General features: G+C 72.4%; 54 protein-coding genes (2 of these 54 only partly in view). 31 read left to right on the plus strand and 23 right to left on the minus strand.

Annotated elements, in window-relative coordinates:
* Window positions 1-1,626, minus strand: the 5' portion of a protein-coding gene (locus tag ACZ6S0_RS06105; RefSeq protein ID WP_465913763.1) for a helicase-associated domain-containing protein. It extends 795 nt beyond the left edge of the window; the window shows 1,626 of its 2,421 coding nt (coding positions 1-1,626); the start codon lies at window positions 1,624-1,626; its stop codon lies beyond the left edge, outside the window.
* Window positions 1,627-1,705: 79 nt separating this feature from the next.
* Window positions 1,706-2,209 carry an ATP-binding protein gene (locus ACZ6S0_RS06110; protein ID WP_465913765.1) on the minus strand — a complete coding sequence of 168 codons (504 nt, stop codon included), beginning with the start codon at window positions 2,207-2,209 and terminating at the stop codon, window positions 1,706-1,708.
* Between the two features lie 219 nt (window positions 2,210-2,428).
* On the opposite strand from ACZ6S0_RS06110, the gene ACZ6S0_RS06115 reads away from it, so the two are divergent.
* The 6 genes from ACZ6S0_RS06115 (at window position 2,429) to ACZ6S0_RS06140 (ending at window position 5,799) form a co-directional block, all read left to right on the plus strand.
* Window positions 2,429-3,250 carry a helix-turn-helix domain-containing protein gene (locus ACZ6S0_RS06115; RefSeq protein WP_344886420.1) on the plus strand — a complete coding sequence of 274 codons (822 nt, stop codon included), beginning with the start codon at window positions 2,429-2,431 and terminating at the stop codon, window positions 3,248-3,250.
* The gene (locus ACZ6S0_RS06120) at window positions 3,251-3,487 is read left to right on the plus strand and encodes a DUF397 domain-containing protein (protein WP_344886369.1); all 237 of its coding nucleotides are present in this window, start codon (window positions 3,251-3,253) and stop codon (window positions 3,485-3,487) included. It abuts the gene before it with no gap.
* Between the two features lie 87 nt (window positions 3,488-3,574).
* Entirely contained in the window at window positions 3,575-3,832 is a 258-nt protein-coding gene (locus ACZ6S0_RS06125; protein WP_465913768.1) for a hypothetical protein, read from the plus strand.
* A gap of 43 nt (window positions 3,833-3,875) precedes the next feature.
* Window positions 3,876-4,634 carry a hypothetical protein gene (locus ACZ6S0_RS06130; RefSeq protein ID WP_465913770.1) on the plus strand — a complete coding sequence of 253 codons (759 nt, stop codon included), beginning with the start codon at window positions 3,876-3,878 and terminating at the stop codon, window positions 4,632-4,634.
* A gap of 20 nt (window positions 4,635-4,654) precedes the next feature.
* Window positions 4,655-5,536 (plus strand): maleylpyruvate isomerase family mycothiol-dependent enzyme, encoded by an 882-nt coding sequence (locus tag ACZ6S0_RS06135; RefSeq protein WP_465913772.1) that lies wholly within the window; start codon window positions 4,655-4,657, stop codon window positions 5,534-5,536.
* Window positions 5,536-5,799: a sigma factor gene (locus ACZ6S0_RS06140; RefSeq protein WP_465913774.1), complete on the plus strand. Its 264-nt coding sequence runs from the start codon at window positions 5,536-5,538 to the stop codon at window positions 5,797-5,799. The genes ACZ6S0_RS06135 and ACZ6S0_RS06140 overlap by 1 nt, the downstream gene beginning before the upstream one ends.
* 37 nt (window positions 5,800-5,836) lie before the next feature.
* Here ACZ6S0_RS06140 and ACZ6S0_RS06145 read toward each other — a convergent pair whose 3' ends face one another.
* Together ACZ6S0_RS06145 and ACZ6S0_RS06150 are read right to left on the minus strand one after the other, a co-directional pair.
* Window positions 5,837-6,418 (minus strand): histidine phosphatase family protein, encoded by a 582-nt coding sequence (locus ACZ6S0_RS06145; RefSeq protein WP_465913776.1) that lies wholly within the window; start codon window positions 6,416-6,418, stop codon window positions 5,837-5,839.
* Window positions 6,419-6,456: 38 nt separating this feature from the next.
* On the minus strand, window positions 6,457-7,365 hold the full coding sequence (locus tag ACZ6S0_RS06150; protein ID WP_465913778.1) for a TIGR03621 family F420-dependent LLM class oxidoreductase: 909 nt from the start codon (window positions 7,363-7,365) through the stop codon (window positions 6,457-6,459).
* 90 nt (window positions 7,366-7,455) lie between these two features.
* Between ACZ6S0_RS06150 and ACZ6S0_RS06155 the strand changes: the two genes are divergently transcribed.
* From ACZ6S0_RS06155 to ACZ6S0_RS06195, 9 genes are all read left to right on the plus strand, one after another.
* Window positions 7,456-8,217: a phytanoyl-CoA dioxygenase family protein gene (locus ACZ6S0_RS06155; protein ID WP_465913781.1), complete on the plus strand. Its 762-nt coding sequence runs from the start codon at window positions 7,456-7,458 to the stop codon at window positions 8,215-8,217.
* Window positions 8,202-9,158, plus strand: a complete 957-nt coding sequence (locus ACZ6S0_RS06160; protein ID WP_465913783.1) for a phosphotriesterase family protein — start codon at window positions 8,202-8,204, stop codon at window positions 9,156-9,158. Before ACZ6S0_RS06155 ends, ACZ6S0_RS06160 begins: the two co-directional genes overlap by 16 nt.
* Window positions 9,155-10,348, plus strand: coding sequence for a cytochrome P450 (locus ACZ6S0_RS06165; protein ID WP_465913785.1), 1,194 nt, complete (start codon window positions 9,155-9,157; stop codon window positions 10,346-10,348). The genes ACZ6S0_RS06160 and ACZ6S0_RS06165 overlap by 4 nt, the downstream gene beginning before the upstream one ends.
* A 144-nt stretch (window positions 10,349-10,492) precedes the next feature.
* Window positions 10,493-11,347 carry a Gfo/Idh/MocA family protein gene (locus tag ACZ6S0_RS06170; RefSeq protein WP_465913787.1) on the plus strand — a complete coding sequence of 285 codons (855 nt, stop codon included), beginning with the start codon at window positions 10,493-10,495 and terminating at the stop codon, window positions 11,345-11,347.
* 204 nt (window positions 11,348-11,551) lie between these two features.
* Window positions 11,552-12,514: an ABC transporter substrate-binding protein gene (locus tag ACZ6S0_RS06175; protein WP_465913789.1), complete on the plus strand. Its 963-nt coding sequence runs from the start codon at window positions 11,552-11,554 to the stop codon at window positions 12,512-12,514.
* A gap of 1 nt (window position 12,515) precedes the next feature.
* Window positions 12,516-13,550, plus strand: coding sequence for a FecCD family ABC transporter permease (locus ACZ6S0_RS06180; RefSeq protein WP_465913791.1), 1,035 nt, complete (start codon window positions 12,516-12,518; stop codon window positions 13,548-13,550).
* The gene (locus tag ACZ6S0_RS06185) at window positions 13,547-14,320 is read left to right on the plus strand and encodes an ABC transporter ATP-binding protein (protein WP_465913793.1); all 774 of its coding nucleotides are present in this window, start codon (window positions 13,547-13,549) and stop codon (window positions 14,318-14,320) included. The genes ACZ6S0_RS06180 and ACZ6S0_RS06185 overlap by 4 nt, the downstream gene beginning before the upstream one ends.
* Window positions 14,317-14,958, plus strand: coding sequence for an adenosylcobinamide amidohydrolase (locus ACZ6S0_RS06190; RefSeq protein ID WP_465913795.1), 642 nt, complete (start codon window positions 14,317-14,319; stop codon window positions 14,956-14,958). Before ACZ6S0_RS06185 ends, ACZ6S0_RS06190 begins: the two co-directional genes overlap by 4 nt.
* Before the next feature lie 63 nt (window positions 14,959-15,021).
* Window positions 15,022-15,627 carry a Uma2 family endonuclease gene (locus ACZ6S0_RS06195; protein WP_465913798.1) on the plus strand — a complete coding sequence of 202 codons (606 nt, stop codon included), beginning with the start codon at window positions 15,022-15,024 and terminating at the stop codon, window positions 15,625-15,627.
* Here ACZ6S0_RS06195 and ACZ6S0_RS06200 read toward each other — a convergent pair.
* Both ACZ6S0_RS06200 and ACZ6S0_RS06205 read right to left on the minus strand, forming a co-directional pair.
* The gene (locus ACZ6S0_RS06200; protein ID WP_465913800.1) at window positions 15,593-17,275 is read right to left on the minus strand and encodes a hydantoinase B/oxoprolinase family protein; all 1,683 of its coding nucleotides are present in this window, start codon (window positions 17,273-17,275) and stop codon (window positions 15,593-15,595) included. The genes ACZ6S0_RS06195 and ACZ6S0_RS06200 overlap by 35 nt on opposite strands.
* On the minus strand, window positions 17,272-19,305 hold the full coding sequence (locus ACZ6S0_RS06205; protein ID WP_465913802.1) for a hydantoinase/oxoprolinase family protein: 2,034 nt from the start codon (window positions 19,303-19,305) through the stop codon (window positions 17,272-17,274). The genes ACZ6S0_RS06200 and ACZ6S0_RS06205 overlap by 4 nt, the downstream gene beginning before the upstream one ends.
* A 104-nt stretch (window positions 19,306-19,409) precedes the next feature.
* Between ACZ6S0_RS06205 and ACZ6S0_RS06210 the strand changes: the two genes are divergently transcribed.
* The 5 genes from ACZ6S0_RS06210 to ACZ6S0_RS06230 all read left to right on the plus strand — a co-directional run bounded on the left by ACZ6S0_RS06210 (window position 19,410) and on the right by ACZ6S0_RS06230 (window position 26,364).
* Complete coding sequence (locus ACZ6S0_RS06210) at window positions 19,410-20,873, plus strand: hypothetical protein (protein WP_465913804.1); 1,464 nt, start codon at window positions 19,410-19,412, stop codon at window positions 20,871-20,873.
* Complete coding sequence (locus ACZ6S0_RS06215; protein ID WP_465913807.1) at window positions 20,873-22,477, plus strand: serine/threonine protein kinase; 1,605 nt, start codon at window positions 20,873-20,875, stop codon at window positions 22,475-22,477. Before ACZ6S0_RS06210 ends, ACZ6S0_RS06215 begins: the two co-directional genes overlap by 1 nt.
* A gap of 130 nt (window positions 22,478-22,607) precedes the next feature.
* Entirely contained in the window at window positions 22,608-24,683 is a 2,076-nt protein-coding gene (locus ACZ6S0_RS06220; protein ID WP_465913808.1) for a DUF6421 family protein, read from the plus strand.
* Complete coding sequence (locus tag ACZ6S0_RS06225; protein ID WP_465913810.1) at window positions 24,680-25,309, plus strand: SDR family NAD(P)-dependent oxidoreductase; 630 nt, start codon at window positions 24,680-24,682, stop codon at window positions 25,307-25,309. Before ACZ6S0_RS06220 ends, ACZ6S0_RS06225 begins: the two co-directional genes overlap by 4 nt.
* A complete protein-coding gene (locus ACZ6S0_RS06230) occupies window positions 25,306-26,364 on the plus strand; it encodes a threonine aldolase family protein (protein ID WP_465913814.1) in 1,059 nt (352 codons plus the stop codon). Before ACZ6S0_RS06225 ends, ACZ6S0_RS06230 begins: the two co-directional genes overlap by 4 nt.
* Before the next feature lie 80 nt (window positions 26,365-26,444).
* Here the strand turns inward: ACZ6S0_RS06230 and ACZ6S0_RS06235 are convergent, their stop codons facing one another.
* The 5 genes from ACZ6S0_RS06235 to ACZ6S0_RS06255 all read right to left on the minus strand — a co-directional run bounded on the left by ACZ6S0_RS06235 (window position 26,445) and on the right by ACZ6S0_RS06255 (window position 30,531).
* Entirely contained in the window at window positions 26,445-26,747 is a 303-nt protein-coding gene (locus ACZ6S0_RS06235) for a hypothetical protein (protein ID WP_465913815.1), read from the minus strand.
* A gap of 6 nt (window positions 26,748-26,753) precedes the next feature.
* On the minus strand, window positions 26,754-27,092 hold the full coding sequence (locus ACZ6S0_RS06240; RefSeq protein ID WP_465913817.1) for a YbaB/EbfC family nucleoid-associated protein: 339 nt from the start codon (window positions 27,090-27,092) through the stop codon (window positions 26,754-26,756).
* Window positions 27,093-27,252: 160 nt separating this feature from the next.
* Complete coding sequence (locus ACZ6S0_RS06245; protein WP_465913820.1) at window positions 27,253-28,359, minus strand: hypothetical protein; 1,107 nt, start codon at window positions 28,357-28,359, stop codon at window positions 27,253-27,255.
* A gap of 124 nt (window positions 28,360-28,483) precedes the next feature.
* Window positions 28,484-29,884 carry a phytoene desaturase family protein gene (locus ACZ6S0_RS06250; RefSeq protein WP_465913821.1) on the minus strand — a complete coding sequence of 467 codons (1,401 nt, stop codon included), beginning with the start codon at window positions 29,882-29,884 and terminating at the stop codon, window positions 28,484-28,486.
* Between the two features lie 5 nt (window positions 29,885-29,889).
* On the minus strand, window positions 29,890-30,531 hold the full coding sequence (locus ACZ6S0_RS06255) for a DUF305 domain-containing protein (protein ID WP_465913823.1): 642 nt from the start codon (window positions 30,529-30,531) through the stop codon (window positions 29,890-29,892).
* Between the two features lie 133 nt (window positions 30,532-30,664).
* On the opposite strand from ACZ6S0_RS06255, the gene ACZ6S0_RS06260 reads away from it, so the two are divergent.
* Window positions 30,665-31,375: a DUF3105 domain-containing protein gene (locus ACZ6S0_RS06260; RefSeq protein ID WP_465913825.1), complete on the plus strand. Its 711-nt coding sequence runs from the start codon at window positions 30,665-30,667 to the stop codon at window positions 31,373-31,375.
* A gap of 197 nt (window positions 31,376-31,572) precedes the next feature.
* Here the strand turns inward: ACZ6S0_RS06260 and ald are convergent, their stop codons facing one another.
* Complete coding sequence (gene ald / locus ACZ6S0_RS06265) at window positions 31,573-32,688, minus strand: alanine dehydrogenase (protein WP_465913827.1); 1,116 nt, start codon at window positions 32,686-32,688, stop codon at window positions 31,573-31,575.
* Window positions 32,689-32,839: 151 nt separating this feature from the next.
* Between ald and ACZ6S0_RS06270 the strand changes: the two genes are divergently transcribed.
* The gene (locus ACZ6S0_RS06270) at window positions 32,840-33,799 is read left to right on the plus strand and encodes an excalibur calcium-binding domain-containing protein (protein WP_465913828.1); all 960 of its coding nucleotides are present in this window, start codon (window positions 32,840-32,842) and stop codon (window positions 33,797-33,799) included.
* Window positions 33,800-33,899: 100 nt separating this feature from the next.
* Here ACZ6S0_RS06270 and ACZ6S0_RS06275 read toward each other — a convergent pair whose 3' ends face one another.
* Together ACZ6S0_RS06275 and ACZ6S0_RS06280 are read right to left on the minus strand one after the other, a co-directional pair.
* Entirely contained in the window at window positions 33,900-34,133 is a 234-nt protein-coding gene (locus ACZ6S0_RS06275; protein ID WP_465913830.1) for an EF-hand domain-containing protein, read from the minus strand.
* A 10-nt stretch (window positions 34,134-34,143) separates the two neighbouring features.
* Entirely contained in the window at window positions 34,144-36,333 is a 2,190-nt protein-coding gene (locus ACZ6S0_RS06280) for a molybdopterin cofactor-binding domain-containing protein (protein WP_465913832.1), read from the minus strand.
* 95 nt (window positions 36,334-36,428) lie between these two features.
* Here ACZ6S0_RS06280 and ACZ6S0_RS06285 point away from each other — a divergent pair, with 95 nt between their 5' ends.
* Window positions 36,429-37,922, plus strand: a complete 1,494-nt coding sequence (locus ACZ6S0_RS06285; RefSeq protein ID WP_465913834.1) for a PucR family transcriptional regulator — start codon at window positions 36,429-36,431, stop codon at window positions 37,920-37,922.
* Here ACZ6S0_RS06285 and ACZ6S0_RS06290 read toward each other — a convergent pair.
* Window positions 37,897-40,743, minus strand: coding sequence for an AfsR/SARP family transcriptional regulator (locus ACZ6S0_RS06290; protein WP_465913836.1), 2,847 nt, complete (start codon window positions 40,741-40,743; stop codon window positions 37,897-37,899). The two genes, ACZ6S0_RS06285 and ACZ6S0_RS06290, sit on opposite strands and share 26 nt — an antisense overlap.
* Window positions 40,744-41,198: 455 nt before the next feature.
* Here ACZ6S0_RS06290 and ACZ6S0_RS06295 point away from each other — a divergent pair, with 455 nt between their 5' ends.
* The 4 genes from ACZ6S0_RS06295 (at window position 41,199) to ACZ6S0_RS06310 (ending at window position 45,700) form a co-directional block, all read left to right on the plus strand.
* Window positions 41,199-42,482 (plus strand): helix-turn-helix domain-containing protein, encoded by a 1,284-nt coding sequence (locus ACZ6S0_RS06295; protein WP_465913837.1) that lies wholly within the window; start codon window positions 41,199-41,201, stop codon window positions 42,480-42,482.
* Between the two features lie 61 nt (window positions 42,483-42,543).
* Window positions 42,544-43,134, plus strand: a complete 591-nt coding sequence (locus ACZ6S0_RS06300; RefSeq protein ID WP_465913840.1) for a copper resistance CopC family protein — start codon at window positions 42,544-42,546, stop codon at window positions 43,132-43,134.
* Window positions 43,131-45,107, plus strand: a complete 1,977-nt coding sequence (locus ACZ6S0_RS06305; protein WP_465913842.1) for a bifunctional copper resistance protein CopD/cytochrome c oxidase assembly protein — start codon at window positions 43,131-43,133, stop codon at window positions 45,105-45,107. The genes ACZ6S0_RS06300 and ACZ6S0_RS06305 overlap by 4 nt, the downstream gene beginning before the upstream one ends.
* A 209-nt stretch (window positions 45,108-45,316) precedes the next feature.
* A complete protein-coding gene (locus tag ACZ6S0_RS06310; protein WP_465913844.1) occupies window positions 45,317-45,700 on the plus strand; it encodes a sensor histidine kinase in 384 nt (127 codons plus the stop codon).
* A 19-nt stretch (window positions 45,701-45,719) separates the two neighbouring features.
* Here the strand turns inward: ACZ6S0_RS06310 and map are convergent, their stop codons facing one another.
* The gene (gene map / locus ACZ6S0_RS06315; protein WP_465913846.1) at window positions 45,720-46,568 is read right to left on the minus strand and encodes a type I methionyl aminopeptidase; all 849 of its coding nucleotides are present in this window, start codon (window positions 46,566-46,568) and stop codon (window positions 45,720-45,722) included.
* Window positions 46,569-46,573: 5 nt separating this feature from the next.
* Here map and ACZ6S0_RS06320 point away from each other — a divergent pair, with 5 nt between their 5' ends.
* Window positions 46,574-46,777, plus strand: coding sequence for a hypothetical protein (locus ACZ6S0_RS06320; RefSeq protein ID WP_465913847.1), 204 nt, complete (start codon window positions 46,574-46,576; stop codon window positions 46,775-46,777).
* A gap of 58 nt (window positions 46,778-46,835) precedes the next feature.
* Here ACZ6S0_RS06320 and ACZ6S0_RS06325 read toward each other — a convergent pair whose 3' ends face one another.
* On the minus strand, window positions 46,836-47,114 hold the full coding sequence (locus ACZ6S0_RS06325; protein WP_465913849.1) for a CBU_0592 family membrane protein: 279 nt from the start codon (window positions 47,112-47,114) through the stop codon (window positions 46,836-46,838).
* 73 nt (window positions 47,115-47,187) lie between these two features.
* Here ACZ6S0_RS06325 and ACZ6S0_RS06330 point away from each other — a divergent pair, with 73 nt between their 5' ends.
* Entirely contained in the window at window positions 47,188-48,138 is a 951-nt protein-coding gene (locus ACZ6S0_RS06330) for a LysR family transcriptional regulator (RefSeq protein ID WP_465913851.1), read from the plus strand.
* 42 nt (window positions 48,139-48,180) lie between these two features.
* Here ACZ6S0_RS06330 and ACZ6S0_RS06335 read toward each other — a convergent pair whose 3' ends face one another.
* Window positions 48,181-48,759: a hypothetical protein gene (locus ACZ6S0_RS06335; RefSeq protein WP_465913853.1), complete on the minus strand. Its 579-nt coding sequence runs from the start codon at window positions 48,757-48,759 to the stop codon at window positions 48,181-48,183.
* A gap of 171 nt (window positions 48,760-48,930) precedes the next feature.
* On the opposite strand from ACZ6S0_RS06335, the gene ACZ6S0_RS06340 reads away from it, so the two are divergent.
* Together ACZ6S0_RS06340 and npdG are read left to right on the plus strand one after the other, a co-directional pair.
* Window positions 48,931-50,073: a lipase family protein gene (locus ACZ6S0_RS06340; RefSeq protein ID WP_465913854.1), complete on the plus strand. Its 1,143-nt coding sequence runs from the start codon at window positions 48,931-48,933 to the stop codon at window positions 50,071-50,073.
* 114 nt (window positions 50,074-50,187) lie between these two features.
* Entirely contained in the window at window positions 50,188-50,841 is a 654-nt protein-coding gene (npdG, locus tag ACZ6S0_RS06345; RefSeq protein WP_465913855.1) for an NADPH-dependent F420 reductase, read from the plus strand.
* A 16-nt stretch (window positions 50,842-50,857) separates the two neighbouring features.
* Here npdG and ACZ6S0_RS06350 read toward each other — a convergent pair whose 3' ends face one another.
* The 5 genes from ACZ6S0_RS06350 to ACZ6S0_RS06370 all read right to left on the minus strand — a co-directional run.
* Entirely contained in the window at window positions 50,858-51,463 is a 606-nt protein-coding gene (locus ACZ6S0_RS06350) for a response regulator transcription factor (RefSeq protein WP_465913856.1), read from the minus strand.
* Window positions 51,464-51,551: 88 nt separating this feature from the next.
* Complete coding sequence (locus ACZ6S0_RS06355) at window positions 51,552-52,661, minus strand: sensor histidine kinase (RefSeq protein WP_465913858.1); 1,110 nt, start codon at window positions 52,659-52,661, stop codon at window positions 51,552-51,554.
* A 64-nt stretch (window positions 52,662-52,725) separates the two neighbouring features.
* Window positions 52,726-53,445, minus strand: a complete 720-nt coding sequence (locus ACZ6S0_RS06360; RefSeq protein ID WP_465913859.1) for an ABC transporter permease — start codon at window positions 53,443-53,445, stop codon at window positions 52,726-52,728.
* On the minus strand, window positions 53,442-54,338 hold the full coding sequence (locus tag ACZ6S0_RS06365; RefSeq protein WP_465913861.1) for an ABC transporter ATP-binding protein: 897 nt from the start codon (window positions 54,336-54,338) through the stop codon (window positions 53,442-53,444). The genes ACZ6S0_RS06360 and ACZ6S0_RS06365 overlap by 4 nt, the downstream gene beginning before the upstream one ends.
* A gap of 45 nt (window positions 54,339-54,383) precedes the next feature.
* Window positions 54,384-54,871, minus strand: the 3' portion of a protein-coding gene (locus ACZ6S0_RS06370) for an alpha/beta hydrolase (protein WP_465913863.1). Its footprint extends 199 nt past the window's final position; only the last 488 of its 687 coding nucleotides appear in the window; the start codon falls outside the window, past its right edge — the gene reads right to left on this strand; it ends in the stop codon at window positions 54,384-54,386.

Raw genomic sequence — 54,871 nt, forward strand, 5'->3', positions numbered from 1 at the left:
CGAGGCCGCGCCCCGCGACTCGCGCTCGGCGACCCGGTCGAGCAGCGCCGCCAGCTCCGAGGAGGGCGGCCCGGTGACGACCGCGGTCAGGTCGGGACCGAACAACGCGCTCCTGCGTACGGCGGCCAGCGCCCTGGTGGCCGCCTCGGCCAGCATCGGGTCGTGCTCGACCATGGGGACGGCGTCGTCGTTCTCGTCGCCGGGCCGGGCGGTGAGCCCCGCCAGCGCCCGGCCGAGGTCGGTGAGCGCGTTGTTGGCCAGCAGCCCGAGCAGCCTGGCCTCGTCGAGCGCCGCGGGCGCGCACTCGCGCAGCAGCGGTACGTCGATCAGCGGCGCGTGCCAGTGGACGTTGCTCATGAGGCTGTCGCGGTCGGCGAAGGCCGTGCCGGCGGGCAGGTGGGCCAGCACCGTCAGGACCGCCCGGCGGATCTGGGCCAGCGACCCGCCGAGGGGGTCGTCGCCGAGGACGGTGCCGTACTTGCCGTCGATCTTGCGCAGTGACGATCGCTCCATCCGCCACCACGCCGCCAGCAGCACCCGCAGCCGGGCCGAGCCCTCGTCGAGCCGCCACCGGTCGAAGCGCTCGGTGGGGATCATGCCGCCCGACGGCTCGTCCCAGGCCAGCAGCCGGGCCACCGCGCAGACTTCGAGCAGCAACCGCGTCTCGTCCTCGTCGCAGCCGGTCTCCTTGGCCATCCGGCGGACCTCGCGCACGCCCACGCCGCCGGTCTTGAGCAGCGGCAGCGGGGTCTTGGAGGTGTTGTCGAGCAGGGCCGCGCACCGCTCCACCACGTGCGGCGCGGCCAGCGTCATCAGGTGGTCGACCTCTTCCGGGTCGACCGGGATCGTGGCCACCTCGGGCGCGACGGGCCGGTAGGCCGGATGGTAGCCGGGGCCGCGCAGCCGGATCGCCACCTCGCGGGGGATCTCGGCGACGTGCCAGCTCGGCCGGAAGAGCAGGCCGTGGTCGGCGCACCACTTCTCGGGCGTGCCGGGGGTGACGAACCGGCCGCCGTCGACGTCGAGCGTGGGGCCGTCCCAGGCGAAGCGGTCGAGCAGGGGCACGGTGCCGGCGGGGGCGTTGCGCATGAGCGCCTTGAGGCGCTCGGCGTCGCCCAGGGTCTCGATGACGCGGGCGATCATGCGGCGCTTGTTGCCGTGCACGGGCAGCCCGAGTGCGCGGGAGAGGGCGTGCAGCGCGTCGTTGCTGATGGACCAGGAGTTGAGGTAGTGCTCGAGCGGCTCGCCCAGGCTCAGCGGGGCGTTCCAGTGGCGCGTCACGCCCTCGGCGAGGTGGATGACGCCGTCGTCGCCGGGCCAGGCCAGCGCGTGCTCGTAGAGGTGGTCGAGACAGGGGGTCACGTCGCCGGGAGGCACGTCGAGGAAGCGCGCCAGCGACTCGGCGGTGGGGCGGGTCATGGCCAGAGCCGCCTCGGCGAGCTGCAGGCAGGGCCGCGGCAGGCCGCGCAGGGTCTCCATCACGGCGAAGCCGTTGCCGAGCCGCTGGGCCAGGGTGTCGAGCCGCCTGGGCCAGGGAGCGGCGATCGCGTCGGGTCGGTTGGCGAGGACACGGCCCAGCCGGTCCTCGTCCAGTGTTCGCAGCCAGCCGAGCAGGTGATCTTCCATCGGTCAGCACTCTCATGGGGTCGCGCGCGGGACTCACCGTAGAGCCATGACCATCCACGGTAATGCAGATCACGCCCGGTCAGGAGAGGACTGCCCAGACGATCTTTCCGTGGGGCGCGAGCGCGGACCAGCCCCAGCGTAGGCTGAGCGATTCGACGATGTGCAGCCCGAGACCGCCGGCGTCGAGCGGGCCGGGGTAGCGCAGCACCGGCACCGAGGACCCGGGATCGGTGAAGGCGCTGGTGACGAGTGGGCCCCGGCGGACGAGCGACATGTGGACCGCGTGCTGGCGGCGCGGGTCGTCGAGGCAGAGGCCGTGGCGCAGCGCGTTCGTGGCCAGCTCGGAGACCACCAGCTCCATGTTTTCGGCCAGTTCGGCGAGGCCCCAGCCGGTCAACGCCCCCGCCGTGAAGCTGCGGGCTGCGTGGACCGAGGTGGCGGCGGGCGGTAGCACGAACGTGGCACTCGCGGACGGGCCAGGGACCAGTAGGTCGCGGGCCGCCTCCGGCCACCATCCGACCGGGGGCCACCAGTCGAACGTGGTCCACTCGCCGTGCGCCGTGGTGGGTTGCACGTAGATCATTCTGCGCCAAACTCTCGTGCAGGTGCAAGAGCGAATGCACGTGCAGACAGCTCATGCACACGCTACGGTTGCTCAAATGGTCAATATGGGGGAAAGGGGATCTTGTCCGCGGCCCATGATCTTTCGGCCGTGAAGTGACACACTTGTGGCAAGGAAACGACCAAGGAGCAGCACGTGTCCATTGATCCGCCCGGTACCGGTTCGACCGTTCGGCGCATCATGCTGGGGGCGAGCCTGCGGCGCCTCCGCGAGGCCAGCGACCTCGACCGGGCACAGGCCGGATTCCACATCCGGGCGTCCGAGTCCAAGATCAGCCGCATGGAGCTCGGCCGCGTGGGCTTCAAGACACGTGACGTGGAAGACCTGCTCACCCTGTACGGCGTCGTCGACGATGCCGAACGCCGTGCCCTGCTGGAGATGGTGCGCGAGGCCAACACCCCCGGGTGGTGGCACAAATACTCGGCCGAGCTGCCGACATGGTTCTCCACGTACATCGGTCTGGAGGAGGCCACCAGCGTGATCCGCACCTACGAGGTGCAGTTCGTGCCCGGCCTGCTGCAGACGGCGTCGTACGCGCGGGCGGTCTTCAAGCTCGGCAACGCCGACGCGGGCCCCGACAGGATCGAACGGCGCGTGCACATGCGCATGCAGCGCCAGGAGCGCTTCACCCAGAAAGACGGACCCCGCCTGTGGGCCGTCATCGACGAGGCGGCGCTCAGGCGGACCATAGGCGGGCGAGAGGTCATGTCCGAGCAGCTCCAGCATCTGCTGGAGGTCGCCGCCCTTCCCAACATCACCATTCAGGTGATGCCCTTCAGATTCGGCAAGCACGCCGCTGAAGGTGGCGCGTTCAGCATCTTACGGTTTCCCGAGTCCGATCTGTCGGACGTTGTCTACGTCGAGCAGCTATGGGGTGCCCTGTACCTGGACAAGCGTGAGGACATCGACCCGTACCTCACGGCCATGGAGCAGTTGTGCGTGGAGAGCACCACGCCAGGGGGCACCGTCGAGCTCATCGGCGGTCTTCTCAGAAAGATGTAGATGAACCAGACCTACAACGGCATGCCGGCGGCGAACCTGACCCAGGTCGCCTGGCGCAAGAGCCGCTACAGCAACTCGCAGGGCAACTGCGTCGAGCTCGCGAAGCTCCCCGACGGGGGCATCGCGGTACGCAACTCGCGCTTCCCCGACGGCCCTGCCCTCATCTATACCCGCGACGAGATCCGGGCCCTGGTGCTCGGGGTGAAGGACGGAGAGTTCGACGGCCTGCTCGTGTAACAGCGTGTTTACCTCCGGCGCGCCCGCTTAACGAGGGCGCGCCGGAGGCGTAACCGGCCCGCCTCGTCGTCCGGTGAGTATCGGGACATGCTCGACCAGATGACCCTGTATCCGATCGCCGACGACGTGCTGTTCGCACCGGGCGGCAAGGTCGTGATCCGCACATATGGCGTGGCCCCTGCCGCCACGGGGGCCACGGTCTCCTACCGGACCTGGGTGACCGGCCTGCGCGACCAGCCGCGCTACTGGCACTGGGGCCACTTCGAAGACGCCGCCTCGGGACACCGCAGGGTCCTGGAGTGGCTCACCGGGCGAGGGCCCCAGCCTTCCCAGGCGTCCGCCTGATCGCTATCCTCTAGCCAAGCAACCGCTTGGTAGAGGAGGCGTGGTGCGGCGCGCGATCCACCTGATCGAGGAGGTCGACTTCCGGCCGATGAACTCCGGGCGCCCCCTGGAGTACCTCACCTGGCTGACCCGCTACAAGCGCGAGGACGAGTCCCGCACCGCCCCGGAGCTGACCTCCGGCATGTCCGTCCGCTCCCGCGAGATCGACCTCGTGGGCGCCTTCTACGCGGTCGGCATCACCGGCCATCCGCAGTTCAAGGCCGTCACCCTGTGGGACTGCCACGGCGGCTGGGACGGCGGCTGGCGGCAGATGATGGAGATCTACCAGGGCGTCGACCGGCGTCTGTTCCTGTCGGACATCGACGACCTGCGCTTCTCCGCCTTCTCCCGGCCGCTCGGCGCCGCACCCGGCTGCCCGCCCCTCGCCCGAGCGCCCGCCGCCGAGCTCTACCTCTTCGAGAACGCCCGCGTACGCCCCGGCGCCGCCCTCGACTACCTGCACGCCGTACGCACCGAGCGCGCCCCCCTGCTCGCCGAGCACGGCCACACCCTCGCCGGCCTGTACGAGGTGCTGTTCTGCGACACCGAGGCGGTCACCCTCTGGGCCGTCTCCCTCGACGACCACCTGGCCACCCAGCGCGCCCGTGACGCCGCGCTGGGCCTCGACGACGAGACGACGCCCGATCCCCGGCTGCTCGACTGGGGGAGACGGGCCCGCGACTATCTCGAAGGCCCCTGGCGTGAGACGCTGCTGGCACCGTTCCCCGGCTGCCGCCTGGCTCAGGGCGGCAGGCCGGGTTAGCGTCGGCTGCGGAGGTGGCCATGACGGACTCATCCCTCTACGACGGGCGGAGCCCAGACGATCACGTCGCCTCGTGCCCCGACTGCGGCGCGGCGATCGCGCTGCTCGACGAGCCAGGCGCCGCGATCGAGCCCCCGCCCGCGCTGCGCGAGGCCGTGCTCTCCCAGGCGCGACGCCGCCGCCCTCCGGCCGTGATCGCGGTGGCGCTCGTGGCGGTCCCGTACGCCGAGCAGGTCGCGCTCATGGACGATCTGCTCGCCGAGCTGAGCGGGCCGCAGTGGGCGGCGCCGATCGCCGGGCACGGCACGGTCACGGGCCTGGTCGAGCACCTGGCGGCCAACGACGCCACCGTGGCCGGGTTCCTCGGCGTGCCCGGTATGAGAGGGGCACTGGTCCGCCGGCGCTGGCGCGAGCAGGCGGGGGCGCTGCTGGAGCGGGTGTCGGGCAGCAGCGAGGTGCTGCTGGGCGTGGAGGTGGCGCTGGCCGGGGCGCGACCGGCCCGCGCGCCGCTGCGTCAGGCCATGATCCAGCGCACGTTCGAGACCTGGACGCACGCCGACGACATCAGGGCCGCCACCGACCGCGCCAAGGCCGCGCCCCGCCCCGAGTACACGCACCTGATCGCCGAGTTCGGGCTCGCGCTGCTGCCGCGCGCGATGAGGGGGCCGCGCCGCGACGTCTCCGCCACCATCGTGCTGACCGGCCCCGGCGGCGGCACCTGGACGATCCCGCTCTCCCCGGCCTCCGACCACGTCGGCGTGCTGATCTCGGCGGACGTGGTGGACTTCTGCCGGCTGCTGGCCGGCCGGTGGCCGCCCGGCTTCTTCCCGTACGCCGCCGAGGGCGACCCCGCACTCGCCCGCGACCTGATCCACGCCGCCGCGACGCTGGGATGCGACTGATGAGCGACATGGACCTGTGCGCCCGGCTGACGGCCGGCGACCTCGACGCCCTGGTCGACGCCTACGACCAGCACGGATCGTCCGTGTACGGGGTCGCGGTGCAGGTCACCGGCAACCACGTGCACGCGGCGGAGATCACCCAGAACGTGTTCGTCGCGCTCTGGGAGCGGCCCCAGTCGTACGATCCCGGCCTGGGGTCGCTGCGCGGCTGGCTGGTGAGCCGGGCCCTGCACGAGTCCGCCCTGCGCGCCGAGGTCGGCTGACGGGCCCGCCTCCCGAGGCCGTCCACGGGGGAGGCGCTCAGCCCGCGGGGGCGTTCCAGGTCAGGAGGACGGGCTCGGCGTGCTCGAAGCCGAGCCGCGAATACGTGCCCGTGTCCAGCCTGAGCATCCGCCCCTCCTCCGGCGCCAGCCCCAGCCAGCGGGCCGCCAGCACGCGCAGGAAGTGCCCGTGGGCCACCAGCACCACCCGTCCGTCCGCCCGCCGCGCCCGCTCGATCACCCGGTCGGCGCGCACCGCCACCTCGGAGGCGCTCTCGCCGGGATGCTCGGCGTCGCCGGGGATCACGCCGTCGCGCCACAGGTACCAGCCGGGCCGCCGCTCGCGGATCTGCGGCGTGGTGATGCCCTCGTAGCCACCGTAGTCCCACTCCCACAGGTCGGGGTCCACCTCGTAGCCGGTCAGTCCCGCCAGCTCGGCCGTACGCCGGGCGCGCCGGGCGGGCGACACCAGCGCCAGCTCGAACGGCTCCTTGACCAGCGGCGCCAGCGCCCTGGCCTGATCTTCGCCGTGCTCCGTCAAGGGCAGGTCGGTACGCCCGGTGTGCCTGCCCGCCTTGCTCCACTCGGTCTCGCCGTGCCGGAGCAGCAGCATCTCGTTCATGGGACCCATCATCGGGCACGCCCGTGGTCGGGTCGCGGTCAGGTCGCCAGGTCCTCGACGACGGGCTCGAAGGCGGCCAGGTCGCGTTCGTGATGCAGGACGAAATAGGAGACATCATGGGTGTCCCGCCAGTGGCGGAGCTTGTCGGCGATGTCGTGCCGCGTGCCGAGGAGCACCTGCGGCGTCTCCTCCAGCGCCGCGCTGTCGGCCGCGCTCCACGACTCCTCCGCCTTCCGCTCGCCCACCTGCAGCACGCTGGTGCCCAGCTCCAGCCGGGGATAGCGGTCACCGGCCGCCGCCCGTACGGTGTCCAGCTTGGCCAGCCAGGCGCTCAGCCCGCCGTCGCGTACGTCGGGGCCGCTCCCGTCCGGCCGCACCCGCAGCCCGAGGTTGACGACGTCGGCCTGCTCGGCTGCCAGTCGCAGCATGCGCGCCCCGCCCGCGCCCAGCACCAGCGGCGGGTGCGGGCGCTGCACGGGCTTGGGACGCTGGTCGAGGCCCGAGATCCGGTAGTGCTCGCCCGCGAAGCCGAACGCGCCCTCGCCCCAGAGCCCCTTGAGCACGGCCAGGGCCTCCCGCAACCGGCTCACCCGCGTGCCGGGGGGCTCCAGCGCCAGCCCGGCGCCGGCGTAGTCGCCCGCCAGCCATCCTGTCCCGATCCCGACCTCCAGACGCCCGCCCGAGAGCAGGTCGAGCGTGGCGCACTCCTTGGCCAGCACGGCCGGGTGCCGGAAGTCGTTGGCGAACACCAGCGTGCCGACGCGCAGCCGGTCGGTCGCGCAGGCGGCGGCCGTCAGCGCGGCGACGGGCGCGAACCTGGCCCCGACGAGGTGGTCGGGCACCACGAGCACGTCGAACCCGGCCGACTCCAGCCGCCTGGCCTTCTCGGCCCACGCCCGGCCTGACTCGGCCTCGCGTACCACCGCCCCGAACCTGAACCGCCGCACGGCACACCTCCAGACCCACGTGCTCGGTTGAGATCGTAGTCACTCGTCGAGGTCTTACCAAGCGCTTGCTCAGGTGCCAGACTGTGGCCCATGGAGATCCAGGCGCGCGAGGCCACCGGCGACGAGGCGGCGTTCTTCGCCGAGCACGGCTGGGTCCTGCTGGGCCGCCTCATCGACCCCGGCGCCGCCGCCGCGCTGCGCGAGCGGGCCCTGGGCCACCTGCGGGCCCGCTCCGGCGGCGGCAGCCCGATCGACCGGGCGTTCGGGCAGTCCAGGGACGTCGGGGCGGTCGACGAGGCGTTCGGCGCGCTGGCCACGAGCCCCGCCATGGGCCGCACCGCCGTCCGGCTGCTGGGCGTCCACGCCGTCCGCGTGCAGGTCACCAACCTGCTGGTCAAGGAGGCGGGAGAGCACGGCGCCACCGAGTTCCACCAGGACTTTCCCTGGATGCCGATGGACCGCTCGGCCATGCTCACCGTCTGGCTGGCCCTGGCCGACGTGCCCGCCGACATGGGGTCGCTGCGCTTCTACGACGGCTCGCACCGGCACGGGGTGCTCGGCCGCAGCTTCACCCGCCCCGGCGACGACCAGCTCAGCCAGCACCCCTGGATCGAGGAGCTGGAGCTGTCGCCGCCGCTCGACCTCCAGGCGGGGGACGCGACCGCGCACCACGCCCTGACCGTGCACGGCGCGCCCGCCAACCGGCGCGACCGCCCGCGCCTGTCGTTCGCCGTCACGTACTTCGACGCCGACGCCCTCTACACCGGCCTGCCCTACCGTCAGACCGACGGGCTCGGGCTGCGCGTCAACCAGCCGTTCGAGCACGAGAGGTTCCCGTGCCCGAGACCGTGAAGGGCCCGGTGGCCGACCTCGGGGCGACGCTCATGCACGAGCACGTCTTCGGGCTGAGCCCGGAGATCCTGTGGAACTGGCCGGACCTCCCCGAAGGGTGGGACGAGGAGCGGCGGGCGCGCGAGGCGGCCACCAAGCTCGACGCGCTCAAGGGCGCGGGCGTCGACACGATCGTGGACCTCACCGTGGTGGGCCTGGGCCGGTACGTCCCCGCCGTCCAGCGGGTGGCCGAGCTGACCTCCGTGAACATCGTGGCCGCCACCGGGCTCTACACCTACGACGCGCTGCCGCCGTACTTCGCCAACCGGGGGCCGGGGTCGCTGTTCGGCGGGCCGGACCGGCTGGCCGAGTTCTTCGTCCGCGACCTCACCGAGGGCATCGGGCGCACCGGGGTCAAGGCGGCCATGCTGAAGTGCGCCTCCGACCACCTGGGCCTGACCAAGGGCTGCGAACGGGTGTTCCGCGCGGTCGCCGAGGCACACCTGGCGACCGGGGCGCCCATCACCACCCACTCCCACAGCGCCTCCAGGGGCGGCCTCGACCAGCAGAAGCTGCTCGCCTCGCTCGGCGTGGACCTGAGCCGGGTGGTCATCGGGCACGCGGGCGACTCCACCGACGTGGCCTACCTGGAGGAACTGGTCGCGAACGGCTCGTACCTGGGCATGGACCGGTTCGGCATCGACTCGATCAGCCCGTTCGAGCGGCGGGTGGCGGTGGTGGCGGAGATGTGCGAGCGCGGCCACGCGGGGCGGATGGTGCTCGGTCACGACTCGTACTGCTTCAACGACCGCTTCGACGCCGACGTCGTACGGCGGCGCCACCCCGACTACCACCTCCTGCACATCTCCCGCGACGTGCTGCCCGCGCTGCGCGGGCGGGGCGTCACCGAGGACCAGCTCCACCAGATGCTCGTCGGCAATCCACGGAGGATCTTCGCATGACCGAGGACTTCGACGTCGGCTCGGACTGGCACGTGGCCGCCCCGTACGCGTTCCTGGCCGGGCTGCGCGCGCGGGCGCCGGTGTTCATGAGCGAGCACCTGGGCGCGTACGTGCTGAGCCGCCACGCCGACGTGCGGGCCGCGTACGGCGACGCCCGGCGCTTCTCCTCCAGGGGCTCGCTGACGATCTCGCGCAGCCTGACCGGCGAGACGCGGGAGAAGCTGGGGGAGCACGGCTCGTTCCTGTCGAGTTTCGTGGCCAACGTCGACCCGCCCGACCACACCCGCCTGCGCAGGTCGGTGTCGAGGGCGTTCACGCCGCGCGCGGTGGCCGCGCTGGAGCGGGAGTTCCGGCGGCTCAACGAGGACCTCCTCGACCGGGTCGCCCCGCGCGGGCACGCCGACTTCGTGGCCGACCTCGGCCACGAGCCCTCGGTCAAGCTCACCGCCCGCTTCATCGGCGTGCCGGAGGCGGACGAGGCGTTCGTCCAGTCGCACGTCAAGGACTGGTTCCAGCTCTTCCTGTCGCCGCAGCCGCCGCGCAGGCAACTGGAGCTGGCCGACAGCTTCCTCGCCTACCTCGACTACGTGGACCGCCTGGTCGCCGCCCGCGCCAAGGACCCCAGGGACGACTTCACCTCGCTGATGACCTCCCTCATCGGCGACGAGCTGACCCACAGGGAGGTCGTGGAGCTGATCTCCACCATCTTGCTCGGGGGCAACGACACCGTGCCCAACCAGCTCGGCAACACCGTCCTGCGGCTGCTCGGAGAGGACGCCTGGCCGGTGCCGTCCGGGCTGGTCGCGAACGCCTCCGAGGAGTGCATGCGCGTCGACGGCGCGTCGCTGGGCTCCTTCAGGTACGCGACCGCCGACGTCACCCTGCACGGCGTGACGATCCCGGCGGGGGCGCTCGTCCTGCTGTCGACCGACTCGGCCGGGCACGACGAGAGCGTCTTCCCCGACCCCGACCGGTTCGTCATCGACCGCCCGAACGCCGCCGAGCACCTGGTCTTCGGGTACGGCATCCACTTCTGCGTCGGGGCGGCGCTCGGGCGGCTGCAACTGCGTACCGCGCTGGAGGTGCTCGGGCGGCGGCTGCCACGGCTGCGGCTGGTGCCCGGCCGGGCCGTCGCGTACCGCAGGTCGATCGTGGGCCGGGGCCTGGCGGCGCTGGAGGTCGAGTGGTGAGCGTCCGCTGGTCGGCGTCGCCGCCCGCGCGAGGTCGACGGGAGGAGTAGCGACAAACCACACCTTAGGTGGATCTTCCGGCATTCTTCCGGCATAAGGTGGCCTCAGCGTCGTACCGAGGAGACGTACCGAGGAGGAGGACACATGGAGCCGGTGGCGGTCGGGCTGGTCGGGGCGGGCCCCTGGGCGCGGATGGCACACGGGCCGATGCTGGCCAAGGGCCCGCACACGCGGCTGGCCGGTGTCTGGGCCCGGCGGCCGGAGAGCGCGGAACTGCTCGGCGCCCCCGTCTACGCCAGGATCGAGGAGCTGTTCGACCACTGTGAGGCCGTGGCGTTCTGCGTTCCGCCCGCCGTCCAGGCCGAGTACGCCGTCCTGGCCGCCCGCGCGGGCAAGGCGCTGCTGCTGGAGAAGCCCCTCGCCGACTCCGTCGCGAACGCCGAGCGCGTGGCCGAGGCCGTGGCGGCGGCCGGCGTGCCGTCCCAGATGGTGCTGACCCTGCGCTACGCCGACCAGACCAGGGCGTTCCTCGCCCGCTGCGCCGAGATCCGGCCGTTCGGCGGCCACGCCGCGAACATCTCCGGCGTCCTCCTCGGCGACCACCCCTTCGCCACCCCCTGGCGGCTCGAACGCGGCGCGCTGCTCGACGTCGGCCCGCACGTGATCGACCTGCTCGACGCCGCGCTCGGCCCGGTGACCGGCGTACGCGCGCACGGCAACCCGCTCGGCTGGACCGGCCTGCTGCTGGAGCACGAGGGCGGTGCCGTCAGCGAGGCGTCGCTGTGCATGGCCGCCGCCGGCGACCTGCCCCCGGCCACGCTCGCGGTGTACGGCCGCGACGGCAACGCCGTCCTGCCCGCCTTCGAGGACGACCCTCTGGGCACGGTCGTGGCCGAGTTCGCCAGGACCGTACGCGAGGGCGGCCACCCCCTCGACGCGGCCCACGGGCTCAGGCTCCAGCGCATCATCGCCGAGGCGGAGGCCCAACTCGCCCCTTGACGAGGGCGGCCCATGACGCATTGATAGCCTTCGGTTTACTCACGCGCAGAGCGCAGCGAAGTCCGGTGCGAGTCCGGCGCTGTCCCGCAACTGTCATAGCCAGGTCGCCTGCCTCCGCGCTGACGTCATCAACCCTCGTGGAAAAGGGTGATCCGTCGCACCGATGCGGGTCTCTCGGTTCCGAACAGTGTGAAAGGACATCTCGTGAGGCCCGTACGCACGGCCTTCGCGGGCGCGCTGCTGGGAACGCTCGTCCTGGCCGGTTGCGGCCAGACCGGCACCACAGCCTCCCCGCCCGCCACCGCGCCCGCCGCCACCACCACTGGGGCGCCCGCCGCCACCGGCGGCTTCCCGGTCACCGTCGAGGCCGGGAACGGCCAGGTCACCATCGCCAAGAAGCCGGAGCGGATCGTCTCGCTGTCGGCCACCCACACCGAGACGTTGTTCGCGATCGGCGCCGGCCCTCAGGTCGTCGCCGTGGACGACCGGTCGAACTTCCCGCCGGAGGCCCCCAAGACCGACCTGTCCGGCTTCAAGCCCAACGTCGAGGCCATCGTCGCCCACGAGCCCGACCTGGTGATCGTCTCCGACGACCTCGACAAGGTGGTCGCCGAACTGGGCAAGGTCAACGTGCCCGTCCTGGTCCAGCCGGCCGCGACCAAGCTGGACGACGCGTACGAGGAGATCTCCGAGCTGGGCGCCGCCACCGGCAACCCGGCCAAGGCCGACGAGGTCGTCGCCGGCATGAAGACGGCCCTGGACAAGCTCGCCGCCGACGCCCCCAAGGACCGCGGGCTCACCTACTACCACGAGCTGGACCAGACGCCGTACGCCGCCACGTCCCAGACGTTCATCGGCCAGATCTACGGACTGTTCGGCCTGACCAACATCGCCGACAAGGCCCCCGACCCGGCGGGCGGCTACCCGAAGCTGTCGGCCGAGTTCGTGGCCCAGGCCGACCCCGACCTGATCTTCCTGGCCGACGTCAAGTGCTGCGCCCAGAACAAGGGAACCCTGGCCGAGCGGCCCGGGTGGGGCAACCTGTCCGCCATCAAGAACGACCGGGTGATCGAGCTGGACGACGACATCGCCTCCCGGTGGGGGCCGCGCGTCGTCCAGCTCGCCGAGACCATCGGCGCCGCGGTGGCCAAGGCGGGCGCGAGCTGACGTGGTGAGCCAGGCCGGCCCGTCCAGGGCCAGACCCGTGTGGGTGGTGTGCGCCCTGGGCGTGCTGGCCGTCTCCATGATCGCCGGGCTGCTCGACGGGGCCGCCGACATCTCGCCCTGGCAGGTCGTGCTCCAGGCGGCCGACTGGCTGCCGTTCACGCACGTCGACTCCGGCCTGACGCCCGTGGAGCAGGGGCTGCTGTTCGAGCTGCGGCTGCCCAGGGTGCTGGTCGCCGCCGTGGTGGGCGGGCTGCTGGCCGTCGCGGGGGCCGGGTACCAGGGCGTCTTCCGCAACCCGCTGGCCGACCCGTACCTGCTGGGCGCGGCGGCGGGGGCCGGGCTGGCGGCGACCGGGGCCATCGTGCTGCTGCCGTCGGTGGCGGGGAGCATCCCGGTGGCCGCGTTCCTGGGGGCCGTGGGCGGGGTGTTCCTGGCGTACACGCTGGGCAACACGGCCGGGCGCGCGGGCGGCACGGCCACGCTGGTGCTGGCCGGGGTGGCGGTCACGTCGTTCCTGACCGCGATCCAGACGTTCATCCAGCAGTTCAAGGTCGAGGAGCTGCAGCGCATCTACTCGTGGATCCTCGGCGACGTCGGCGGCGGGTGGGACCAGCTCCTGCTGGTCCTGCCGTACGCGGCCGTCTCCGCGGTGCTGCTCCTGCTGCACGGGCGCATGCTGGACGTGCTGTCCGTGGGCGACGAGGAGGCCGCCGGCCTGGGGGTGCGGGCGGCACGGGTGCGCTTCACCGTGCTGGTGGCCGCCTCCCTGGCCACCGCGGCGGCCGTGGCGGTGAGCGGGCTGATCGGGTTCGTGGGCATCGTCGTCCCGCACGTCGTGCGGCGGCTGGTGGGCGGCTCCTACCGGGCCGTGCTGCCGCTGTCGCTGTTCGGCGGGGCGGCGTTCCTGGTGCTGGCCGACCTGGTGGCCCGTACCGTGATCGCGCCGGCCGAACTGCCGATCGGGGTGGTGACCATGTTCGTGGGTGCGCCGTTCTTCGTGGCCGTCCTGCGCATGACCAGGCGGGTGGTCACGTGATCGGCGTGCGCGGCCTGTCGGTGCGGCTCGGGGAGCGCGAGGTGCTCACCGGCGTCGACCTGGGGGTGCGGCGCGGCGAGTGGACGGCCGTCATCGGGCCCAACGGGGCCGGCAAGTCCACGCTGCTCAAGGCCGTCATGGGGCTCGTCGCGCACCGGGGGGAGGTCGTGCTCGACTCCCGGCCGGCCGCCACGCTCAAGCCGCGCGAGCGGGCCAGGCTGGTCGCGTACGCGCCCCAGACGCCCGCCCTGCCGCCCGACCTGACGGTCTACGACTACGCGCTGCTCGGACGGACCCCGTACATCCCCTACCTGGGGCGCGAGAGCGGGCACGACCGGGCGGTGACGGAGTCAGTACTGGATCGGCTGGACCTGACGGCGCTGGCCATGCGGCGCGTCGGCGAGCTGTCCGGCGGGGAGCGCCAGCGGGTGGTGCTGGCCAGGGCGCTCGCCCAGGAGGCCCCCGTGCTGCTGCTGGACGAGCCCACCACCGCGCTCGACCTCGGCCACCAGCAGCAGGTGCTGGAGCTGGTGGACCGCCTGCGGCGGGCCGACGGGCTCACCGTCGTCACCACCCTGCACGACCTCACCGTGGCCGGGCTCTACGCCGACTCGCTCCTGCTGCTGGCCGGCGGGCGGGCCGCCGCGTCGGGCGAGCCCGCCCAGGTGCTGACCGAGGACCTGGTCGGGCGGCACTTCGACGCCCACGTGAAGATCGAGCCAGGCCCCGACGGCCGGCCGGTCGTGCACCTGGTCAGGGGAGGGTCGTGAAGCTCACGTACCGGGTGGAGGAGGGGACCCGGCTCGGGTCGCTGCTGTGGGAGTTCGGGCCGGGATGGCGGATGATCTCCTCGGCCCTGCTGGGCGGCGGGATCGGCGCGCGGGAGTGGGTGCTGAACGCCCAGGTGGTGGCCGGGTACGCGCGCATGGACCCGGTCGATCACCTGGTGTCGCTCGGGCCCGCGCGGGGTGACGGCGTCGGGATGATGACCGCCGCCTCCGTCGACCGCTACGTACGCGCCGCGGACGGGGGCGTCGAGGCCGTGGCCACCGTGGGGCTGCGGGTGCCGACCTGGGCGGCCGTACCGGAGGGGTACGAGGACCCGGAGCTGGCCCCCATCCGGGTCGGGACGATCAACATCGTGGTGGTCGTACCGGTCGCCATGACGGACGCGGCACTGGTGAACACCGTGATGACGGTCACCGAGGCGAAGTCCCAGGCCATGATCGAGGCCGGGTTCGCGGGCACGGGCACGGCGTCCGACGCGGTCTGCGTGGCCGCGCCCGCCGAGGGGGCGCGCGAGGTGTTCGGCGGACCCCGCTCGGAGTGGGGCGCCCGGATCGCGCGAGCCGTCCACACGGCCGTGCGCCGGGGAGCCGAGGCGTGGCGGCCTCGTCACTTAAAGTGAGGGAATTTGGGGAAGTAGCATGTGGGCGAAGGCGTGACTCCCGATGCTGAGTGGGTGACCGCAATGGCGACGATCGAACCGAAGACCGGCACGGCTGCTGAAGAGCCGACCACGAGGCGCACGGTTCTCCCCGGTGCGCCGCCGTTCACCGTCGACGACCTGCTCAGGTTCCCCGACGACGGGAACCGTTACGAGCTCTTCAACGGGAGCCTGCTAGTGAGCCCTGCCCCTTCCCTCCGGCACCAGGACGTGATCTACCTGCTGCACACGACTCTCCAGCGAGCTGCGCCGCCGCAGATGCGGGTGTTCACGACGGTCAACCTTCGCGCGTCCGACAAGGACCTCTTCATTCCAGACCTCATCGTGGTGCCCATAGAGCGGGCCAAGTCGGTGCGGCTCATGCTCGCGCCCGACGACGTGCTGCTCGCCGTGGAGGTCGTCAGCCCGAGCACCAGGACCCGCGACCGGGCGACCAAAGTGGCGGCCTACGCTGAAGCGGGCATTCCCTTGTACTGGCGGGTCGAACTCGACGAGGGACCGACGGTCTACGTCTACGAACTCGAGGGGGAGTCCTATCGAGGGCCGGTCCCACACAAGCCCGGCACCACGGCCGTCATCTCGAAGCCCTACCCGGTCAGCTTCGATCCGGCCGACCTGATCGGCTACTGAGTCCGTAGTCGCGGGCTGCGCCTCGCGCCGAGACGCGCCCGGCGTCGAGGTCCGCCAGCACCGCGTCCCGTGCCCGTTCCCCCGGAGGCCCGAGGCCGCCGCCGCCCGTCGTCTCCACGATGAACGCCTCCCCGGCCGCGAACCGCACGTTGTTCACCTTGGACGCCAGCCGCTCCACCGTCCCGTCCAGCCGCCGCCGGTAGAAGCCGCCCAGCCGCCCCGGCAGACCGCCCTCGCGCCCCGGAGGGGCCAGCCGCAGCCGGTCACCCCTGGTGGTGACGTGGCAGTCCGCCAGGAACCGGTACACCGTCCGCGACCCCAGCCCGCCACGGTGGCGGCCAGGCCCGCCCGAGTCGGGGATCGTCTCGATCGACTCCACGATCAGCGGGCAGCGGCTCTCCACCGGCTCGGCCTGCGGCACCGAGTTCCGGCCGATCCCGAAGTGCACGCCCGTCGCGTCCGGCCCGTCGAGGCCCCGGCGCGCGCCCACGCCGCCGAAGTCGTACGACAGGTGGATCCAGTACGGCGCGCCCACCGCCGCGATCGAGAACGGCTGCAAGATCCCGCTGGCGGCGATGGCCCGCTCGGGCACCGCGTCCGACAGGGCCTGGAAGACGGCCTCCATGGCGGCGTAGATGGGCACGTACCGGCCGCCGCACGGGTACGGGGAGCGGGCGTTGAGCAGGGAGCCCTCCGGCAGGCGTACGTCGATGGCGCGCAGGCAGCCCTCGTTCATGGGGATGGCGGGGGCGAGGAAGCAGCGGATCGCGAAGACGGCGGCGGCCAGCGACTGCGAGGCGGAGGCGTTGACGGCCGCCGGGACCTGCGGGTCCGTACCGGCGAAGTCGAGCACCGCGCGCTCGCCGAGCGTGACGGCCACGCGGACGCGATGCGACCGGCCCAGCTCGATCCCGTCGTCGTCGATCGGGTACTCCGCCTCGAACCGGCCCCTGGGCAGCTCCGCCAGCGCCGCCCGGGTCCTGGCCTCGGTGTGGTCGAGGTAGTCGGCGACGCCCTCGGCCAGGCCGCGCTCGCCGTACTCGGCGATCATGGACTCCAGCCGGGTGGCGGCCACCGCCGTGCCCGCCACGAGCGCCCGCACGTCGCCGATGACCTTGTCCGGGGTACGGCTGTTCGCCCTGAGGATGGCCTCGACGGCCGGTTCGAGCCCGTCGCGCGTGGCCAGCCGCACCGGGGGGAGCTGGAGGCCCTCCAGGAAGATGTCCGTGGCCAGCGGGGCCATGCCGCCCGCCGACAGCCCGCCCAGGTCGGAGACGTGGATCATGGTGGCGGTGAAGTACGCCGGGGCCCCGCCGGTGAAGACGGGCCGGTAGACGAGCAGGTCGTTGGTGTGGACGCCGCCCCGGTAGGCGTCGTTGAGCGCGTACACGTCGCCCGGGCGCATGGTGTCCGCCGGGTGGTCGCGCAGCAGCTCGGGGAGGGCGACCTTGAGCGCCATGCTGTTCATGAGCGTGGTGGCCATGGAGTGGGCGATCAGCCGGCCGCCGGCGTCGAGGAGCGCGGCGGAGGCGTCCGAGCCCTCGACGATGAACGTCGAGTACGCCGAGCGCACCACCACGATGCCGGCCTCCTCGGCGGCCACGACCAGCGCGTTCCTGAGCACCTCGGCGGTCAGCGGGTCGGTCATGCGGGCCCTCCCCTGGTGAGGTGCACGGCCAGATCGGGGGCGAGGGCGGCGGCCCAGCCCGGCGGCACGACGATCGTGGACTCCGCGTCCTCGACGATCGCGGGGCCGTCGAGGCCACCCGCCCGGCGCAGGGTGTCCCTGGTGTGCACGGGCACCTCCGTGTACCCGCCGCGCTCGGGGAAGTACGCCTGCCGCGCCCCGACGGGCCCCGGCGGGCCGCCGCCGGGAGGGCCCGCCTCGGCGGGGGCGGGCGGGTCGGCGCCGGCCGGGGTGGTCACCCGTACGCGGTAGCTCACCAGCTCCACCCGCCCCCGCTGCGCGATCCCGTAGACCTCCTCGTAGCGGCGGAAGAAGCGCGACTCCAGCCGCGCCCGGTCGGGGGTCCACTCCACGGTCAGGTCGTGCGACTGCCCGTGGAAGCGGACGTCCACCGCCCTCGACACCCGCACGCCCGGCCCCGAGAGCGCGATCCCCAGGTCGGCCGCCGCCTCCTCGGCAAGCGCGTCGAAGATCGCCGAAGGGTCCCGCGCGTCCAGGCGCGACAGCACCCGGTCGGTCGACAGCTCCCCCGACAGCAGCCCCAGCGCCGAGGCCACCCCGCAGTACGCGGGCACCGCCACCGTCCCGATCCCGAACCGCCCGGCCACCCGCGCCGCGTGCATCGGCCCCGCCCCGCCGAACGCCACCAGCGTGAAGCCGCGCGGGTCGATGCCGCGTTGCACGGTCACCACGTGCACGGCGGAGGCCATCGCGGCGCTCACGATCTCGTGCACCGCGTACGCGGCCCGCTCCCGCGACACCCCGAGCGGCTCAGCCAGCCGGTCCAGGGCCTTGCCCGCCGACGCGGGGGACAGCGGGACCGCCCCCGCCGACAGGGCCGGCGACAGGTAGCCGAGCACGAGGTTCGCGTCGGTGACGGTCGGCTCGGACCCGCCCAGCCCGTAACAGGCGGGCCCAGGCGCGGCCCCGGCAGAACGCGGGCCCACGCGCAGCGCGCCCGCCGGGTCCAGCCAGGCCACGCTGCCCCCGCCGGCGCCCACCTCCGCCAGGTCGATGGCCGGGGTCTTGATGGGCACGCCCGTGCCCGCCCGCCGCCCGCCGAAGCTGCCCTTGCCCCCGACGTGGAACTCGCGGGTGACCTCCGGCCGCCCGCCGCGCACCACGCACGCCTTGGCGGTGGTGCCGCCCATGTCGAACGAGATCGCGTCCGCGAACCCGGCCCCCGCCGCCGCCAGCACCCCGGCCGCCGGGCCCGACTCGATCGTGGCGACCGCGCGCCGGGCGGCCAGCTCCGCGGAGATGACGCCGCCGCCGGACTCCATGACGTGGACGGGCGCGCGGATCCCCAGCTCCGCCAGCCGCTCCCGCAGCCGCGACAGGTACGCGGCCATCAGCGGTCCGACGTAGGCGGAGACGATCGTGGTCGTGGCCCGCTCGTACTCGCGGATCTCCGGCCAGATCTCCGACGACGCCACCACGTTCGGCACCGTCTCCCGCAGGAGCCGCGCGACCCGCCGTTCGTGGGCCGGGTTGGCGTAGGAGTGCAGGAGGCAGACGGCCGCCGACTCGATGCCGCGGGCCGCGATCCCGGCGGCGACCCGGCGTACGGACTCCTCGTCCAGCGGGGTCAGCACCTCTCCGCGTGCCGACACCCGTTCCGTCACCTCGAAGCAGTCGCCGGGGGAGACCGGGGGAGGGGGCGGGGTGAAGCGCAGGTCGTAGCGGTCCTCCTCGACCCGGGCGTAGCGGCCGAGCGGGACGGTCGCGCGGAAGCCCCGCGTGGTGACGTACGCGACGCGGGCGCCCCTGCGTTCGAGCACCGCGTTGGTCGCCAGCGTCGTGGCGTGCACCACCCGCGTGACCTGCGCCGGGTCCCGGTCGCCGAGCGCGCGCGTAACGCCGTCCAGGATGCCCGCGATGGGCTCGTCGGGGGTGCTCGGGCATTTGGCCGCGCAGGTCTCGCCGGACGTGCCGCGGAGGACCACATCGGTGAAGGTGCCGCCGACATCGACGCCGATCACGTAGCCCATCCAGGCACGGTAGCCCCCCGAGCAAGCGCTTGTCTATGAGGTGGTCTATTGACTTACGGCATGCGCTTGGGACCCTGGTCGTAGTCCTTGCGTTTGGAGCGGAGATGGCGCGCCTGACAGCTCTGATCGGCGGCATCGCGGTGACGCTCGCGCTCACCGCCGTGCCGGTCGCGGCGCACGAGCACCCCAGCGGCATCACCGACCTGGTGAGCCCGGCCGTGGTACGGCTGGAGGCCGTGTCCCACGCGGAGATCACCCTGCTCGACCACGTCGGCGAGCTGAAGCACGTGGAGCGGTCCTACGACCTGAAGTTCGGCCAGGGGACGGGGACAGTCGTCAGCCCCGACGGCACGATCGTCACGCTCAGACGCCTGGCGATCAACCCCGACGACGTCGCCGTCTACGCCGCCAACAAGATCTTCGCCGAGCACCACGACGTGGACATCCCGGCCGACTACGCCAAGCACCGGCTCGACGACGCCGTGCTCGACCGCCACCTCCAGCAGTGCTACACGCCCGAGAGCGACACCGCCACCTGCATCGTCGAGGTCACCACCGAGATCACGGCCTTCCCCAACGTGTCACCGGCCAGCCCCGACGGCTTCAAGGTCAAGTGCGTCAAGGCCGGCCCCGGCCCCGACAGCCCCGCCGTGCTGGTGCCGGTGACCCCGGCGGCAGGCGGCGTCGGCATGCCGACCGCGCCGCTCGCCGACAAGGTGCCCGAGCAGGAGGGCGCGCCCACCAACGTGGCCGGCTTCCTCGGCCGGCCCGGCCCGGACGTCACGCACACGGTCGAGATCGCCCACCTGGGCAGGGGCGGCGCGGGAGGAGAGGGCGGCAGGCCGTTCGCCGACCCCGAGAAGAAGGTGGACGAGCCGGTCAAACTCGGCGGCCTCGCCGACCAGGGCCTGGCCGGCGCGCCCGTGATCGGCGACAAGGACGGCCACGTCATCGGCCTGCTGGTCGGCGGTGGCAAGGACGGCAGGATGATCGGGGTCCGCGAGGTCACCGGCCTCCTGGCCGCCGCCAAGGTGGTGCCGCGCAGGGGCGCGATCGACACGGCCTTCGAGGCGGCGCTCACCCGCTACCACACCAAGTACTACACCGAGGCCGCACCCGGCTTCCAACGCGTCCTCGAGCTCTACCCGGGCAACGTGGTGGCCGCCGCGCTGCTGAAGACCTCGCTGGCCAAGCGCGGCGGCCCCGAGGACCAGGGGACCAGACGGCTCGAGAGCGCGCCGGAGCGCTCGACGCCGCTGTGGCCGTTCGCCGTGGCGGCGGTGGTGCTCTTCGCCGTCGCCGCGGGCGGGACGTATCTGCTGTGGCGCCGCCGCACTCCTGAAAGAGCGACAGAACCGCCACAGCCGCCGGCGGCCGGTCCGCCGCTCGACGAGGGGGCCGACCAGACGGTCGTCGTACGGCGCTCCCAGTCGTTCCCCATGGTCCCGCAGCGGCAGCAGGTGATGACGGCACCGGACCCGGAGGTCAAGTACTGCACCTCGTGCGGCATGAGACTCGGACCGGCGCACCGCTTCTGCGGCTACTGCGGCCACTCCATCGAGACGTGATGCCATTGAACGAAAGATCGCTCATCGGCCAGGAGGTGGCCGGGTACTACATCGAGGACATCGTCGGCAAGGGCGGCATGGCCGTCGTCTACCTGGCGCTCGACCCGAGGCTGAGCCGCCGGGTGGCACTGAAGATCCTCAACCCGGTGCTCAGCGTCGACGACCGGTTCAGGCAGCGCTTCATCCTGGAGTCCAGGACGGTCGCCAGCATCGAGCACCCCAACATCATCCCCATCTACGAGGCCAACGCCGACGCCGACGGCGTGCTGTACATCTCCATGCGCTACGTCGACGGGCTCGACCTGCGCCGGCTCATCTACGACCGGGGCCCGCTGCCCCTTGATCAGGCCAACCAGATCTTCGCCCAGGTGGCCGCCGCGCTCGACGCCGCGCACGCGCACGACCTGATCCACCGCGACGTCAAGCCGGCCAACATCCTGCTGGCGGGCGACCACGTCTACCTGACCGACTTCGGCATCACCAAGCACCGCTCCTCGATCTCGGGGCTGACGCAGACCGACCAGTTCATCGGCACCCCCCGCTACATGTCGCCCGAGCAGATCAACAAGGAGCACATCGACGGCCGCTGCGACCAGTACGCGCTGGCCTGCGTGGTCTACGAGGCCCTGTCGGCGCGGCTGCCGTTCCAGCGCGAGAACGACATCGCGCTGCTCTGGGCCCACCTGGCCGAGCAGCCCACACCGCTGTCGCAGGTCAGGCCGGAACTGCCCGCGCGGGTGGACGCCGTCATGATGCGGGCCCTGGCCAAGTCGCCCGAGCAGCGGTACGCGACCTGCACCGAGTTCGTGACCGCGCTGCGTGAGGTGATCGGCGGGCCGCACTCGGGGCCGTACCCGGTGCGGAGCCCCGTGCCGCGCCAGGCCGCCGCCTTCTCCCCGGAGCAGCCCCAGGCGACCACGGGACCGGTCGGGGAGCCCGTGCACCCCACCCGGCCCGCGCAGTCGCCGTCGCGCTCACCCGGTGGCGCGCCGCGGCGGCGGCCGGGGCGGATCCCGATCGTGGCCGCCACGCTGGGGGCCGCCGCGGCGGCGCTCGCGCTGGTGGCGTACATCGTGATGGACCACCGCGGCGAGACCTGGGCGCGCTACCGGGCCAGTGCCGCCGCGCCGCTCACGTTCGAGTACCCGGGCGACTGGACGGTCCGCACCCACCAGGACCTCTTCGCCGTGGCCTCCCCGCACGCCCCCGAGTTCGAGCAGCTCTTCGTGGCCGGGCCGGGGGCCGACTGGACGCGGGTCGCCGAGATCGTCGCCGACGACCCCGGCAGCGCCTCCGGCGTGTACGTCCAGGTCTCCGACACCCTCGACGCCAACGGCACCTCCGAGCTGATGAAGGCCAAGATGGAGGCGCTGCTGCCCGGTGAGGTGGACCTCGGCAGGCCCGTCCCCGACCAGGCGGGCAACAGCCCGGCCACCCGCTTCGACGGCTCCCTGCACGACCCCGGCTCCGGTGCCAGGCTCGGCTTCGTGAGCTACGTCATCGAGCGCGAGCCCAAGACCATGCTCGTCATGTACTTCTGCGCCAAGACCACCTGCGACGACGCCGCCCAGACCCGCATCAGGCAGAGCGTTCACGTGTCGTGACGCGCCGCCCCCGCGCCCCCGGGGTCGGCGCCGCTTCCCCTGCTTCTCAAGGATCGGGAGGGTTTGGTGGTCCACACCCCAACCGTGTGTATATTTTTCATCAGAAGGCGGTAGAAACAGGAGATATTTCATGCGATCGTTCCCACGGGTGCTGTTCGACGAGGCGCACAGCGAGTCCTGGACTGTCAGGCGCGAGCTGGCGGAGGCCATCAACCCGGCCCATCCCGACGACAACAGCTACGCCCGCGCGGCCGGGCTGCTGCGGCACCTCGGGCACACGGTCGCCGTCCACACGTCCGGCCCGCTCGACCCCGAGACGCTCGCCGGCCAGGACGTCCTGGTGATCGCGCACCCGTCGGGGCAGCGCTGGGAGCGGACCACCGGGCAGGGCAGCCCCGTCTTCGACGCCGCCGAGCTGGACGCGATCACCTCGTTCGTCGCCGACGGCGGCGGTCTCGTGGTCCTGGCCGAGGAGGAGCAGGACAAGTACGGCAACAACCTCAACGAGCTGCTCGCCCGCTTCGGGGTGTTTGTCGAGCACACCACCGTACGCGACCCGGGGCACGCCCACCGGGGCGTCGCCACCTGGGTGCTGGGGGAACGTTCCACCGGCTCCGGCCTGCTCGCCGGGGTGCGCGCGGCCTGCTTCTACCGCTCCGGCACCCTGGTCGCGGACGGGGCGACCGTGTTGTTCCGCACCTCGGCGGCGGCCGACCCGGCGGGCGCCCCGCTGGCCGTCGCCCTCCGGCACGGCCGGGGCCGCGTGGTCGTCTTCGCCGACTCCGACCTGTTCGGCGACGACTCGATCGACGACCACGACCACCGCGCCCTCTGGGGCAACGTGATCACCTGGGCCGCCAGGATCCCCGACGCCCGCACCGGCCGCGAGTCGCCGAACGGGGCGCGTCACGAGGCGACGGCGCGGGCGTTCGCCCGGCTCAAGGCGGTCGTGGAGGAGCTGCGGCCGCTCCAGGTCAAGGACGGCTCGGTGCCGGAGGAGTCCAAGGAGCGGGCCGGGACGCTGGTCGCGGAGATCGCCGACCGCGTGAGCGACATCTCCGGACACTTCCCGCATGACGCGGCCTACCTCCAGGCCGTCCAGTACGACCTCGCCAAATGGGCCACCCAGGGCCTCGGCGTGCCCGACTTCCTCGACTCGCTCGACCTGTTCCACCCCGACACCCAGCGCCAGGACGGCCTGGAGCACGTCGTGGTCTTCCCGATGTACACCCAGAACGGCAACCCGGCCCGCAACCTCGAGGCCGTCTGGATCCGGACCATCTGGCCCGGCTGGCTCGCCGAGCTGGAGGCGGGCGGCTACGACAACCCGATGTTCGTGCCGATCGCGTTCGAGGACTTCACCTCCGGCTACGACACGCACTCGGCCGTGCTGTTCCCCGAGACGGTCGCCGTGCGCCAGACGCCCGCTCGGTTCACCTGGGGCGGTATCTTCGCCGACCGCGAGGCCGCCCGGTTCCGCCGGGTCTCCAGGGCCGCCACCGAGACGCTCAAGCTCGACCTGCCGCCGGACGCCGAGCGGCTGCTGGAGTCGCAGCGGCTCGCGCAGGACACGTTCGTGCTGTGGGACCTGGTGCACGACCGTACGCACAGCCATGGTGACCTGCCGTTCGACCCGTTCATGATCAAGCAGCGGATGCCGTACTGGCTGTACTCGCTGGAGGAGCTGCGCTGCGACCTGACGGCGTTCTGCGAGGCCGTCGAGCTGGAGGCGCGAGGGGTGCCGCACGCCCGGTACGTGCAGCTCGCGATCCTGTTCGACCGGCTGTTCAGGTTCCCCGTCAGCGGGGAGCGGGTGCGGAACTACGACGGGCTCGGCGGCCAGCTCCTGTTCGCCTACCTGCACCGCAACGACGTCGTGCGGTGGACCGACAACCGGCTCACGATCGAGTGGGAGCGGGTCGCCGGCGGCGTGGCCGACCTGCGTGGCGAGGTCGAGAAGCTCTACCGCGACAGCATCGACCGGTCCAAGCTGGCCCACTGGCTGGCGGCGTACGAGCTGGTCAGCGCGTACGTGGCCGCGCACCCCGCCTCCACCTGGGCCAAGGGGATCCAGGCGCTGCCGGAGGAGCAGAAGGCCAAGGTGGACGCGGTGCTGCCGGACGAGTTCCCCCTGAGCATGTTCTACGAGGCGCTGCGCCGTAAGCTGGCCGATGTCGTCGAATCGACCAAGGGACTCCGCGCATGATCATTCTGGTTACCGGGGCCGGTGGGCCGACAGGTCAGGCCGTCTCTGGATATTTCCGGAAACTTGGGCACACCGTGATCGGCGTCGACAAGCAGGACGTCGACCTGCTCGACCGCGCCGCCGTCGAGGACCTGGCCGCCCGCATCGATCGCGAGCACGGCCGGGTCGACGGCGTGGTGCACCTGGTGGGCGGCTGGCGCGGGTCGGGTTCGTTCGCCGAGACCAGCCTCGACGACTGGGACCTCCTGCACGACCTGCTGATCCGCACCCTCCAGCACGTCTCGCTGGCCTTCGAGCCGCTGCTGCGCCGCAGCGAGAACGGCCGCTTCGTGATCGTCTCGGCCAAGGCGGCCCAGTCGCCGTCCGCGGGAGGCGCCGCCTACGCGGCGGCCAAGGCCGCGGCGGAGGCGTGGACGCTCTCCCTGGCCGACGCGCTCGGCGGCACCGGTGGCGCGGCGACCATCCTCGTGGTCAAGGCCCTGGTCAACGACGCCATGCGGGCCGACAGGCCCGAGGCCAGGTTCCCCGGCTTCACCGACGTCAACGACCTGGCCGCGGCCATCGGCGGCCTCTACGACCGACCGGCGGCACAGATCAACGGCACACGATTGGACCTCACTTCTTGATTCCCCGGCACGACCCCCTGCTCAGGGCCTTCGCCAGCGACAACTACGCCGGCGTGCACCCCGAGATCCTCCAGGCCATCGCCGCCGCGAACGGGGGCCACCAGATCCCCTACGGCGACGACGTCTACACCGAGGCCCTGCAGGAGGTCTTCCAGCGGCACTTCGGCGCGCGGGCGCGGGCGTGGCCGGTGTTCAACGGCACCGCCGCCAACGTGGTCTCCCTGCGTTCCATGACCGCCCAGTGGGAGGCGGTCATCTGCGCCGAGAGCGCCCACATCAACACCGACGAGGGCGGCGCGCCCGAGGTGGTCGGCGGCATCAAGCTGCTGACCGTCCCCACGCCCGACGGCAAGCTCACGCCCGAGCTGATCGACCGGCAGGCGTGGGGCTTCGGCGACGTGCACCGGGCCCAGCCCAAGGTGGTCTCGATCTCCAACAGCACCGAGCTGGGCACCCTCTACACCCCCGGCGAGGTCGCCGCGATCTGCGCGCACGCCCACGAACTGGGCCTGCTCGTCCACGTCGACGGCTCCCGCCTGACCAACGCCGCCGCCGCGCTCGACGTCCCGATGCGGGCGCTGACCACCGACGCGGGCGTCGACGTGCTCTCCTTCGGCGGCACGAAGATCGGCCTGCTGTACGGCGAGGCCGTCGTCGTGCTCAACCCGGACGCGGCCACCGGGGTCGAGTACCTGCGCAAGACGTTCATGCAGTTGTCGTCGAAGATGCGCTTCGTGTCGGTGCAGTTCGAGGCGCTGCTGTCGGGCGACCTGTGGCTGCGCAACGCCCGCCGGGCCAACGCGATGGCGCGGCGGCTGGACGACGCGCTGCGCGACATCCCAGGCGTGCGGCCGGTCCGGCCGGTCGAGGCCAACGCCGTCTTCGTCGTCCTGCCGGTCGAGGTCGCCGAGCGGCTGCGCAAGCGCTATCGCTTCTACACCTGGAACGAGGCCACGGGAGAGGTGCGCTGGATGTGCGCGTTCGACACGGCCGAGGAGGAGGTCGACGCCTTCGCCGCCGCCGTGGCCGAGGAGCTGGCCGAGCCGTCCCCCTGATCAGCCGTCCCCCTGATCAGCCGTCCCCCTGATCAGCCGTCCCCCTGATCAGCCGTCCCCCTGATCAGCCGTCCCCCTGATCAGCCGTCGCCGCCGACGACCGTCTCGTTCGCCGCCTCGGCCTGCTCCTTCGTGGCCACCATCACGGCCTGGCCGTCTCCGGTCCGGCTGAGCTGGGCGTTCGTCTCCGCGGAGCCGCCCACCAGCTCGGTGAGGAACCGCTGATAGGGGCCGGTGAACTCCGGATAGGGCAACGGGGCCTGGCCGCCCAACTGCGCCAGCAGCTCCTGGTGGGACTGTCCGTGCTCGTCGGCCAGCGTACGGAATCTCTGGCCGGACGCCCGCTGGCCGGCCACGTCCCAGGTGATCTCATCGTCGGTCAAGGCGGCTCACTTCTCCTCCAGGCGGCGCAGCGTCTCATCGAGGCGGGAGGTCAACTGGGCGAAGTCGCGGGCCGCCTGCGCCTCCAGGTCGTCCAGCCGGTGCACGAACTCCTTCAGATCGGGCGGCTCGGGTGGCTCGGCCGGCTCGTCGATCCTGCTCTGCCGGTCCTGCTGCGCCGCCCGTACGGCGGAGACGACGTGGTCCGCCAGGTCGTGGGAGCCGAACCGCATCGCCCGCGGGTCCAGTCGCAGCCCGGCCAGCAGCCCGTCCGCACCTACGTCGGCCCGCACCAGACCGTCGGCGGCCTCTCCGTCGCCGGTGGGCCCGGGGTCGTCGGCGGCCATACATCACTCCAGTCCCAAAAGTCACTTGTGACGCATCGGAGCTATTAAACCGCTGGTTTGCGCGGTCTGACCACCGATGACGACGATTGCCTCGTGCGAGGCGAAGGCCGCGGATCGTCGGGACGCCGAGCGAGCCCGTCACCCGCCGCCGAGACCGGAGTCAGAGCGGGTACATGGGCAGGATCTCGTAGTTGCCGCGGAGGTCCTGGCGGGCGAGCCAGGCCCTGTCCAGCATCTCGCGGCGGCGCAGGGCCTGCTCGTTCACGACGCCTTGGAGATCGTCCAGCTCTCTGGTGCTCACCCCTCTCGTCCCGGCGAGATTCAGCCCGTCGTTCACCTTGTGGCTGGCTTCGCGGAGTTGTCCGGCGACATGTCCGCTGAGGCGCGACTCGATCTGCTCCACCCGCTGGGCCTGTTGGGAGAGATGCCATCTGCTCATGTCGTCCAGCAAGGGGTGGTTGACCAGGCCCTGGTCGGTGGACAAGAGCCGGGCGCGGGTGCCCGCGTCGATCCGCCCGCGGGCGTAGGCGTCGTCGGCCGCGGCGGTGATCTTGCGCTTGGCCTCCGCCACGTACGTCTCGACCTGCTTCAGCGTGCTCTCGTGCCGGTTGAGGGTCGAGGTGGCGCGGGTCGCCGCGATCCTGGCGTACCCAGCCTTCGTGTGCACGGCCATGCCGTCGTACGCCTGCTGCCTGATCTGCCGTTGTTCGGTCTTCAGCCTGTGTCCGGCGGCGATCCGCCGTTGTTCCGCGGCCAGCGCGTCGCCGGCGCGTTGCCTGGCCGAAGTCGCGCGCAAGCGCTCGGTCAGTTGGGTGAAGAGGCGGCCGATGGACTGCATGGCGGTGCGGATCCACTGTTGCGCCCGCTGGCCGAACTGCCTCAGCCGCGGTATCAGGAGGGCCCGGGTATGGGGGAAGGCGAGCGCCAGGCCCGCGAGGCCGGCCAGCCCGACGATCAGCCCACCGGCCCACTTGATCGTGGTCTGCGTGACCTGCAGCACGCTCGCCGCCACCGAGGTGATGAGCGCACCGGTGGCGGCGCCGACGAGCACACCGGACTTCCCCGCGACGTGCTCGTCCAGCGCGTCCTGCGCCCGGCCGGCATTGTGCTCGGCGAGCCGGTGGGCCTGCGTGCCCGAGTCGCTCACCGCCCGCTGCGCACGCACCGCCCATTCCAGGACACCGGACTGACGTTCGAGCTCCGCCGTCTCCGGGGGGCGCGGGACTCCCAAGACGCCGAAGCCGAGAGCCTCCAGCTCAGCAGTCATGCTCGTACACCGCTCCAGTCTCGGAAGTCAGGGGTGACACATCGGGGACATTAAACCGTCGGCCGGCGCCTTCTGGCCACCGCCGCACGGCCTGTCCCCGGACGCGGGGCTCGGCGCCCGGCCGTCAGCGGGAGCGGAGCGCGAGGCGGGCCGCCTGCCAGCCGCCCACGCCGTGCGCCCCCGGCCCCGGCGGCGTCGAGGACGAGCAGAGGAACACCCCCGGCAGCGGCGTGCGCCACGGGGCGGGCGACCAGACCGGGCGGCGGACGAACTGCCCCAGGCTCGTCAGCCCGCCCCCGATGTCGCCGCCCACCAGGTTGGGGTTGGCCGCCTCCAGCTCGGCCGGCCCCATCGCGTGCCTGGCCAGCACCCGGTCGCGGAACCCGGGGGCGTACCGCTCGATCTGGGTCTCGACGGCGTCGGTCATGTCGACCGGCGAGCCGTTGGGGACGTGGCAGTAGGCCCACAGGGTGTGCCCGCCCCGCTCGGGGTCGGCCGCGTACGGCTGCACGAGCAGCACGTACGGGCGGGGCGAGTGCCGCCCTGCGGCCGTCTCGGCCTCGCTGAGCGCGATCTCCTCCAGCGTCCCGCCCAGGTGCACCGTGCCCGCCCCGGCGACCGCCGGGTCACGCCACGGCACCGGCCCGTCGAGCGCCCAGTCGAGCTTGAACACGCCCGGCCCGTAGCGGTAACGCTCGAGCCGCCGCCGGTAGCCAGACGGCCAGTCGGCCATCGCGAGCAACTGCCGGGGCGTCACGTCGAGCACCACGATCGGCGCGTCCAGCTCCGCCAGCCCGCGCACCCGGTGCCCGCTCACCGCCTGCCCGCCCAGCGACCTCAGCTCGGCCACGAGCGCGTCGGTCAGCACCTGCGAACCGCCGCGTACGAGCGGCCAGCCCACCAGATGGGCCAGCGCCCCCAGCATCAGCCCGTAGCCGGTCGTGAGGGGGGAGCGCAGGTCGAGCATCGAGTGGGCGGCCAGGCCCGCGATCAGCGCGCGCCCCTCCACGGTGCGCAGCGCCCGCCTGGCGAACGTCGTGGCGGGCAGCGCCGCCGCCGCCCCGAACCTGGCGGCCTGCGCGAACGCCCGCGGTGACGCCCGCCACGGCCCCAGCGGCTTGAGCAGCAGGTCCACCAGCGGGAACCCGGCACGGGCCGCGGCCCCGGCGGTGGCCAGCCAGACGCCGCCGTCACGCCCGAGCGCCTCCGCGGTACGCCGCGCGTCGCGGTGCACCAGCACCGCGGGGCGGTCGTCGAGCGGATGCGCCGCGGCCACCGGAGGATGGGCGAACTCGACCCCCTTGAGCCCGAGCCCGCGGAACGCCGGGGAGGCCAGCGCCATCGCCATCACGGTCGCGCCCAGGTCGTGGACGCGGCCGGGCAGCGTCACCTGCCCCGACCTCAGCGCGCCCCCGAAGCCGTCGGCCGCCTCCAGCAGCAGCACCTCGCACCCGGCGCGGGCCAGCATGACGGCGGCGACCAGGCCGTTGGGCCCCGACCCCACCACGACCGCGTCGGCGCCCATGGCCCCTACTGGCTCTTCATGATCGACGGGTAGGGCTGCGCGCCCCGCAGCCTGAGCAACTCGGTCATCAGCTTGATCTCACCGCTCTGCCCACTGACGATCTTCTGCGCCATGCTGACGACCTCGGGGCGGGTGGACAGCTTGAGCAGCCCCTCGGCCATCTGCACGCCGCCCTCGTGGTGGCGGATCATGAGCTGCAGGAAGAGCACCTCGGCCTGCTCGCCCCGCGCCTCCTTGAGCCGGGTCAGCTCCTGCGGCGTGGCCATGCCGGGCATGGCGCCCGACGTGGCGGCCGCCGCGGCGACCCCGGAAGAGGCGGCGCCGTGGCCGTGGCCGCTCATCCAGGCCATCGTCGGCTGGTCGGTCGCCTGGCCCAGCTCCCACTGCTGCAGCCAGCCCAGGAACATGCCGCGCTGGTTGGCCTGGGTGTTGATGATGTCGAAGGCCAGGTTTCTGATCTCAGCGGCGGGGCCTTTGTCCCTGATCGTGAATGCCATGTCGACGGCCTGCGCGTGGTGCGTGGCCATGTCGCGGGCGAAACCGGCCTCCGGCGAGGCGTCGCCGGGCGTGCCGCCGCGGCCGAACAACAGGAACGCGGCCACGGCGAGCACCAGCACGCCGCAGCCGATCAGAATCGGTTTCCTCACGGGTTTTTCCATGGCCCGTCCAGCGTACCCACCTGGGGCGTGATCCGTGATCCGACGCTTATGCCGCTCTTATTCTCCGCATACGCCCGGAGGGCATAGGGTGACCCGGAGTTGGTACGCCGATGGAGGAACGATGACGAAGGAGAAGTCGCAGGCGCGGCGCGAGCATCTGCAGAAGATGCGGGCCGAGCAGCGGCGTAAACAGCGCCGCGCCGCGCTGCTCATGTGGGGGACGGGCGGGCTCATCATCGTGGTGCTCGTCGGCGTGGTCGGCTTCTACCTGATCAGGGAGGCCAGGGAGACCTCGCTCGACGCGGTGACCAGCGTCAAGTACGACGCGGGCCAGCACGTGTGGAACACGGTCGCCTACAAGGAGACGCCGCCGGTGGGCGGTGAGCACAACAACTACTGGCAGCAGTGCGCGATCTACGACCAGCCGATCCACAGCGAGCACGCCGTGCACTCGCTGGAGCACGGCGCGGTCTGGATCACCTACCGGCCCGACCTGCCCAAGGCCCAGATCGACCAGCTCAAGGAGGTCGCGGGCTCGACGGGGCAGCAGGACTACATGCTGATGAGCCCCTTCCCCAGCCTGTCCTCGCCGATCGTGGTCTCCTCCTGGGGCCACCAGCTCAAGCTGACCGATCCGCAGGACCCGAAGCTCGGGGCGTTCATCAAGCGTTACCAGAACGGCGCCGACACGCCCGAGCCGGGCGCGACGTGCGGCGGCGAGCAGGCGATCTCGACCACGGCCGACCAGGCCCCGCTGCCGCCGGAGCCCACCGGCCAGCAGCAGGCGCCGACGGAGACGGTCTCCCCCTCGCCCAGCCAGCAGCAGCAGTGACGAGTGCCTCAGGGCCCCGCCCCCGCAGGGCCCTGAGGCATTTACCGGAAGGTCTTTCAGGCGTCGGCGTCCGGGTCGTCGAAGTCGCGTCCCGCGTTCTCGTGGAAGTTCGGCTGCGACATCACCCCTCCGCTCGTTACGGTAAGTAGTTGGCTGCCACTTACCGTAACTTGGCGGACGGGAAACAGACAACGGGCTCAGCCGAGCACTTCCCGTGGCCGAGTCCACTCCAGGCCGTGCGCCTGGGCCACCGGGCCGCTCGTCAACCGGCCCTCATGGGTGCTCAGACCGTGCGCCAGGGCCGGGTCCTCGCGCATCGCGCGCTGCCAGCCCAGGTCGGCGATGGCCAGCGCGTACGGGAGCGTCACGTTCGTCAGGGCGAACGTCGAGGTGTGCGGCACGGCGCCGGGCATGTTGGCCACGCAGTAGAAGACCGAGTCGTGCACCCGGTACGTCGGCTCCTCGTGCGTGGTCGGCCGGGAGTCCTCGAAGCAGCCGCCCTGGTCGATCGAGATGTCCACCAGCACCGAGCCCGGCTTCATGCGGCTGACCAGGTCGTTGCTCACCAGCTCTGGAGCCCGCGCGCCGGGCACCAGCACCGCGCCGATGACCAGGTCGGCCGCCAGCACCGCCCGCTCGATCTCCAGCGTGTTGGACGCGACCGTCCGGCAGTGCCCCTGGTAGATCAGGTCCGCCTGGCGGAGCTTGTCGATGTTCTTGTCGAGCAGCACCACCTCGGCCTGCATGCCGAGGGCGATGGCGGCGGCGTTCATGCCGGAGACGCCGGCCCCGATCACGACGACGTGCGCGGCGTACACGCCCGGCACGCCGCCCATCAGCACGCCCCTGCCGCCCGTCGAGCGCATCAGGTGGTAGGCGCCCACCTGCGGCGCGAGCCGTCCCGCCACCTCCGACATGGGGGCGAGCAGGGGCAGCGCGCCGCCGGGGGTCTGCACGGTCTCGTACGCGATGGAGGTGCAGCCGGAGTCGAGCAGCGCCCGCGTGCAGGCGCGGGAGGCGGCCAGATGCAGGTACGTGAACAGCACCAGCCCCTTGCGCAGCCGGTGGTACTCCTCCGCCATCGGCTCCTTGACCTTCATCACCAGGTCGGCCACGCCCCACAGCTCGTCGGCCTCGGGGACCATGACGGCCCCCGCGGCGGTGAAGTAGGCGTCGGGGATCGAGGAGCCCTCGCCCGCGTCGCGCTCGACGAAGACCCGATGGCCGTGGCGTACCAGCTCGTGGACCCCGGCCGGGGTCAGCGCCACCCGGTATTCGCTGTTCTTGACCTCGCGGGGCACACCGATGTCCATGCTGCCAACTCTTCCCGGCGGACGGACGATCCTTACCTCATTCTTCCTCTCATCTCACGGTTGAGTGAGGATTGTCCGGCTGATTACCCCGCCGTGGCCTGTCCTCGATAGGCTCACCGGCAGTCCGAACGTCAGGATGGGATCATCATCGATGGACAAGCCGGAAGAGCCGCTGTCGCAGGCGGACCCGGAGGAGCCGAGGGCCAGCAGACTCACCACCATCGTGCTGATCGTCTCGCTCGTTCTCGTGGTGCTCGTGGCAGGTGTGCTGGGCACGGTCGCCGTCTTGATGACCAGGAGCCCCGACGCGCCGCTGCTGGGCGGCCCGCCCCCGCGCCACCTCGACGTGCCGATCCACTTCGCGCCGGTCAAGGAGACCAAGCCCGCGCCCTGCCCGGGTGACCCGGCCGTGCTCGACGCCGATCAGTCGACCTGCTACCTGCTCGAAGACGGCGTCACGGTCGGCGCCGTGCAGCAGGTCGAGCCGCTGCGCGAGCGCGACGGGCAATACTCCGTGCGGATCGCGGTCGCGCCCGCGTTCAAGCAGCGGCTGGTCGACCTGATCGACGAGATGGCGCCCGACGGGCGCGCGGTGGCGGTCGTGCTGGCGCCCGAGCAGGCCGACCAGCCCAAGACCGTGCTGGCCGCGCCCATCGTCACCCAGCCGATGGACGGCGACAGCGTGAGCATCGCCGGCTTCACCAAGGAGGAGGCCGACGCGCTGGTGGCACGCCTGGTCGGCAGCCCGCCCGGCGCCACCCCCGGCGGGCCGGGGACACCCGCCCTGCCCACCACGGGGCCCACCACAGGACCGACCACAGGGCCCACCACTGGGCCCACCACGGGACCGACCGCTGGGACGGGCGGTCAGCAGACCACCGGGCCAGACCTGACCACGACCGGTGGCCCGGCGGGCACGGCCCCTGTGACCGGCGGCACGGCCCCCGCGGCGGGCGGCGGGCAGCGACCCCTCGACCAGCGGTACGCGAGCTGCAAGGAGGCGGTTGACGCGGGCGACGGGCCCTACTACAAGGGCACGCACGAGGAGTACACCTGGTATCCCGACGTCGACCGCAACAACGTGGCCTGCAACCCCGGCGACATCCGCTGATCGGGATCGGGATCGGGGCGAGGCCGGGCTCCGGCGAGCCCGGCGTTCCCCTCTCGTGACCAGGGGGAACGCCGGATGGCCTACCCGGCAGGGGTGCGGCTCACGCCTTCTGGTGGCGGCCCCGGCCCACCAGGGCGACGAACTCCTCGAGCTCGATCGTCCCGTCGCCGTCGCTGTCGGCCGCCGCGATGAACGCCTCGACCTCGCTCTCGGACGCCCCCTGCCCACCCAGCGCCTCGTTGGCCTTCCTGATCTCGTCGGCGGTCAGCAGCCCGTCGCCGTCGGTGTCGAAGCGCCTGAACTCCGTCTCGGCCGCCTCGTGCGCGCTTGCCATCGGATGCCCCCTAAGTCGAACTCTCGTCGAACGTTCCGGTCTCGGACAAGGCGATATCTTCCGGCCTCATCGGAACGCGAGTCAACCGAAGCCCGGTGGCCGCCCTGACCGCGGCGGCGATGGCGGGGGTGGAGGAGAGCGTGGGGGGCTCACCGGCTCCGCGCAGCCCGTACGGGGCCGCAGGGTCCGGATTCTCGAGGATCTCCAGCTTCATGGGCGGCATGTCGAGGATGGTGGGGATGAGGTAGTCGGTGAACGACGGGTTCAGCACCAGGCCGTCGCGCACCTGGATCTCCTCCATCAGCGCCAGCCCGAGCCCTTGGGCGGAGCCGCCGTGGATCTGGCCCTCCAGCGCCTGCGGGTTCATGATCCGCCCGACGTCCTGCACCGCCGCCAGCTCGACCACCTTCACCAGGCCCAGCTCGACGTCCACGTCCACGACGGCGCGGTGCACGCACAGCGCGAGCTGGGTGTGCGAGTCGCCCTGCCCGGTGCGCGGATCGAGCGGGTACGTGGGCCGGTGCCGGTATTCGCGCGTCTCCTCGATCGGCCCGAAGCGCTCCAGCGCCTCCCTGACCGGCAACCCCTCGAACCGTTCGCGCACGGCCTCACAGGCGGCCCTGACCGCGCCCCCGGTCATGTACGACTGCCGGGAGGCCGAGGAGGAGCCCGAGGAGCCGACCGAGGTGTCGGCGGTGGCCACGGTGACGTCGGCGACGCCCAGCTCCGTACGCGCGATCTGGGCCTGGAGCGTCACCAGGCCCTGGCCCACCTCGGCCGCCGCCGTGTGCACGGTCACGTGCGGCTCGCCGCCGACCAGTTCGGCCCGCACCCGCGCCGTGGAGTAGTCGTCGAACCCCTCGGAGTAGCAGATGTTCTTGATCCCGACGCCGTAGCCGACGCCCCGGCGGACGGACTCGCCGTGCGTGGTCTGGGACACCCCGCCGGGCAGCCCCCGCAGGTCGCGGCCTGGGCCCTCGGAGGGCAGCGGCACGGCCTCCAGCCGGTGCAACATCTCGGCCAGCGGGGCGGGGGAGTCGATCACCTGCCCGGTGATCAGGCGGGAGCCCTGGGAGACGGCGTTGCGTACCCGGATCTCGACCGGCGACAGGCCGCACGCCTCGGCCAGGCGGTCCATCTGCGACTCGTAGGCGTAACACGCCTGCACCGCGCCGAAGCCGCGCATCGCGCCGCAGGGCGGGTTGTTGGTGTAGACGCCGATGGCGTCCACGCGCACGTTGGGCACCTCGTACGGGCCCGCCCCCAGCGAGGCCGCGTTGCCCACGACGGCGGGGGAGGAGGAGCAGTACGCGCCGCCGTCCAGCAGGATGTCCGCCTTGACGTAGACGAGCCGGCCGTCGCGGGTGGCGCCGTGCTCGTACTGCATCACGGCCGGGTGGCGGTGCACGTGGCCGAAGAACGACTCCTCCCGGCCATAGACGATCTTGACGGGCCGGTTCAGGCGCAGGGCCAGCATGCAGGCGTGGACCTGCATCGACAGGTCCTCCCTGGCGCCGAACGCGCCGCCGACGCCCGACAGCGTCAGGCGTACCTTGTCCTGGGGCAGGCCCAGGCAGGGCGCGAGCTGGTCGCGGTCGACGTGCAGCCACTGGGTGGCGATGTACAGGTCGACGCCGCCGTCCTCGGCGGGCACCGCCAGGCCCGACTCCGGGCCCAGGAACGCCTGGTCCTGCATGCCGACCTCGTACTCGCCGCGGACCACGACCTCGGCCTCGAACGTGTCGCCGCGGCGTACCGGCTGGTGGCGGACGAAGTGCTGCGACAGGCGGGGGTCGGTGACGGCCTGGCGGGGCTCGTACTCGACCACGATGGCCGCGGCGGCCCGGCGGGCCGTCTCCGGATGGTCGGCGGCCACCAGCGCCACCGGCTCGCCCTGGTAGCGGACCTCGTCGATGGCCAGCACCGGCTGGTCGAGGTGATCCAGGCCGTAGAACTTCGTGCCCGGCACGTCCTCGTGGGTCAGCACCGCCAGCACGCCCGGCAGCTTCAGCGCCGGGCCCACGTCGATCGAGCGGATCCACGCCGACGGATGCGGGCTGCGCAGCGTCGCCCCCCACACCATGCCGTCCAGCCACAGGTCGGAGGCGTAGGCGAACTCGCCGGTCACCTTGAGCGTGGCGTCGGGCCGCCGCGCGCTCTGCCCGACCCCGTGCAGGATCGTGTCGGCCGTCTGCGTCATCTTCCGAGTAGAGCACCGGCCGGACCGCCCGTCCTATGCGCCCGATGTGAAATCCCGGTCAGCGGTTGTCCTGCCGGGCTTGTATATTCCTCCAAGTGCGCGTTTCCGACCTGCTGGCCATCGACGAGCTGCGCCTGACCCTGCTCACCGGCGACCCGGCCCGCGAGTTCGGCAGGGTCACCGTCACCGACCTGCCCGACCCAGGCCGCTACCTGAGCGGGGGCGAGCTGGTGCTGACCGGGCTGATGTGGTGGCAGGCGCCCGGCGACTCGGCCCGGTTCGTGTCCGCGCTGGCCGAGGCGGGGGTCGCCGCGCTCGGCGCCGGGCACGCGCGGCTCGGCCACGTGCCCGCCGACCTGGTGGCCGCCTGCCGGGCCGCGGGCCTGCCGCTGGTGGAGGTGCCGGTCGAGGTCTCCTTCAGCACGCTGGCCGAGCGGGTCGTGCGGCGGCTGTCCGGCGACGTACGCGACGCGCTCGGCCGCCACCGCCGGCTGGTCTCGGCCATCGCCGAGGGCGCCGACCTGCGCGAGCTGTTCGAGCTGACCGCCGCCGAGCTGGGCGTCACCGGCGCCGTCGTGTCCGCCTCCGGCGAGGTGATCGTGGGCGTGGCCGACGACCCGGTACGCCTGGCCACGGCCTATCTGACGGCGTCCCGGCTGCCGGTCAGGGTCGGCGGGCACACCGTCTTCGCGGTCGGGCGCGGCCACCGCGCCGCGGGCTGGGCACTGGCCTGCGACGGCGACCTCATCGACCGGGCCGACCTCGGCCACGAGCTGGCCGCCTGCGTGGGCCTCGAACGCACCCACATCGAGGAGGGCCGCCGGGTCGAGCGCCGCCTGGCCGAGCAGCTCGTCGTGGCCGCGCTGGCCGAGGCCGACGCCGCCGAGCTGAACGCCCGGCTGCTCACGTGCGGCATCGACGCGGTGGAGCCGTACGCGGTGGTGAGCGCCACCGCGCCCAGGCCGGGCGCCACCCGCGGCCCCGACCCCGCCACGCTCGGCGGCCAGGTCGTGGAAGAACTGCTCGGCCGCGAGATCGTGGCGGCGGCCGGCGCCGACGGCGCGGTGGCCGTGGTGCCGCTGCGCGAGCGCACCGCCGCCGAGCTGGCCGACCGGCTGCGGACCGGCGCCGGGGTGCTCGCCGCCCTGCCCGACGTCCGCCTGTGCGTGGGCCTCAGCGGCGCGCTGACCGGCGCCGCGGCCCTCAAGGGCGGTGTGGAGGAGGCCGGGCACGCCCGCCGCCTGGCCGAGGCCCGCGCCGGCGGGGTGGTGACCAGCGACGAGATCTACACCCACGCGCTGCTGCTGGCCACGGTGCCGGGCGACGTGCGCCGATCGTTCACCGCCCGGCTGCTCTCGCCGCTGCTCGACTACGACCGCAGGCACCAGTCGGAGCTGGTGCGCACGCTCGGGATCTTCCTCGACTGCGCCGGCTCCTGGAACGCCTGCGCCGAGCAGCTCCACGTGCACGTCAACACCGTGCGCTACCGGGTGCGCCGGATCGAGGAGCTGACCGGCAGAAACCTGTCCACGATGGCCGACCGGGTCGACTTCTTCCTGGCACTCAGGGATACCGGGACACCTCGTTGACCGCCTGTCGATCCCGCGCCTCCATCACGGCCGCCCGCTCCTCCGCCAGTCGCCGTTCCCAGCGGGCGTTGCCGAACCCGCCGACGGAGGCGCCCACCGTGATCCAGTGGAGGGCCCGGTCCTGGTCGCCCAGTTCCCGGAACGTTCGCGACAGCGCGATGAGGCAGCGCAACCGCGGGATCCCGTAGCCGGCCGCCGTGAGCAGCTCGTAGGCGTTCAGCAGGTGGGCCAGGGCCTGTTCGTGGTCGCCCTCGGCGAGGTGGCACTCGCCGACGGTCACCTGAATCTGCCCTTCGATGCCGCTGTCGCCGACCTCGTGGGCGTCGGCCAGCCCTTCGTGCAGGGGCTCGAGCGCCTCCCCTGGACGGCCTGAGCCCAGAAGAGCGCTGCCGATGCACATCTGTGCGTAGCGCACACCGACCCGCAGGTCGGCGTGCCTGGCAAAGGCGAGCTGGCGCTCGGCCCAAGGCAGCGCCTCCTCGAAGCGCTCGGCCGAGTTGTAGACGCTGGACAGGTTGCCGAGCGCGCGCATTTTCCCGAAAGTGTCACCGAGCCGCTCGGATATCTCCAGCGAGGCCCGGAGATGCTCGACGGCCTCGTCCGTACGCCGGTACATACGCAGGATATTGCCGACGTGACTGTGTGCGATCAATGCGCTCTTCTCATCCCCAAGCCGGCGGCTCGCCTGGAGCGCCTGAAGGTTGAGCTCGAGCTCCGTCGCCATCCGGTGGGCCCGGTCGTAGTGCCAGTGAAGGCCGAAGGCGATGTTGACGCCGAGTTCGGCGACGGCGTCATCGGGAGAGTTCATGGCTTGAACGGCGGCAGCCGCCAGGACCGCCTCCTCCTCGAACAACCAGGCGATCGCCTCTTCCCTGCCGGAGATCGCGTGCGGCACCGCATCGACCGGCGCCGCCTCCTGCGCGCGGTGCGGTTCGCTGACATGGCTCGCCAGCCGGGCGGAGGCGGCGAAATAGGACAGGGCGCGGACGAGTGCCTCGCGGCCGTCCTCCGCCCGGAGTTCCGCGGCGAAGAGGCGCACCAGGTCGTGTAGCTGGTAGCGTCCCGGCGCGCCACGCTCGAGCAGGTGGGCGTCCGCCAGCCGTTCCAGGGCCGCCTCGGCCTTCGCGGTCGGCTCCGCGAGCAGCGCGCCCGTCGCCTCCCCGGTCACCTCGGGCACGTGCAGGCGGCCGAGCAGCGCCAGGGTGCGCGCGGCCAGCCGATCCACCGGACGGGAGCCGCGTTCGAGCGCGGTGTGGCTGGCGGCCAGGCTGGAGTGCACGGCCAGGTCGCCCGCCGCCAGCTCGTGCAGGCGACGCCGCTCGTCGCTCAGACGCGCCGTCAGCGCCGACAGGCGCCAGCCGGGGCGGGCGGCCAGGCGGGCCCCAGCGATGCGCAGGGCCAGTGGGAGGCCGTCACACAGGCGCACCAGCCTGGCCGTCTCGTCCGCGTCGGCTGACACCCGTTCCGCGCCCGCGAGCTTGGCCAGCATCGTGGCCCCTTCTGAGAAGGACATCCTGCGCAGCTCCACCTCGAAGGCGTCCTCGCCCCAGATCATGCTCTCGCGGCTGGTCACCAGCAGGGCGCTGCCCAGCGGCACCGACAGCAGCGGCCGGATCTGCGCCAGGTCGGCGGCGTCGTCCAGGAGCGCCAGCACTCGCCGCTCGTGCAGCCGGGTGCGCCACATGGCCGCCGCCTCGTCCAGGTCGGTCGGGACCGCCTGGGGCGGCACGCCCAGGCCGCGCAGGAAACGCCCGAGCACGTCGAGCGCGGTGAGCGCGGACAACTCGGGGGTGGCGCCCCGGCAGTTGACGTAGAGCTGCCCGTCGGGGAAGCGGTCGCGTGCCTGGTGGGCGACATAGGCCGCCAGCGCCGACTTGCCCACCCCCGCCGCCCCGGAGACGACCACCAACGGGCCGGGAGAAGAGTCGTCCCACGGTGCCAGCCGTTCCTTGACCCTCATGCTTTCCTGCACCCTGCCCACGAACTCCACCAGGGGACGGGGCAACTGGTGCGGCACGTTCGCGACCGGTGCCGGCCCCACAGCGGCCGGTGACGTCCCGGCCTGTTCCGCGTCGGCGCGCAACACCATCTCGTGGCACCGGCGCAGACCTTCACCCGGGGAGACACCGAGCTCGTCGGCGAGCAGGACCCGGCACTGCTCGTAGACCTCCAGCGCCTCGGCCCGCAGTCCGGAGTGGAACAGCGACGCCATGAGCAGTTCGCGGATCCGTTCCCGCAGCGGATGACGCCGGACGAGGTCGCGTAGTTCGGCGGTGACCTCCTCGTGGCGCCCCAGCCGCAGCAGCCGGTCGGCGCGGCGCTCGGACGCGGCCAGCCACAGATCGTCCAGGCGGGCGCGTTCCGCCTCGGCGAAGGGCCCTGACAGGCCACTCAGCGCGGTGCCCTGCCACAGGGCCAGGGCCGCGTCGAGCCGGCGGGCCGCCTGCTGGTCATCCGCGTCGTGCTGGGACCGGTCGACCAGGTCGGCGAACAGCAACCCGTCGACGTGGGACGGCTCCACGCGTAAGACGTAGCCGGCCTTGGACCCGGTGAGATAGCGTGACGGCCGCCGGGGCCCGCGATCGGGCTCGAAGGCCCGGCGCAGGCCGGCGATGTAGGTGTAGACGCCCTGCTCGGCGTTGCGGGGGGCCGCCTCCCCCCAGATTCCGGCGACCAACCGGCTGATCGGCACGGGAACGGTGGCGGAGGTCGCGAGCATGGCCAGGACGATCTGCTGCTGGGGCGGGCCGGCCTCGATCGGCGAAGAGCCGCGGGCGGCCGTCACCGCGCCGAGAACGCGAACGGAGAGTTCTTCGCTCATACAGCCTCCGCGGAATCCCTCTGCCTGTGTGACCCAGGCAGATTAACGCTCTCCCGTGCGCGTCGAGGTCGTGGCGTTATGTAGAAGCGATGTAGAAGCCCTGCGCTAGGTTGTGGCCAGCGCAGGGCTTCGGGTTCTGGGGAGCCGGGCCGCGACACGGTCTGGGTGCGGAGCGCGTGTGCGGAAGGCCGGGGCCGTCGTCCTCTGTGCGGTGAGGATCATCCGGCTGATGGACCCTGCTCCCCTCCTGTCGGGATTTTGGCTAGCAGCAGAGAGTGTCGTCCAGACTCGTACTGGGGGAAGACGTAGTGGCACTCGCAGCCGTAGCATTACCTCCAGCGGTCACCGCGATTGCGATCACGGCGACCAGAGCAGACAGGGCAAGACGCATGCGCATGGGGTTCTCCCTCGCCTATGTGGGGTAGCTCGACGTATTTTCTCAGGGAGCGACGACTGTGACCACATCTGACCTGGTCGGACTCCGCATTAAGACGGTTCGGCGACAACGCGGCCTGTCGCAGGCACAGCTCGCCCATCCCGAATTGTCGGACAGTTACGTCTCGTTGATCGAGAGTGGCAAGCGTACCCCGACCCCTGCAGTTCTGGAGTTGCTGGCCCAGAAACTGGACTGTTCGCTGTCTTATCTGATCAACGGGGTGACCGCTGAGCAGATGGAGGACATCGAACTAGCCCTTGGTTACGCGCGGCTGGCCCTCGAGAACGGTGAGGTCCAAGAGGCCCGTACCCGCTACGCCGAGCTGCTGCAGAACAATAACCTGACAGGGCTCACCAGACTTCGTCAAGATGCCGAATTCGGACTCGCCCTCGCCACCGAGGCTTGCGGCGATCTCGACGAGGCGATCTCCATCCTGTCGCGGCTGCGCAACGAGGAACTGGCGCCCGAGCGAGGCATCGAGATCGCCATGGTGCTGTGCCGCGCCTATCGGGAGAGCGAGCGCCTGACCGAGGCCGTCGAGGTGGGCGAGGCGATGCTGATGGGCAGCGCCCGGCAGCCCTGGACCGATCAGCTCGTCGAGCTGGCCGCTACGTTGCTGGGCGCGTACATCCTGCGCGGCGACCTGCTGCGGGCTCGTCAGTTCGCGGCCGAGCTGCTCAACGCCGCCGACGCGCTCGGCACGCCGCGCTCGATCGTCGCCGCCAACTGGAACGCCTCCGCCGTCGCCCACGCCACCGGCCATACGGAGGAGGCGTTGTCCTTCGCCGAGCGGGCGATGGCGGTGCAGGTGGAGACCGGGCAGCCGCGTAGTGTCGCCAGGATGCGCCTGGCGATGCTGCAGAAGCGGCTCAGGGCCCGGCCGGCCGAGGCCGGCGCCATTCGCGAAGTGCTCCGGACGGCGGCGGAGGAGCTTGAGCAGACCTCCACCAGCATCCTCGACCGGGCCCGCGTCCACATCGAGCTGGCCTATGCCGAATACATGGCCGGCGACTACGACAAGGCCATCCAGCACGCCGTGATCGGCCGGAACCGGCTCCCCGCCTACGGTTACGTGCTGGGCGCGGAGGCCAAGCTCCTGCTCGGCACCGTCTACGGCGCCGTGGGCCGCTTCGACGAGGCGGCTGGGCACGTGGCGTCCGTGCGCGACTGGCTCGCGCCGCTGCCCGACTCCCGCCGCTCCGCCTCCACCTGGTACGCCACGGCCGAGACCATGGAGAGCCTCGGTGACTCCGACGGGGCCGTGGAGTCCTACCAGCGGGCGCTGGCCTGCGCCGGGCTGTAGCAGGACGGTTCGAGGAGCGGCGTCAGGACCGGGTGGTGTCGTCGGTAGCCTTGGGGGTGCCATGAACAGATCCCCGCTCGCGGCCCTCTCCGCGATCCTCGCCGCCGCCCTGCTCGTGTTCGGCACCGCCGCCCCCGCGCTGGCGCACGACACGCTCAAGAGCAGCAATCCGGCCAAGGGCGCCGAGGTCGAGTCTGTCGACGAGATCAGGCTCGAGTTCAGCGCCAAGGTGCGCATGCCGTTCGTCATCGTGCGGGGCGAGGGCGACGCCCAGCACCAGAGCGGGGAGCCGGAGGTGGACGGCGCGGTGGTCACGCAGGCGGTCGGCGGGCCGCTGCCCGACGGGAAGTACACGATCGCCTACCGCGTCGTCTCCTCCGACGGGCACCCGATCGAGGGGGAGATCCCGTTCCGGGTGAAGGGGGCGCCGTCGCCAGCTCCCAGCGCCTCGGAGGAGGCGGCGAGCGCGCCCGCGGCCGCGTCGGCGGCCCCGAGCGCGAGCGCGCCCGCTCCCTCGGGGAGTGAGGTCGCGGCCACCGACCAGGCGTCGGCCGAGGGCACGATGTTCCCGGTCTGGCTGATCATCGTCATCGGGGCGCTCGTCGGCATCGGCATCGGGTTCCTGCTCAGCGCGCGGAGGAAGCAGCCATGAGCCGGGCGGTGCGCCTCGCGCTCGGGGCCACGGCGGCGGCGGTCCTCGCCCTCGCGATCGGCATGATCGCGGGGGGCAGGGCGTTCCCCCGGATCATTCCGGGGCTGCCCGACTCCGGCGTGGTCGTCAGGTGGGGCCTGCCGGTGTCCAAGCTGCTCATGGACGCGGCCGGGGTGGTCACCGTCGGCCTGCTGCTGATGGCCGCCGCGCTGCTGCCCAACAACAAGGGCGTGCTGGGCAAGAACGCGCTCGACTACGTCAAGGCCGCCTCGTGGGCCGCGCTCGTGTGGGCCGGGGCGGCGTTCCTGGCCGTCGTGTTCGGCGCCGCCGACTCCATCGGCCGCACGGTGCCCCAGGTCCTCGAACGCGCCATCCTCACCAGCTACGCCACCCAGACCACGCAGGGCGTCGCGCTGACGCTCGTGGTGCTGTTCGGGGTGGCCATCGCGCTGTTCTCGCGTGGCGCCATCACGGCCGGGGCCGCGGCGGGGCTGCTGGTGTTCGCGCTGGTGACGCTGCTGCCCGTGCCGCTGACCGGGCACACCTCCTCCTCGCCCAACCACGGCCTGGCCACCTCGTCGGTGTCGCTGCACCTGCTCTCGCTCGCCCTGTGGGTGGGCGGTCTCGGCGTGCTGGCGCTGCACGCGCTGCGCCGCAGGGAGCAGCTCGAGGTGGCCGCGGCGCGGTTCTCGCGGATGGCGCTCTACTGCTACGCCGGGGTCGGGCTGTCGGGGGTGTTCGCCCTGGTCGCGCGGCTGGGTGGGGTCTCCGACCTGTGGAGCTCCGACTACGGCAGGCTCGCCGTGGCCAAGATCGTGGCGTTCGTGCTGCTCGGCTACGTGGGCTACTGGCACCGGCAGCGTACGCTGGCCGACCTGGAGGCGGGCAGGCCGCGGGCGTTCACCCGGCTGGCCGGTGGCGAGACGGTGCTCATGTTCGCCACCCTCGGCGTGGCCGTGGCACTCTCGCGCACGCCGCCGCCCGAGTTCAGCCTGCCCGCGGACCGGGCGTTCGAGCTGCTCGGCTTCCCGCTCCCGCCCGCGCTCACGATCGGCAACATCTTCTCCCTGTGGTGGCTCGACCTGTTCTTCGCCGTGGTGGCGGGGGCGCTGGGCGGGCTCTACGGACTCGGCGTCCTGCGCCTGCGGCGGCGCGGCGACCGCTGGCCGTGGGGGCGCACCGCCTCCTGGTACATCGGCGTCCTGCTGCTGGTGTTCTGCACGCAGAGCGGGCTGGCGCGCTACGCCAAGGTCATGTTCGACATCCACATGATCGAGCACATGATGCTGTCGATGGTGGTGCCGATCTTCCTCGTCCTCGGCGGGCCCGTCACCCTGGCCCTGCGCGCGCTCAAGCCCGCGGCCAAGAGGGGCGACAGGGGGCCGCGCGAGTGGATCACGACGATCCTGCACGGCCGGTTCACCAAGGTCGTCACGCATCCCGTGGTGGCGACCGCGATCTTCGTCGCCTCGACGTACGCGCTCTACTTCACGCCGCTGTTCGAGTCGGCGATGAACGAGCACCTCGGCCACATCTGGATGACCCTGCACTTCCTGATCAGCGGGTGCCTGTTCTTCTGGGTGATCATCGGGATCGACCCGGGGCCCAACCGGCTCCCGTACGTCGGGCGGCTGCTGATGCTCTTCGTCACCATGCCGTTCCACGCGTTCTTCGGCATCGCGCTGATGATGATGGGCTCGGTGATCGCCTCGGGCTGGTACGAGCAGCTCGGCCGCACCTGGGGCGACACGCTGCTGCAGACCCAGCGCGACGGCGGGGCCATCGCGTGGGGGTTCGGCGAGATCCCGACGCTCATCGTGCTGCTGGCCATCGCCGTGCAGTGGTACAGGGACGACGACCGGCAGGCGCGGCGGGCCGACCGCCGGGCCGACCGCGCCGGCGGCGGAGATCCGGCCCTCGACTCCTACAACGCCTACCTCGCCCGTCTCAACCGGGCCGACAAGGGCGAGTAGCCGTTCGGCCATGGCCTCCTTCCCTACCGCCGCAAGCCCCCGGGCCGCCAGGTACCCTTTCTTCCAGGGGAGACGGGTATAACCTCATCAGCCAGTGTGCGTGACCTTGAGGGGGGACGCGCACCTTGTGGAGGGGAGCGCCGGAGCGGGCATCGGTGCGGTGCCCGAGTGCTGAGAAAGGCGACAGTCCATTGGCGGAAGAGACACGGATGCGCGGCGGGCAGAGCCTGGCCGAGGCGCTTGAGACCTATCTGGCCGAGTGGTCCGAACGCACCGGCATAGCGGTCGAGACGTGGGCCCTACCCGCCACCGACGTGCCCTCACAGGTCTCGACCGGTGTCATGACCGCGATGCGCGAAGCCCTGTCCAACGTGGAGCTGCACAGCAGGGCGCAGACGGTGTCCATCGCGGTGACGACCGGCAGGAGCGGGTTGCGCCTCACGGTCAGCGACAACGGGCAGGGCTTTCCCACGGATCGGGCCGGGCGGGGGATCGCCAGGATGCGGGCCGCCTTCGCCGAGGTCGGGGGAAGCCTGTCGGTCAACAGCGTGAGCGGCGAGGGCACGACGGTCACCGGAGTGGTGCCGGGCTGACCGCGGGCGGCCTGGGGCGTCAGGGGAGGGTGAGGATCTCGCTGCCCGTCTCGGTGACCAGGATCGTGTGCTCGAACTGCGCCGTACGCTTGCGGTCCTTCGTCACCGCCGTCCACCTGTCGGGCCAGATCTCGTAGTCGATCGTGCCCAGCGTCAGCATCGGCTCGATCGTGAACGTCATCCCCGGCACCAGGTCGACCCGCAGCGACGGGTCGTCGTAGTGGGGCACCATGAGGCCGGAGTGGAAGCTCGTGCCGATGCCGTGGCCGGTGAAGTCGCGCACCACGCCGTAGTCGAAGCGCTTGGCGTACGCCTCGATCACCCGGCCCACCACGTTGAGCTGGCGGCCGGGGGCGACGGCCCTGATGGCGCGCATCGTCGCCTCGCGCGTGCGCTCGACCAGCAGCCGCGACTCCTCGTCGACCTCTCCGGCCAGGAACGTCGCGTCGGTGTCACCGTGGACGCCGCCGATGTAGGCGGTGATGTCGATGTTGACGATGTCGCCGTCGCGGAGCACGGTGTCGTCGGGGATGCCGTGGCAGATGACCTCGTTGATCGAGGTGCACAGCGACTTCGGATAGCCCTTGTAGCCCAGCGTGCTCGGGTAGGCGCCGTGGTCGATGAGGAACTCGTGGCCGATCCTGTCGAGCTCGTCGGTCGTGACACCCGGCCGGACGTGCCTGCCGACCTCTTCGAGCGCCTGCGCGGCGATGCGGCCCGCCACCCTCATGCGCTCGATGATCTCGGGGCTCTTCACGTCGGACTCGCCGGTCTTGGGGCGCTTCTTGCCGACGTACTCCGGCCGCTCGATGTGGGCGGGAACCTTTCGCATGGGCGAAACTCGCCCGGGCTGGAGCAGTGTCGTCATGAAACATGAGTCTACGGGGCAGAATTGACCCCGTGAGCGAAGGCCAGTGGTGGTTCTGTCTCAAGCACATGCGGGTCGAGCCCGACCAGGGTTGCCCCAACAAGGACCGGATGGGTCCCTACGCGTCCGAGCAGGAGGCGGCGGGAGCGCTGCAACGCGCCGCCGACCGCAACAAGGCGTGGGACGAGGCCGACCAGGACGACGAGTGACCGACGGTTGATCACGGTGGCCGCGGCCGCCGGGTGTGACGGCCAGGTCGCGGCCCGGTCACGGTGCGGGCCGGTGGGTGGGTCTCTTCGGTGCGCCCGCCGCCCGGGCCAGCTTGACCAGGGCCGTGATGCCGATCGCCGCCCATATCAGGTTGAGCGCGGCTGACGGCCAGGCGGCGCTGTAGGCGCTGTTGACCATCAGGCCGACCGAGCCGGTCAGGTTGAGCACCTGGTACGCCGTCCCGTCCCCCGACAAGCGCGACGACGAGACGAGGGCGTACCCGACCAGCAGCACGGCCGCGCCGGCCCAGCCGGCGGCGGCGAGCAGGAGATCCATGGGCCATATTGTCCGGACTCAGGCTTGTGAAGCACAAATAAAGGTTGCTAAAGGTGGGCGTAAGCTGATCTGCATGGACATCGACCCCCGGCGGCTTCGGGTCCTGCACGAGGTCGCCAGGCGCGGTGGCGTCATGCGGGCCGCCGAGGCGCTCCACCTGACCCCCTCCGCCGTCTCCCAGCAGCTCGCCCAGCTCGAACGCGAGGTCGGGCTCGCCCTCATCGACCGTTCCCAGCGCAGCGTGTCGCTCACTCCGGCGGGACGGGTGCTGGCCGGGTACGCCGAGCGGGTGGAGGAGGAGCTGATCGAGGCCAAGCGGGAGCTGACCCGCTTCACCGAACGCCTGGCCGGGCCGGTGCGCATCGCGGCCTTCCCCACCGTGATCAAGCACATGCTGGTGCCCGCCCTGAGCGACCTGGCCGTACGCCATCCCAGGATCACGCCGACCATCCACGAGATCTACGGGCACCCGGCGCTGCAGGAGCTGCGGATGGGCGCGGTCGACGTGCTCATCACCGAGCAGGACATGAGCCTGCCCGGCCTCTCGCAACCGTCGCTGAGCACCCGCCTGCTGTACGTGGACGAGTACCGCATCGTGGTCCCGCCCGCCTGGCCCGACCCGCCGTCCACGGTCGCCGACCTCATCCGGCTGCCCTGGGTCGCGGGCGAGCCGACCCAGGCGTGCGGGCAGGCGCTGGAGCGGCTGGCGGGGCTGCACGGGTTCGAGCCGCGCAAGGTGCACGTCATCGCCGAGTTCGGGCCGACGCTGGCGCTGGTGGCGGCCGGGCACGGCGTGGCGATCGTGCCCGCCCTGGCGTTGCTGGACGTCCCCGAGGGCGAGGTGCTGGTCAGCGAGGTACGTGACGTGGGCGCGCGCAGGCTGGACGCCGTCACCCGGGTGAGCCGTACGCGGTCGGGTGAGCCGGATCCGGTGCAGGCCGTGGTGATCGGCGCCATCGAGGAGGCCACGGCGGCGCTGGAGGCGTCGCTGCGCGGGCGCATCGGAGAGCGGACGGCCTCCTGACCGTGAGTCTCCCGTCAAGCTCCCGCCGGGGGCGGGCGGATGTCAGTCGGCGAGCTGGGGGCCGCTGACCTTCTCCAGCAGGCGGGCCAGGCGTTCGCGCAGGCCGGGCCGTTGGATCAGCTCTCCGGCCGCCGCGCTCACGAGGTGCTGCGCGCCGTCGAACGTCACCGGCCCGGCACTCGGCACCGCGATCGCGTCGTGGGCCAGCCCGGACAGCTCCGGGTCGCCGCCCTCGATCGCCAGGATCGTCGCCCCCGTGCGCCGCGCGTCGTCCACGCGTTCCAGCAGCGGGACCGGCGCCTGCCGCTCCGAGACCACGAACAACGTCTCCCCGCGCGCCGCCCGCTCCAGGCGTTCGAGGCCGACGCGCAGGTGGGCGGGTGCGCCGGGGGGCGGGGCCCAGCGGACCAGGGTCGGGGTGAGCTGGGCCAGGCCGGAGAACCTGGCCTCGTCGGCGAGGTGGGCGGTCAGGTGCCAGGGCTCGTCGTCGGGGGTGCCCACCAGCAGCAGGCCGCCGGGGGATCGGGTGGCGCGCAGGGCCAGGCCCAGCTCGCGCGTGCGTTCCAGCCAGCCGGTCTCCGACAGTAGCTCACGCAGCAGGGCGACCGATCCTGAGTCCATGCCCTCCATGGTGCCCGACGGGCCCGCGCGGGGTGGCTGATTCCCGGGTGCTGGTTGACACGGCGGGTGTTTCTCCGTCATTTCGGGCCTTGACATCGAGTTACCCACGGGTAACGATCGGGCTCGCGGCGCCGCCGTCCCAGTGGTGATCCTCACGGAGAGGGGCGGCACATGACCTTACGTGTGCGCGTCAGCATGTCCTTGATCCTGTTATCGATCATGTCGCTCATCGCGGCCCCGGCCCGCGCCGCGGCCCCAGGAGACGTGGTCTCCGCCCAGCCCACCACCGTCTACCTGCTGCCGGGCAAGCTGCTCGAAGTCCCGGTGAACGCCTGGCACCTGCGCTACACCTCCACCTCCGCCACCGGTTCGCCCAACACGGTCTCCGGCACACTGCTCGTCCCCAAGGCCGGCTACCCGCTCGGCGCGCGCCCGATCATCGGGTACGCCGTCGGCACCCACGGGCTCGGCGACCAGTGCGCGCCCTCGGTCAGCATGAGCCAGGGCCGTGAGGCCGAGCTGGCGCTGGTCAGCCTGTTCCTGCTCAAGGGGTTCGCGGTCGCGGTGACCGACTACGAAGGGCTCGGCACGCCGGGGACGCACACGTACATGGCGGGGGTCTCGCAGGGGCAGGCCGTGCTCGACTCGATCAGGGCGGCCACCCGGGTCTCCGGCGCCGGGCTGTCCGGTCAGGCGCCCGTCGGGATCATGGGGTACTCGCAGGGTGGCGCGTCGGCCGCCTGGGCCGCCCAGCTCCAGCCCACGTACGCGCCCGAGCTGCGGCTGCGCGGCGTGGCCGCGGGCGGCGTGCCGGCCGACCTGGGGGCCGTCGCGCGGCACCTGGACGGCGGCGCGGACTTCGGCCTGGCGGCGGCCGCCGGGATAGGGCTCGACGCCGCCTACCCCGAGCTGGACCTGGAGGCCGACCTCAACGACCGGGGCCGCGCCCTGCTGGCCGACGCCGCCGACGACTGCCTGGGCGACCTGGGCAAGCTCGCCGGGCTCCGGTTCGCCGACCTGAGCCCGATCGACCTGCTCGACCAGCCCAAGTGGCTGGCCCGGCTGGCCGAGAACCGGCTCGGGGCCGTCGCGCCGCGCGTGCCGATGTTCCTGTACCACGCGCGCGGCGACCAGACCATCCCGCTCGCGGTGGGCTCCACCTTGCGCTCGGAGTACTGCCGGGCCGGGGTGAACGCCCGCTGGACCGCTCTGCCCGCGCCCGACCACGTCACGGGGGCCGTCGAGGGCGGGCCGCTGGCCATCGAGTGGCTGGCCCTGCGGATCCTCGGGCTGCCCGCCTTCGGAAACTGCTAGGCCAACCGCCGCCGACACCGATCCCGGCCGCGCCGTCGGCCGGGATCGGGTGTCCAGAAGGGGCAGGGCGGGGTGGGCGCCCGGCCAGTGGGGCGGGCCTGACATGATCGGGCTATGACAGACGTGAACGGGCTTTCCATCGGCATCCTCGGCGGCACCGGTGACCAGGGGAAGGGGCTGGCACGGAGGTTCGCGCTGGCCGGGCATCCGGTGTTCATCGGCTCGCGCAGCGCCCAGCGGGCCCAGGACGCGGCCGACTCCATCGGGGCGAGCGCGACGGGCGGCGAGAACGCCGACGTGGCGGCGCGGGCCGACATCGTGATCGTGGCGGTGCCGTACGAGGGGCACAAGGCCCTGCTGGAGTCCCTGCGCGGCGAACTGGCCGGGAAGATCGTGGTCGACTGCGTCAACCCGCTCGGGTTCGACAAGCAGGGCGCCTACGCGCTGCCGGTCGAGGAGGGCAGCGCCGCCCAGCAGGCCGCGGCCGTACTGCCGGACAGCCGGGTGGTGGCGGCCTTCCACCACGTGTCGGCCGTGGTGTTGATGGATCCGGCCGTGGGCAAGGTCGACCTCGACGTGCTGGTGCTCGGCGACGACCGCGAGGCCACGGACACCGTGCAGGCGCTGGCCGGGGTCATTCCGGGGGTGCGGGGGGTGTACGGCGGGCGGTTGCGCAACGCCCACCAGGTCGAAGCGCTGACCGCCAACCTCATCTCGGTGAACCGGCGTTACAAGGCCCACGCCGGGCTGCGCGTCACCGACATCTGACCGGAACGGCCGCAGGCTACAGCCAGCCGGCGTCCTCGGCGATGCGGATGGCGTCGATCTTGTTGCGGGCCCCGGTCTTCGCGATCGCCCCGGTCAGATAGTTGCTCACCGTGCCGGGGGAGAGGTGCAGGCGGGCGGCGATCTCCTTGGCGGAGGCGCCCCTGGCCGTCTCCCTGAGGACGGTCGACTCCCTGGCCGTCAGCGGGCTCTCGCCGTACTCCATGGCCGAGGAGACCAGCTCCGCGTCCAGGACGCGCAGCCCGGCGGCCGTACGCCTGATCGACTCGGCCAGCCGGTCACCGGGCGCGTCCTTGACCAGGAACGCCTCGATCCCGGCGGCCAGCGCCCTGCGGACGTGGCCCGGCTGCCCCATCGCCGTGAGCACCAGGATCCGGCAGGCGGGCAGGCGCTCGCGCAGCGTGGCGGCGGCGGTGATGCCGTCGACGACCGGGAGGTCGATGTCCACGACCGCCACGTCGGGCCGGACCCGCAGCGCCTCGGGCACGATCTCGTCGCCTCGGGTGACCTCGGCGACCACCTCGATGTCGGGTTCGAGGCGCAGCAGGGCGGTGAGGGCGGCGCGGATCATGTGCATGTCCTCGGCGAGCAGCACTCTGATCACGACGTCTCCCCGCGCGCCGTCCCGGGCCGGCGACGCGGCCGTCCCCTGGTTGTCACGCGGCCGCTTCCACCGCCAGGACGAACGGGTGTCACGTGGTGACCTCCACCGCCAGGAGGAAACCGCCCGTGCCGGTCGGGGCGGCCGTGCAGGAGCCCTCTGCCTGGGCGGCGCGTTCGCCGAGGCCAATGAGGCCGCCTCCCGCGCGCCCTCCCGTGTCGCCGGAGTCGCCAGGGTCGCCGGAGGCGGGCACGCCGTCGTTGGCGAGTTCGAGCCGCAGCGCCCCGTCGCGCAGCGACGTGGTGATCGTGCAGGTCGTGGCCCGGCTGTGGCGCAGCACGTTGGTGACCCCCTCGCGTACGGCCCAGGCCAGCGCCTCCTCCGAACGTCTCGGCAGCGGCACGTCGGCCAGGTGCGTCTGGACGCCCACCCCCGACGACTCCAGCAGCGCCACCGCCCGGTTCACCTCGCCGGCCAGCGACAACGCGCGGTAGCCCCTGGCCACCTGGCGTACGTCCTGGGCCGCCTCCCTGGCGACCAGCACCAGCTCACCCACCTCCGTACGGGCCGCGCCGGGGTCGCGGTCCATGAGGCGGGCGGCCAGGTCGCCCTTGAGCGCGATCGCGGTGAGGCTGCGGCCCAGGCCGTCGTGCAGGTCGCGGGAGATCCGCAGCCGCTCCTTGAGCACGGCGGCGTCCGCCAGCTCGGCCCTGGCCTGCTCCAACTCGGTCGCGACGCGGGCGAACCGGACCAGCGCGTACGTCATGGCGCCCGTCGCCGGCACCGTCATCACGTAGAAGAGGGTGATGACGACCCAGCCCCAGCCCACCCACATCGCGTTCGCCTCGTAGACCATCATCAGGCCCACCAGCGTCCAGCCCCAGAGCCGCGGCAGGAACACCAGCAGCGTCCCGGCCAGCATCGGGGCGGCGACCGCGGACATGCCGCCGGGCAGCAGCACGTCGGGCAGATAGGTGATGACCGCCTGCAGCACCAGCGTCAGGGGGAAACCGCGCGGACGCTCCCCGCGCATGGCGGCCCGGGTGTTCACGTGGTGGGTGGCCACCACGCCGCACGTCGCCAGCGTGGCCACCAGGCCGAATGAGACCCCGTGCACGAAGTAGAGCAGTGCGATCATCGTGTAGCCGCAGGAGACGGCCGTGACGAGGCCGCTCGCGAGCCGTTGCGCGGAGGAGACCACGACGATGATTATCTCCTGTTCCTCCTGGACCGTCCCTGTTCGGCGGCAGGGCGCGGCGGGCGGGTCATGAGCGGCGCGGCTCCCAGCGGAACCACAGGCGGACGGCGGCCAGGCCGACGACCGTCCAGCCGGCCAGGACCAGGAACGGCCCGGCCAGGTCGCCGGTCCTGACGGCGTCCACCACGGCGGTGGTGGGCAGCAGGTCGAGGGCCTGCCCGAGCCGATCGGGCAGCGGGATCGGGCCCATCGCCCCCGCCGAGACCCCGGCCAGCAGGAAGACGGGCATGCTGAAGGGGGCGGCCAGCTCGGCACGCGGGACGGCGGCCGAGTACGCGGCCCCGAGCAGGGACAGGACGAGCGAGCCCGCGACCGTGACGGCGGCGAACCCCAGCGGGTCAGCAGGCAACGGGACGCCGGCGAGCACCCGCACCGCCACCGTGCACAGCACGATCATGGCCATGGCCTGGGTGGCCGTGCCGGCGATCTGGCCCAGCAGGATCTGGCCGTCCGTGAGGCTGGTCGAGCGCAGGCGCTTGAGGACGAGCTGGTCGCGGCGGGCGGTCAGGGTCACGGTGATGTTCATGAACGCGGTGATCGACAGCAGCAGCGCGAGCATGCCCTGGAAGATCGTGGTGGCGGCGGCGACGCCCTCGGGCACGACGTGCCGCATGAGCACGGGGATCCCGACGGCCAGGCCGACCGGCGTGACCACCGAGCCGAACACCATGGCCTTGTCCTGCAAGAACAGCCGGGCGCCGAGCCGGTACGCGGCGGTCAGGCTCATCGGGCCTCCTCCGACGATCCGGCGCTCTCCAGGAACAACTCCTCCAGGGTGGCGGCGCGGACCTCCAGCCCCTCGAGGCGCAGGCCACGCTCGGCCGCCCAGGTCAGCAGCCTCTGCGAGGCGAGGTCGGGGTCGTCGGTACGGCACACGGCCAGCCCGTCCGCCACCGTGACCGGCAGCGGCAGGTCCCCGGCGGCCACGTGCGCGGGCAGCGGGAACGACACCCTTCCGCCGCGCGCGGCCAGCGTCTCCGCCATACCGCCCGAGGCCACGAGGCGGCCCTCGTCCATGATCGCCATCGCGGAGGCCAGGCGCTGCGCCTCCTCCAGGTAGTGCGTGGTGAGCAGGATCGTGGTGCCCTGCCCGGCCAGGCCGCGGACGACCTCCCAGGTGGCGGCGCGGGCCTGCGGGTCCAGGCCGGTGGTGGGCTCGTCGAGGAACAGCACGCGGGGGCGGCCCAGCAGGGCCAGCGCCAGGTCGAGCCGGCGCTTCTCGCCGCCGGAGAGCTGCCGGACCCGGGTGCCGGCCCTGGCCGTCAGCCCGGCGAGTTCGAGGGCCTCGTCGCGGGGCCGGGGGGCGGCGGTGAAGCCGCGCCAGACGTCGACGGTCCTGGCGACCGTCAGGTCAGGGAAGAGCCCGGCCTCCTGGAGCATGACGCCGGTGCGCGCGCGTACGGCCGCGCGGTCGGCCCAGGGGTCGAGCCCGAGCACGCGCACGCTGCCGCCGTCGGGCCGCAGGAACCCGGCCAGCGTCTCGACCGTGGTGGTCTTGCCCGCGCCGTTCCTGCCCAGCAGCGCGAAGATCTCCCCCTCGGCCACCTCGAACGAGATGCCCCGCACCGCCTCGAACCCCCGAAGGCTCTTGCGGAGCCCGTGTACGTCGATCGCTGTCATGCGCTCCACTGTCGCGGCGCTCCGGCGGGGACGACAGTGAAGAATTCACGACTTCCTGGAGAGGCTGAGCAGCGCGTCCGTGACGGCCTCGGGGGCGACGGTCTGGTGCAGGTGCAGGCCGGGCAGCCGGGTCACCGGCCAGCCGCGGCGGGCGGCCTCCTCGGAGACTCTGTCGTACGGGGGGCCGTACCACAGGAAGGAGCACCTGACCGCGTCCCAGCCGATGGGCACGGGGATGGGCTGGGTGTAGTAGTCGAGCGGGAGGCGCGGCTGCTCGGCCGCCACCCGGACGCGTACGGCCGGATCGGGCAGCATGGCCACCACGTCCTCCTCGTCCCACCAGTCGGTCCAGCGCGGCAGCACGCCGTCGGGGCCCGCCAGGTCGCGCAGGAACGGCAGGAACCCCTCCTTGGCCGTCGTGACCAGCCCGTCAGGCGGCGGGAGGTGGGCGTCGGCGAACACGCAGGCCACCACCTGCTCGCCCAGCCCCTCCTTGATGACCGGCAGCAGGAGTCCGGCGTTGCTGTGCACGA

The organism is Nonomuraea sp. NPDC051298 (assembly GCF_055586305.1).

What these genes read in the sequence shown, in the direction of transcription:
- ACZ6S0_RS06110 (WP_465913765.1), bottom strand. Translation starts at nt 2,209, where the DNA reads ATGATCTACGTGCAACCCACCACGGCGCACGGCGAGTGGACCACGTTC.
- ACZ6S0_RS06115 (WP_344886420.1), top strand. Translation starts at nt 2,429, where the DNA reads ATGCTGGGGGCGAGCCTGCGGCGCCTCCGCGAGGCCAGCGACCTCGAC.
- ACZ6S0_RS06120 (WP_344886369.1), top strand. Translation starts at nt 3,251, where the DNA reads ATGAACCAGACCTACAACGGCATGCCGGCGGCGAACCTGACCCAGGTC.
- ACZ6S0_RS06125 (WP_465913768.1), top strand. Translation starts at nt 3,575, where the DNA reads ATGCTCGACCAGATGACCCTGTATCCGATCGCCGACGACGTGCTGTTC.
- ACZ6S0_RS06135 (WP_465913772.1), top strand. Translation starts at nt 4,655, where the DNA reads ATGACGGACTCATCCCTCTACGACGGGCGGAGCCCAGACGATCACGTC.
- ACZ6S0_RS06140 (WP_465913774.1), top strand. Translation starts at nt 5,536, where the DNA reads ATGAGCGACATGGACCTGTGCGCCCGGCTGACGGCCGGCGACCTCGAC.
- ACZ6S0_RS06145 (WP_465913776.1), bottom strand. Translation starts at nt 6,418, where the DNA reads ATGAACGAGATGCTGCTGCTCCGGCACGGCGAGACCGAGTGGAGCAAG.
- ACZ6S0_RS06155 (WP_465913781.1), top strand. Translation starts at nt 7,456, where the DNA reads ATGGAGATCCAGGCGCGCGAGGCCACCGGCGACGAGGCGGCGTTCTTC.
- ACZ6S0_RS06165 (WP_465913785.1), top strand. Translation starts at nt 9,155, where the DNA reads ATGACCGAGGACTTCGACGTCGGCTCGGACTGGCACGTGGCCGCCCCG.
- ACZ6S0_RS06170 (WP_465913787.1), top strand. Translation starts at nt 10,493, where the DNA reads ATGGAGCCGGTGGCGGTCGGGCTGGTCGGGGCGGGCCCCTGGGCGCGG.
- ACZ6S0_RS06195 (WP_465913798.1), top strand. Translation starts at nt 15,022, where the DNA reads ATGGCGACGATCGAACCGAAGACCGGCACGGCTGCTGAAGAGCCGACC.
- ACZ6S0_RS06200 (WP_465913800.1), bottom strand. Translation starts at nt 17,275, where the DNA reads ATGACCGACCCGCTGACCGCCGAGGTGCTCAGGAACGCGCTGGTCGTG.
- ACZ6S0_RS06205 (WP_465913802.1), bottom strand. Translation starts at nt 19,305, where the DNA reads ATGGGCTACGTGATCGGCGTCGATGTCGGCGGCACCTTCACCGATGTG.
- ACZ6S0_RS06210 (WP_465913804.1), top strand. Translation starts at nt 19,410, where the DNA reads ATGGCGCGCCTGACAGCTCTGATCGGCGGCATCGCGGTGACGCTCGCG.
- ACZ6S0_RS06215 (WP_465913807.1), top strand. Translation starts at nt 20,873, where the DNA reads ATGCCATTGAACGAAAGATCGCTCATCGGCCAGGAGGTGGCCGGGTAC.
- ACZ6S0_RS06220 (WP_465913808.1), top strand. Translation starts at nt 22,608, where the DNA reads ATGCGATCGTTCCCACGGGTGCTGTTCGACGAGGCGCACAGCGAGTCC.
- ACZ6S0_RS06225 (WP_465913810.1), top strand. Translation starts at nt 24,680, where the DNA reads ATGATCATTCTGGTTACCGGGGCCGGTGGGCCGACAGGTCAGGCCGTC.
- ACZ6S0_RS06240 (WP_465913817.1), bottom strand. Translation starts at nt 27,092, where the DNA reads ATGGCCGCCGACGACCCCGGGCCCACCGGCGACGGAGAGGCCGCCGAC.
- ACZ6S0_RS06245 (WP_465913820.1), bottom strand. Translation starts at nt 28,359, where the DNA reads ATGACTGCTGAGCTGGAGGCTCTCGGCTTCGGCGTCTTGGGAGTCCCG.
- ACZ6S0_RS06250 (WP_465913821.1), bottom strand. Translation starts at nt 29,884, where the DNA reads ATGGGCGCCGACGCGGTCGTGGTGGGGTCGGGGCCCAACGGCCTGGTC.
- ACZ6S0_RS06260 (WP_465913825.1), top strand. Translation starts at nt 30,665, where the DNA reads ATGACGAAGGAGAAGTCGCAGGCGCGGCGCGAGCATCTGCAGAAGATG.
- ald (WP_465913827.1), bottom strand. Translation starts at nt 32,688, where the DNA reads ATGGACATCGGTGTGCCCCGCGAGGTCAAGAACAGCGAATACCGGGTG.
- ACZ6S0_RS06270 (WP_465913828.1), top strand. Translation starts at nt 32,840, where the DNA reads ATGGACAAGCCGGAAGAGCCGCTGTCGCAGGCGGACCCGGAGGAGCCG.
- ACZ6S0_RS06275 (WP_465913830.1), bottom strand. Translation starts at nt 34,133, where the DNA reads ATGGCAAGCGCGCACGAGGCGGCCGAGACGGAGTTCAGGCGCTTCGAC.
- ACZ6S0_RS06280 (WP_465913832.1), bottom strand. Translation starts at nt 36,333, where the DNA reads ATGACGCAGACGGCCGACACGATCCTGCACGGGGTCGGGCAGAGCGCG.
- ACZ6S0_RS06290 (WP_465913836.1), bottom strand. Translation starts at nt 40,743, where the DNA reads ATGAGCGAAGAACTCTCCGTTCGCGTTCTCGGCGCGGTGACGGCCGCC.
- ACZ6S0_RS06300 (WP_465913840.1), top strand. Translation starts at nt 42,544, where the DNA reads ATGAACAGATCCCCGCTCGCGGCCCTCTCCGCGATCCTCGCCGCCGCC.
- ACZ6S0_RS06305 (WP_465913842.1), top strand. Translation starts at nt 43,131, where the DNA reads ATGAGCCGGGCGGTGCGCCTCGCGCTCGGGGCCACGGCGGCGGCGGTC.
- ACZ6S0_RS06310 (WP_465913844.1), top strand. Translation starts at nt 45,317, where the DNA reads ATGCGCGGCGGGCAGAGCCTGGCCGAGGCGCTTGAGACCTATCTGGCC.
- map (WP_465913846.1), bottom strand. Translation starts at nt 46,568, where the DNA reads ATGACGACACTGCTCCAGCCCGGGCGAGTTTCGCCCATGCGAAAGGTT.
- ACZ6S0_RS06320 (WP_465913847.1), top strand. Translation starts at nt 46,574, where the DNA reads ATGAGTCTACGGGGCAGAATTGACCCCGTGAGCGAAGGCCAGTGGTGG.
- ACZ6S0_RS06325 (WP_465913849.1), bottom strand. Translation starts at nt 47,114, where the DNA reads ATGGATCTCCTGCTCGCCGCCGCCGGCTGGGCCGGCGCGGCCGTGCTG.
- ACZ6S0_RS06330 (WP_465913851.1), top strand. Translation starts at nt 47,188, where the DNA reads ATGGACATCGACCCCCGGCGGCTTCGGGTCCTGCACGAGGTCGCCAGG.
- ACZ6S0_RS06335 (WP_465913853.1), bottom strand. Translation starts at nt 48,759, where the DNA reads ATGGACTCAGGATCGGTCGCCCTGCTGCGTGAGCTACTGTCGGAGACC.
- ACZ6S0_RS06340 (WP_465913854.1), top strand. Translation starts at nt 48,931, where the DNA reads ATGACCTTACGTGTGCGCGTCAGCATGTCCTTGATCCTGTTATCGATC.
- npdG (WP_465913855.1), top strand. Translation starts at nt 50,188, where the DNA reads ATGACAGACGTGAACGGGCTTTCCATCGGCATCCTCGGCGGCACCGGT.
- ACZ6S0_RS06360 (WP_465913859.1), bottom strand. Translation starts at nt 53,445, where the DNA reads ATGAGCCTGACCGCCGCGTACCGGCTCGGCGCCCGGCTGTTCTTGCAG.
- ACZ6S0_RS06365 (WP_465913861.1), bottom strand. Translation starts at nt 54,338, where the DNA reads ATGACAGCGATCGACGTACACGGGCTCCGCAAGAGCCTTCGGGGGTTC.